The 41,080-nt window shown below is 58.2% G+C and carries 32 protein-coding genes and 5 tRNA genes; 23 read left to right on the top strand and 14 right to left on the bottom strand.

Translation table 11 applies throughout. The annotated features are described in order from the left end of the window. The 10 genes from ABHR63_RS06205 to ABHR63_RS06160 form a co-directional block, all read right to left on the bottom strand. Positions 1 to 74, bottom strand: a tRNA-Ile gene (locus tag ABHR63_RS06205). A gap of 4 nt (positions 75 to 78) precedes the next feature. Further along, positions 79 to 154 (bottom strand) — tRNA-Ala (locus ABHR63_RS06200). A gap of 67 nt (positions 155 to 221) precedes the next feature. Next, positions 222 to 298: transfer RNA gene (locus ABHR63_RS06195), tRNA-Ile, on the bottom strand. A gap of 297 nt (positions 299 to 595) precedes the next feature. Further along, positions 596 to 3,307: a DNA gyrase subunit A gene (gyrA, locus tag ABHR63_RS06190; RefSeq protein WP_346965145.1), complete on the bottom strand. Its 2,712-nt coding sequence runs from the start codon at positions 3,305 to 3,307 to the stop codon at positions 596 to 598. A gap of 41 nt (positions 3,308 to 3,348) precedes the next feature. Then, positions 3,349 to 5,379, bottom strand: coding sequence for a DNA topoisomerase (ATP-hydrolyzing) subunit B (gene gyrB / locus ABHR63_RS06185; RefSeq protein ID WP_022094340.1), 2,031 nt, complete (start codon positions 5,377 to 5,379; stop codon positions 3,349 to 3,351). Positions 5,380 to 5,484: 105 nt separating this feature from the next. Next, positions 5,485 to 6,048 carry a DciA family protein gene (locus tag ABHR63_RS06180; protein ID WP_117746866.1) on the bottom strand — a complete coding sequence of 188 codons (564 nt, stop codon included), beginning with the start codon at positions 6,046 to 6,048 and terminating at the stop codon, positions 5,485 to 5,487. Next, a complete protein-coding gene (recF, locus tag ABHR63_RS06175; protein ID WP_117746865.1) occupies positions 6,035 to 7,141 on the bottom strand; it encodes a DNA replication/repair protein RecF in 1,107 nt (368 codons plus the stop codon). The genes ABHR63_RS06180 and recF overlap by 14 nt, the downstream gene beginning before the upstream one ends. 10 nt (positions 7,142 to 7,151) lie before the next feature. Continuing rightward, on the bottom strand, positions 7,152 to 8,255 hold the full coding sequence (gene dnaN / locus ABHR63_RS06170) for a DNA polymerase III subunit beta (RefSeq protein WP_006236186.1): 1,104 nt from the start codon (positions 8,253 to 8,255) through the stop codon (positions 7,152 to 7,154). 238 nt (positions 8,256 to 8,493) lie between these two features. Further along, the gene (locus tag ABHR63_RS06165; protein ID WP_117746864.1) at positions 8,494 to 10,218 is read right to left on the bottom strand and encodes a DnaA ATPase domain-containing protein; all 1,725 of its coding nucleotides are present in this window, start codon (positions 10,216 to 10,218) and stop codon (positions 8,494 to 8,496) included. 15 nt (positions 10,219 to 10,233) lie between these two features. Next, positions 10,234 to 11,586: an ATP-binding protein gene (locus ABHR63_RS06160; RefSeq protein WP_117746863.1), complete on the bottom strand. Its 1,353-nt coding sequence runs from the start codon at positions 11,584 to 11,586 to the stop codon at positions 10,234 to 10,236. Positions 11,587 to 11,931: 345 nt separating this feature from the next. On the opposite strand from ABHR63_RS06160, the gene rpmH reads away from it, so the two are divergent. From rpmH to ABHR63_RS06115, 9 genes are all read left to right on the top strand, one after another. Then, positions 11,932 to 12,066 carry a 50S ribosomal protein L34 gene (gene rpmH / locus ABHR63_RS06155; protein WP_019127408.1) on the top strand — a complete coding sequence of 45 codons (135 nt, stop codon included), beginning with the start codon at positions 11,932 to 11,934 and terminating at the stop codon, positions 12,064 to 12,066. A gap of 20 nt (positions 12,067 to 12,086) precedes the next feature. Further along, a complete protein-coding gene (rnpA, locus tag ABHR63_RS06150; protein ID WP_006236191.1) occupies positions 12,087 to 12,425 on the top strand; it encodes a ribonuclease P protein component in 339 nt (112 codons plus the stop codon). Next, a complete protein-coding gene (gene yidD, locus ABHR63_RS06145; protein WP_082222962.1) occupies positions 12,422 to 12,646 on the top strand; it encodes a membrane protein insertion efficiency factor YidD in 225 nt (74 codons plus the stop codon). Before rnpA ends, yidD begins: the two co-directional genes overlap by 4 nt. 29 nt (positions 12,647 to 12,675) lie before the next feature. Beyond that, a complete protein-coding gene (locus ABHR63_RS06140) occupies positions 12,676 to 13,446 on the top strand; it encodes a YidC/Oxa1 family membrane protein insertase (protein ID WP_346965142.1) in 771 nt (256 codons plus the stop codon). 44 nt (positions 13,447 to 13,490) lie between these two features. Next, complete coding sequence (locus ABHR63_RS06135) at positions 13,491 to 14,060, top strand: Jag family protein (RefSeq protein ID WP_346965141.1); 570 nt, start codon at positions 13,491 to 13,493, stop codon at positions 14,058 to 14,060. Between the two features lie 168 nt (positions 14,061 to 14,228). Further along, a complete protein-coding gene (gene rsmG, locus ABHR63_RS06130; protein WP_225094052.1) occupies positions 14,229 to 14,894 on the top strand; it encodes a 16S rRNA (guanine(527)-N(7))-methyltransferase RsmG in 666 nt (221 codons plus the stop codon). Positions 14,895 to 15,028: 134 nt separating this feature from the next. Next, complete coding sequence (locus ABHR63_RS06125) at positions 15,029 to 15,829, top strand: ParA family protein (protein ID WP_022093800.1); 801 nt, start codon at positions 15,029 to 15,031, stop codon at positions 15,827 to 15,829. After that, positions 15,822 to 16,727: a ParB/RepB/Spo0J family partition protein gene (locus tag ABHR63_RS06120; RefSeq protein WP_172676351.1), complete on the top strand. Its 906-nt coding sequence runs from the start codon at positions 15,822 to 15,824 to the stop codon at positions 16,725 to 16,727. The genes ABHR63_RS06125 and ABHR63_RS06120 overlap by 8 nt, the downstream gene beginning before the upstream one ends. After that, entirely contained in the window at positions 16,717 to 16,971 is a 255-nt protein-coding gene (locus ABHR63_RS06115; protein WP_006236197.1) for a hypothetical protein, read from the top strand. The genes ABHR63_RS06120 and ABHR63_RS06115 overlap by 11 nt, the downstream gene beginning before the upstream one ends. 198 nt (positions 16,972 to 17,169) lie before the next feature. Here ABHR63_RS06115 and rlmN read toward each other — a convergent pair whose 3' ends face one another. After that, positions 17,170 to 18,222 (bottom strand): dual-specificity RNA methyltransferase RlmN, encoded by a 1,053-nt coding sequence (rlmN, locus tag ABHR63_RS06110; RefSeq protein WP_055287295.1) that lies wholly within the window; start codon positions 18,220 to 18,222, stop codon positions 17,170 to 17,172. 85 nt (positions 18,223 to 18,307) lie between these two features. On the opposite strand from rlmN, the gene ABHR63_RS06105 reads away from it, so the two are divergent. Beyond that, the gene (locus ABHR63_RS06105; RefSeq protein ID WP_117746860.1) at positions 18,308 to 19,273 is read left to right on the top strand and encodes a D-alanine--D-alanine ligase family protein; all 966 of its coding nucleotides are present in this window, start codon (positions 18,308 to 18,310) and stop codon (positions 19,271 to 19,273) included. Beyond that, positions 19,267 to 22,161 carry a helicase C-terminal domain-containing protein gene (locus tag ABHR63_RS06100; RefSeq protein ID WP_346965140.1) on the top strand — a complete coding sequence of 965 codons (2,895 nt, stop codon included), beginning with the start codon at positions 19,267 to 19,269 and terminating at the stop codon, positions 22,159 to 22,161. The genes ABHR63_RS06105 and ABHR63_RS06100 overlap by 7 nt, the downstream gene beginning before the upstream one ends. Here ABHR63_RS06100 and ABHR63_RS06095 read toward each other — a convergent pair. Together ABHR63_RS06095 and ABHR63_RS06090 are read right to left on the bottom strand one after the other, a co-directional pair. Continuing rightward, positions 22,158 to 23,075 carry a helix-turn-helix transcriptional regulator gene (locus tag ABHR63_RS06095; RefSeq protein WP_346965139.1) on the bottom strand — a complete coding sequence of 306 codons (918 nt, stop codon included), beginning with the start codon at positions 23,073 to 23,075 and terminating at the stop codon, positions 22,158 to 22,160. The two genes, ABHR63_RS06100 and ABHR63_RS06095, sit on opposite strands and share 4 nt — an antisense overlap. Next, positions 23,062 to 24,084: a helix-turn-helix transcriptional regulator gene (locus tag ABHR63_RS06090; RefSeq protein WP_346965138.1), complete on the bottom strand. Its 1,023-nt coding sequence runs from the start codon at positions 24,082 to 24,084 to the stop codon at positions 23,062 to 23,064. The genes ABHR63_RS06095 and ABHR63_RS06090 overlap by 14 nt, the downstream gene beginning before the upstream one ends. Positions 24,085 to 24,282: 198 nt before the next feature. Here ABHR63_RS06090 and ABHR63_RS06085 point away from each other — a divergent pair, with 198 nt between their 5' ends. Together ABHR63_RS06085 and ABHR63_RS06080 are read left to right on the top strand one after the other, a co-directional pair. Beyond that, entirely contained in the window at positions 24,283 to 27,429 is a 3,147-nt protein-coding gene (locus ABHR63_RS06085) for a hypothetical protein (protein WP_346965137.1), read from the top strand. A 21-nt stretch (positions 27,430 to 27,450) separates the two neighbouring features. After that, entirely contained in the window at positions 27,451 to 27,669 is a 219-nt protein-coding gene (locus ABHR63_RS06080; protein ID WP_022094153.1) for a hypothetical protein, read from the top strand. A gap of 66 nt (positions 27,670 to 27,735) precedes the next feature. Here ABHR63_RS06080 and ABHR63_RS06075 read toward each other — a convergent pair whose 3' ends face one another. After that, a complete protein-coding gene (locus tag ABHR63_RS06075; protein ID WP_346965136.1) occupies positions 27,736 to 31,167 on the bottom strand; it encodes a SpaA isopeptide-forming pilin-related protein in 3,432 nt (1,143 codons plus the stop codon). Between the two features lie 297 nt (positions 31,168 to 31,464). Between ABHR63_RS06075 and ABHR63_RS06070 the strand changes: the two genes are divergently transcribed. The 10 genes from ABHR63_RS06070 to ABHR63_RS06025 all read left to right on the top strand — a co-directional run bounded on the left by ABHR63_RS06070 (position 31,465) and on the right by ABHR63_RS06025 (position 40,414). Beyond that, positions 31,465 to 31,539, top strand: a tRNA-Gly gene (locus ABHR63_RS06070). Positions 31,540 to 31,964: 425 nt separating this feature from the next. After that, the gene (gene purB, locus ABHR63_RS06065) at positions 31,965 to 33,311 is read left to right on the top strand and encodes an adenylosuccinate lyase (protein ID WP_022093797.1); all 1,347 of its coding nucleotides are present in this window, start codon (positions 31,965 to 31,967) and stop codon (positions 33,309 to 33,311) included. A gap of 128 nt (positions 33,312 to 33,439) precedes the next feature. Next, positions 33,440 to 33,703 (top strand): TIGR03905 family TSCPD domain-containing protein, encoded by a 264-nt coding sequence (locus ABHR63_RS06060; protein ID WP_006236206.1) that lies wholly within the window; start codon positions 33,440 to 33,442, stop codon positions 33,701 to 33,703. Beyond that, positions 33,703 to 34,914: a hypothetical protein gene (locus ABHR63_RS06055; RefSeq protein ID WP_346965135.1), complete on the top strand. Its 1,212-nt coding sequence runs from the start codon at positions 33,703 to 33,705 to the stop codon at positions 34,912 to 34,914. The genes ABHR63_RS06060 and ABHR63_RS06055 overlap by 1 nt, the downstream gene beginning before the upstream one ends. Before the next feature lie 153 nt (positions 34,915 to 35,067). After that, complete coding sequence (locus ABHR63_RS06050) at positions 35,068 to 35,790, top strand: response regulator transcription factor (RefSeq protein ID WP_006236208.1); 723 nt, start codon at positions 35,068 to 35,070, stop codon at positions 35,788 to 35,790. An 11-nt stretch (positions 35,791 to 35,801) separates the two neighbouring features. After that, positions 35,802 to 37,367, top strand: coding sequence for a sensor histidine kinase (locus tag ABHR63_RS06045; RefSeq protein WP_035136482.1), 1,566 nt, complete (start codon positions 35,802 to 35,804; stop codon positions 37,365 to 37,367). A gap of 118 nt (positions 37,368 to 37,485) precedes the next feature. After that, a complete protein-coding gene (locus tag ABHR63_RS06040) occupies positions 37,486 to 38,364 on the top strand; it encodes a phosphoribosylaminoimidazolesuccinocarboxamide synthase (RefSeq protein ID WP_346965144.1) in 879 nt (292 codons plus the stop codon). After that, positions 38,365 to 38,940: an ABC-2 transporter permease gene (locus ABHR63_RS06035; RefSeq protein WP_035136480.1), complete on the top strand. Its 576-nt coding sequence runs from the start codon at positions 38,365 to 38,367 to the stop codon at positions 38,938 to 38,940. It begins immediately after the preceding gene. An 89-nt stretch (positions 38,941 to 39,029) separates the two neighbouring features. Continuing rightward, positions 39,030 to 40,310, top strand: a complete 1,281-nt coding sequence (locus ABHR63_RS06030) for an aminopeptidase (protein ID WP_035136479.1) — start codon at positions 39,030 to 39,032, stop codon at positions 40,308 to 40,310. Positions 40,311 to 40,338: 28 nt separating this feature from the next. Then, positions 40,339 to 40,414 (top strand) — tRNA-Lys (locus ABHR63_RS06025). The last annotated feature ends 666 nt before the right edge of the window (positions 40,415 to 41,080 follow it).

Below are 41,080 nucleotides of genomic sequence, written 5' to 3'. Positions count from 1 at the left end.
TGGACCTGACAAGATTCGAACTTGTGACCTCCCGGTTATCAGCCGGACGCTCTAACCAACTGAGCTACAGGTCCATCATGGTGGAGGTTAGGGGGATCGAACCCCTGACCTCAGGCTTGCAAAGCCCGCGCTCTCCCAGCTGAGCTAAACCCCCACGGAGACAGTAATAAACACCCCAGCGGCGACTCGGCTCTCGCTGGGGTGTTTATTGCGAAAGAAAGTGGTGGACCTGACAAGATTCGAACTTGTGACCTCCCGGTTATCAGCCGGACGCTCTAACCAACTGAGCTACAGGTCCATCGCGCAAGGGATATATTAGACGAGTCGTTACGCGCGCGTCAACAACTTTTTTGAAAATCTTTGGGAGGGATGGTCGCTGGGCTGGCGAGATGGTTTTGGTTTGCTGCTCGGACAGTCCTGCGCAAGACGAAGGCCACATTAAGTGGCCTTCTTTGCGTGCGGAACTCGCGACAAACCAAAACCATCTCGCCAGCCCAGCGACCATGGGGTCCCAAGGTTTTCAAAAAAGCGGTCGGCGCGCAGTGCGCCGACCGCCGATATATGGGGTCTGATGATTTTTACCAGCTAGGGCCTCTTACTCGTCTAGGAGATCCTCTGGCATATCATTGCCGTCGCCCAGGTCGACTGGGGCCTCTTCGGTGTCGACTGCGGCCTCGGCGCCCTCGCCTTCGGGTTTTTCCTTGGCTGCCGTCATGCGGGCTACGGCGCAGATGCGGTCGTTGTCGTCGACGGTCATCATCTTGACGCCCTGGGTGGCGCGGCCAGTCTGGCTGATCTCGTCGGTCTTAACGCGAATGACCGTCGCGCCCTCCGTCACGATGAACAGCTCGTGCTGCGGGCCCACCGTCTTCATTGCCGCGAGGTTGCCCTTGCGCTCGGTCATTTGAATGGTGTAGACGCCCTGGCCGCCGCGATTCTGCTCCGGGTAGTCCGCGACCGGCGTGCGCTTGCCGTAGCCGCGCTCGGTGATGACGAACAGATCACCGTTGCCGTTAGTGACTTCCATGCCCAGAGCGCTCACGCCGTCCTTCATACCGATACCGCGAACGCCGCTGGTATCGCGGCCGGTGGCGCGCACCTGCTCCTCGGAGAACATGATCGCCTTGCCTGCGGTGGTGGCCAGGATAATCTTGTCGCCCTCGCGCACGCGGCGCACATTCAGCAGCGCGTCGTCGTCACGCAGGTTGATAGCGATCAGGCCGTCGCGACGGCTGCGGTCATATGCGCTCATCACGGTCTTCTTGACCATGCCGCTCTTTGTGGCAAACATCAGGTACTCGTCGGCCGGGAACTCGCGGCAGCTGATGACGCTCGCGATCTTCTCGCCCTCCTCGAAGGGCAGCAGGTTGACGATCGCGGTACCGCGCGCCTGGCGCGTACCCACCGGCAGCTCGTGCACCTTCAGACGATAGACCTTGCCCTTGCTCGAGAAGAACAGCACGTACTCGTGCGTGGACGCGATGAACATCTCATCGATAACGTCATCCTCTTTGAGGTTGACGCCCGACACGCCCTTGCCACCGCGCTTCTGGGCACGGTAGGCAGCCACCGGGATACGCTTAACGTAGCCGGTGTGGGTGATGGTCACGACCATATCCTCGTCGGCGATGAGGTCCTCGACATCCAGGTCCTTCTCAACCTGGCTGATCTCGGTGCGGCGCTTGTCGCCAAACTTCTTGGAGATCTCGCGCATCTCTTCCTTGATGACGCCCAGGATCTTCTCCTCGTGCGCCAGCAGGTCCTCGTAGTAGGCGATGGCGCGGCGCAGGCCGTCCAACTCTTCTTGGATCTTGTCGCGCTCCAGGCCGGTCAGGCGGCGCAGCTTCATCTCGAGGATGGCCGTGGTCTGCTCGGGCGTAAAGCCAAAGCGCTCGATCAGGCGGCTGCTGGCCTCGGAGTCGGTCTGCGAGGAGCGGATGATGCTAATGACCTCGTCGATATGGTCAAGGGCCATCAGGTAACCCTCGAGGATATGAGCGCGGGCCTGGGCTTTCTTAAGGTCGAAGCGGGTGCGGCGGGTGACGACGTCGACCTGGTGGTCGATGTAGTGCTGCAGCATCTCGCGCAGGCTCAGGCATTTGGGAACGCCGTTGACGAGTGCCAGGTTGTTGGCGCCAAAGGTCGTCTGCAGCGAGGTGTACTTATACAGGTTGTTGAGCACGACCTGCGGAATGACGCCCTTCTTGAGCTCGATGACCAGACGGATGCCCTTCTGGTTGGACTCATCGCGCATATCCGAGATGCCCTCGATGCGTTTGTCGTTGACGAGCTGGGCGATCTTCTCCTGCAGGGTGCCCTTGTTGACCATGTAGGGAATCTCGGTAAAGACCAGGCGGTTGCGGCCGGTCTTGGTGGACTCCACATGTGCCTTAGCACGCACGGTAATGGAGCCGCGGCCGGTCTCGTAGCTCTGCTTGATGCCGGCGCTGCCCATGATGATGGCGCCGGTGGGGAAGTCCGGACCTGGCATGATCTGCATGAGCTCGTCAACGGTGGCGTCGGGGTTGTCGATCAGGTAGCAGGTGGCCTCGATCGCCTCGGTGAGGTTATGCGGGGCGATGTTGGTGGCCATGCCGACGGCGATGCCCTGGCTGCCGTTGACCAGCAGGTTGGGGAAGCGCGCAGGCAGCGCCACGGGCTCGGCAAGCGATTCGTCGTAGTTGGGCTGCCAGTCGACGGTATCCTTCTGCAGGTCGCGCAGCAGTTCCATGGCGGGCTTTGCCAGGCGGCTCTCGGTGTAACGCATGGCCGCCGCGCCGTCGCCGTCGATGTTGCCGAAGTTGCCGTGACCGTCGATGAGCGGCGTGCGCATGGAGAACCACTGCGCCAGGCGGACCATGGCCTCATAGACCGCGAAATCGCCGTGCGGGTGGTACTTACCGATAACTTCGCCGACCGTCCAGGCCGACTTCTTGTGCGGTCGGTTGGGGTAGATGCCGCTCTCGTTCATCGCGTACAGGATGCGGCGGTGCACCGGCTTTAAGCCGTCGCGCACGTCCGGCAGGGCGCGCGCCGTGATAACCGACATCGAATACTCGATGAACGACTGCTTCATCTCGCGACCGAACTCCGAAATCTGGAGCTGGCCGCCGTTGATATCCTCGCCGGCCGAGGCGCCGCGATCGACTTCGCCAAAGCTCTCCTCGAGCTCGGCGTCGTCGTCTTCTTCCTCATCATCATCGGCATCGGGGTTATAGGCGTCCGGATCGCCGTCCTCGCCCTGCTCAGCACGGGCAAGCAGGCGCTTCAGATCATCGGGCATACCGGCATCGCCGGCCTCGTCCATACCCTCGTTATTGTTGATATCGTCTGCCACGTTACCTCCTCTTAAGCGTCAAGGAATCGTGCATCATGTGCATGCTTCTCGATGTACTCGCGGCGATAGCCGACCTCGGAACCCATCAGCTCGCGCACGGCGCGGTCCGCCACCACGGCGTCCTCGATCGACACACGCTGCAGGATGCGGGTCTTGGGGTCCATCGTCGTCGAGGCGAGCTGCTTGGGGTCCATCTCGCCCAGACCCTTGTAGCGCTGGACGGTATAGCCCTTGCGCTTTTTGGTAATCTTGCCGTCCTTGGCCTTGCCGTCCTCGTCGTTATCGTCGGGGTTCAGGCCCAGGCTCTGGATGGTGTCACGCAGGATCTCGTCTTCGGGCTGGCGGCCGTTGGGATACACGTAGTGGATCTTGTTGCGCACCTTAATGCCAAAGATGGGCGGGCAGGCAACATAGACGTAGCCGGCATCGATCAGCGGACGCATGTACTTGTAGAAGAACGTCAGCAGCAGGATGCGGATATGCGCACCGTCGACGTCTGCATCGGTCATGATGATGATCTTGTGGTAGCGCGCCTTGGTGATATCGAAGTCGCCGCCGTCGCCGGCACTCGTCGTGACGCCGCAGCCGATCGCGGTAATCAGCGACTGGATGGTGTCACTCGAGAACGCGCGATGGTCACCAACGCGCTCGACGTTCAAAATCTTGCCGCGCAGGGGCAGAATCGCCTGGATGTCTCGGCGACGGCCGTCCTTGGCCGAACCGCCTGCCGAGTCGCCCTCTACGATGAAGAGCTCGGTCAGCTCGGCATCGCGCACCGAGCAGTCGGCGAGCTTACCGGGCAGGGACGCCGTCTCGAGCAGGCTCTTGCGGCGGGTCGCCTCGCGCGCCTTGCGGGCGGCATTGCGCGCCTTGCAGGCCTGCTGCGCCTTCTTGACGATCTCGCGAGCGGGCTTAGGGTGCTCCTCGAGGTAATCGGCAAGGCCGTCGGTCACGATCTTGAGCGTCAGCGCGCGCATATAGGAGCTGCCGAGCTTGGCCTTGGTCTGGCCCTCAAACTGCGGATCGGGCAGCTTGACCGAGATAACGGCCGAAAGGCCCTCGCGCACATCGTCGCCGGTCAGATTGGCGTCTTTTTCCTTGAGCAGGTTCTGCTTGCGCGCATAGTCGTTGATCACGCGGGTGAGCGCGGTGCGGAAGCCCTCAAGGTGCATGCCGCCCTCGGGGGTGTAGATGTCGTTGGCAAACGACATGACGTTCTCGCCGTAGCCGCTATTCCACTGCAGGGAAACCTCAACCTCGCCCATCTTGGCCACAGGTGCGTCCGGGTCCGATTTGCCCTCGATGTAGATAGGCTCCTTAAAGGCCTCGGGGACGTCCTTGCCCTCGTTAAGGAACTTGACGAAGTCGATGATGCCGCCCTCGTAGCAAAACTCCTCCACGTGGGGAGTAGACTCGCGCTCGTCAGTCAGCACGATTTTGAGGTTCTTATTGAGGAACGCCGTCTCCTGCAGACGGTTGTGCAGCGTATCGAAATCGTAGATGCATGTCTCGAAGATCTCGTCGTCGGGCCAGAAGGTGACGGTGGTGCCCGTCGAATCCGAGGTGCCCACGACCTCCATCTTCTTAACGGTCTTGCCGCGCGAGAACTCCATCTCGTAGGTGTTGCCGTCGCGACGAACCTGAACGACCACGCGCTTGGACAGTGCGTTGACGACGGAGATGCCAACGCCGTGCAGGCCGCCCGAAACCTTATAGGCCGAGTTATCGAACTTACCGCCGGCGTGCAAGATCGTCATGACGACCTCGAGCGTCGGGATCTTTTTAACAGGGTGCTCGTCGACGGGGATGCCGCGCCCGTTGTCGACGACCGTGATGGAGTTGTCGGCGTGGACCGTCACCTGGATCTCGGTGCAGAAACCGGCCATGGCCTCGTCGACGGAGTTGTCAACGATCTCCCACACCAGGTGATGCAGACCGCTGGCGCTCGTCGAGCCGATATACATGCCCGGGCGCTTACGAACGGCCTCGAGACCTTCGAGAATCTTAATCTCGCCGCCATCGTAATCGTTTTCGTTTGCCACACGTCCTCCTTCAGTCAAGAAAATGTGTACAGCCTTACTAGTTTATCGTAAAAAAATACCCTCGGGAACGAGGGTATTTGGCTCTACAAGGCCACCAGATGCGATTTAAGGCTCTTTTTTGCTTTCTACGCCCTTGGCCCACTCGGCACTGGCTCTCATGGCATTCTCGAGGGCCTCGCGCAGTTTTTGGTCTTCGATGGGCGCCACTTGGCGCTCAATCTCGGTGCGCTCGGCCTCACTTAGGTCGGCGTGCGGGGCCGGCGGGCGCTCGGTCGTCGCCGGGCGCAGGCGCTGCTTGGCGGCGGGCGGCGTGTGACCCGGCGCGGTGGTTTTGAACACCAGGCCGTCCACATGCGCACCGGCGCGCTCCATGCGCGCGCGGATGATCTCGCGCAACAGCGTCATTTCCTGCGTCCACGAGGGCGAATCGAGATATACCAGCAGCTCATTGGACTCGGGCAGGTAGCGCAAGCCCGTCACATGCCGCCCCTCGCGCGTGCCCGAGCACACCGCGTTCCACGCGCGATAGACCGCGCGCGACTCCTCGGCAGCCTCCATCTGCGCGCGGCGCTCAGGTGTCGCGGCCGCCAGGATGCGCTGACGCTCTGCGTTCAAAAATCCACTGAAGGCAACCGTTTCGCTCTCGCGCTCGTAATTAGCACGTCTCACCCATGCTCACCACCTTGGCTCGATCAAGCAGGTCATCGGTAAAATACCCCAGGTTGGTCGTGGTTATGACCGTCTGGATATCATCGCCGATCAGCCGCAGAAAAGCACCGCGGCGTTCGCCGTCGAGTTCGCTCATCACGTCGTCCAAAAGCAGCAACGGGGCGGTGCCCAGGACATCGCGAGCCACGGCCACCTCCGCCACCTTCCAGGCCAGAACCAACGTTCGCTGCTGACCTTGGCTGGCAAATGAACGGGCGGAGCGACCCGCCACGGTAAACTCAATCTCATCGCGATGCGGTCCCACCAACGTCACGCCGCGGCGAATTTCCTCGTCGGCGTGCTCATCAAGGGCAGCCAGCATGCGCTCGTACGCCCAGCCCTTCAGCTCTTCGCGATCATCGACCTGGGGCAAATCCCCCAGCGTGGACGTATAGGTCACGTTGGCAGCCTCACCGGATGCCACTTGCCCGTAGGCAGTGTGCACATGGCCCGCCAGCCGGTCGAGCAGGGCCAACCGGTGCACAAGCAGGGCCGAGCCCGCGCGGGCAATCGAATCGTTCCACGCGCCGAGCATCTCGCGACAGCACCAGGTCTCCTTGAGCAGGGCGTTACGCTGGGTCACGCAGCGTCCATAGGTGCTCGCAAGATCGGCATAACGTGCGCTCAGCTGCATGCCAAAGTCATCGAGGGCGGCGCGGCGCACACTGGCGCCTCGCTTAACCATGTCCAGATGGTCGGGGCAAAACAGCACGCTCGGCAGAGCCCCGCGCACACCGGCGGCAGAGCACCTCTTGCCGTTGCGGCTAAACGAGCGCTTACCGTCCTCCACGCTCAATCCCATATCAAGCACGCGGCCGTCGCCCTCGAGCCTCAGCTCGACCTTGCACGAGCCCACGCCATCATGGACGAGCTCGGCTGCGGTCGGATGCCTAAACGAGGCGCCGCTCGTCAGCAGCTGCAGCGCCTCTATGAGATTGGTCTTTCCCGCCGCGTTGGGTCCCGCAAGTATCGTCACGCCCTCGTCCAGGGCAAGGCGATAACTATCGAAGCTGCGGTAGTGCGCGACGGAAAGATCGCGGGCGAACATGGTCATAGGGCGGTTGCTAGATGCGGACCGGCATAACCAGGTACAGGTAGTTGATCTTGTCGTAGGACTTGAAGATGCCCGCCTGCGAGTAGCTCTTGAGCTCCAGCGTGATCTCCTTCTCCTTGGACAGGGCATTGAGGCAGCCGAAGATGTAGTGGTAGTTGAAGGCGATGGTGCCCGACTCGCCCTCGGCCTCGACATCGATCGTCTCCTGCGCAAGGTCCTGGTCATTGGAAATGGAGGACAGGCCCATCTGCCCGTTCTCGACATCGATCTCGAACTTGACGGCGGGGTTGGCGCTCGCGATAACGGCCACGCGCTTGAGGGCGGCGTTAAAGGCGGCGACGTCAATCTTGACGCTCGTCACGCACGAATCGGGGATGAGCTGCTTGTAGTTGGGGTACACGCCCTCGATACGACGCGACACGTAGGTGGTGTTGCCGGCCTCAAAGACGACCTGGGTGTCGGTAGCCCCGATCATGATGGTCGCCTGGCTGGCCATGATGTTCAGTGCGTCGTTAAAGGCGTCAGCCGGAACGTTGAGCTCAAAGGAGCCCTCGAGGGTCGAGGTCTCGACCTGCGTATCGCACACGGCCAAGCGGAAGGAATCGGTCGCCACCAGGCGCACGGTGTTGTTCTCGACCTTCATGTGCACGCCGCCCAGGATGGGGCGAGCCTTGTCGGTCGAGGTGACGCGCCACACGCGGCCGACCATCTCGGACAAGATATCGGTCGGCAGCTCCACGGCACTCTCGATGGCATAGGCCGGAAACTCAGGGAAGTCATTGGCATCGAGCGTGTTCAGGCGGAACGAGCTCTTCTCGCAACTGATCAGCACCTGGCGCTCGGACAGCTCAAAGGTGACCGGGGCATCGGGGAGAGTCTTGGTGATATTGGAGAGCATCTTACAGGGGATAACCATCTCGCCCTCTTCTTCGACATGCGCCGCGATGCGATGACGGATCGAGATGGTGTAGTTAGAGGTCTGGAATTCCAAGATGCCGTCTTGCGCCTTGACGAGCACGCCCGACAGGATGGGAAGGGTGGATGCCGAAGCGACACCCTTCATAACGACGCCGATGGCTTGTGTAAGCGAGCTCTGGCTGACGGTGAACTTCATCTTTTAATACCTTTCTATAGATATAAATATCTTAATAATAGTAACAGCACTGACGAAACTGTTGATTACTCACAAAGACGCAGGTCAGACCCAGAAAGAGAATCGACAGCAACCTGTGTGCAACAGGGGTGGTTTTCCACGTTCAAAACCTGCGCAAAACTTTTCATCACCGCGGATTGGGTTTTAGACACCTTATGCCCGTGGTTTCGACAAGTTTTCAACAGGTGTCTCTATTTCCCTACGAGCGTAGTGTAATTTTATCGCGCAGCGACTTGAGGTCTTCGGTGACGGTGCGGTCTTCCTGGATCATCTTCTGGACCTTTTTGTAACTCGTGCTGACGGTCGAGTGGTTGCGGTTGCCAAATTCGGCGCCTACCGCCGTGGTCGTCATCTCGCACATTTCGATGGCCAGGTAGATAGCGATATGGCGTGCTTTGGCGATATTGGCGTTGCGACGCGGGCCGATGAGCTCCTCGTGCGTCACGCCGTACTGCTCTTCGATGACGGACTGAACCGTTTGCACGTTGATCTTTTTGGCCGATGTGTCGAAGTACTGGCTGGCGATGGCGTCGATATCGTCAAAGGTGAGCTCCCCGCCCTCGCGCTCGCGGTCGCCCGCCTCGCCGGCGCAGCGCTCGCAGAAGCTCTCGAGTTCGCGGATGTTGGTGCCCGACACCTCTGCCATGTGCTTAAAGTGCTCATCGGTCAGGTGCCCGCCGTCGCCCCCGTAGGCCGCCAACAGTGAGTCGTCGCCTGCCTCGGGAGCGGCGACGATGGTGTTCTCGTAATAGCGCTGCAAGATCTTGTATTTCATCTCGTAGCTGGGCTCTGCGACCAGGCAGAGCATGCCGGCGTTGAAGCGGCTGGTCAGGCGCTCGTCCATGCTCAGGTCCTTGGGGGCGCGGTCTGCCGCGATGACGACCTTCTTGTTGTTGCGGATGAACTCGTCCATGAGCTGGAAAAAGTAGTCCACGCTCGCGCGCTTGCCGATGATGTTTTGGATGTCATCGATGATGAGCACGTCCACGCCGTGGTACGCCTGCATGATGGGGGCGTTGCTCTTCTTTTGGCGGTCGAACTCGGTCATCAGGTCGTCCAGATATGCCTGGGAGTTGGCATACTTGACCTTGATCTCGGGCGACTTCTCGGCGAGCTCGTTTTTGATGGCAAGCAGCAGGTGCGTCTTGCCCAGGCCCGATTTGCCGTAGATAAACAGTGATGTGCATGTGCCGCGCTCGTCCGCGAGGGCGGCAAACTTGAGTGCCGAGCGATAGGCATGGCTGTTCTCGGGGCCGTAGACAAAGTTCTCAAAGGTAAATTTTGAGTTCGCGGCGAGCGGGGCTCCATCCGTATTCTGCTCGGCCGGCACGGTCGGTGCTGGCATGGGCGAAGCGGGGGTCGCAGCTTGCGTGGATTTAGTCGGCGCTCCGCCCTTCATCTGGTTCATCATGCGACGAAAATCGTCGGCCGAGAGCGTGTTCTTGATTGCAATGCCCGAATCCGCGCCCGCCGCTGCGTCGTGAGCGATGGGCATGTGCGTGACGGGTGCGTTCGTTGACGTCGCTACCGCGGTCGGCAACGGCGCCATGGTTTCACGGGAAACATCGCTGTGCTGGTGCTCGATTGTCGGCACGTCGCCTGCGGAGGCCGGCACCGCCGGGGAAGCAGCGGGAGCCGTGGCGGGCGCCGTCGCGGCAGCGGATTCCGTCGCGGCGCCTTGCGGTGCCACGATGTCGAGCGCAATCGGCGCAAAGGCGATTTCTTCTAGATAGGCCTCAATAGTCGGCTGATGCTTTTTGAGCTGCGCGATGGCAAAGCGCGAGGGGGCCTCGATCGTGAGCGTATCTTCGGTCAGGCTTATGGCGCGCGATTGCCCCAGCATGTTGATGAGGCGTGCATCTTGGCCGTCGCGCTGACAAAAGGCGATGGCATCCCCCAGGATGATGCTTGCTTCCTCGTCCACTGTCTCTCCCGTTCTTTAGCTCTGAGCTCGCACGCGAGCGGCGCCGAGTTCGGTCAGATGGTATTTCTGGCCATGCTTGATGACCAAGCCGGCCTGCGCCAAGTCATTGAGCGTGCGTGACCAAGTGGGGGCCGAGTTTCCAAACGCCCTCGCCAGATCGGTTGCACCGCACGCTTGATTTTGCGCCAGATAGCCCAGCGCGGCGTTGCCGCGGTCGCTTACGAACACGTCCGGTTGTGGCTGCGCATACTGATTTGCTGCATTAGGATACATCATTTGAGCTGCTGGTTGTTGAGAACTCTGCATCGGTGGCATTTGCTGTTGAAAACTTTGAGGCCACTGTTGGTAAGGCTGCGGAGGCATCTGCTGGGCCCAAGGGCTGTACTGCTGCTGCGGCATCTGCTGGTACGGCTGCTGATATCCCTGCTGGTACTGCTGCGGGAACTGCTGGCCATACCCCAGTGGCGGCATCTGCTGATATGGATATCCCTGTTGGTACGGCTGATAGCCCATTTGCTGGCCACCCGGTGCCCCCGTCGCCTGCTGCATTGCTGCTGCATCCTGATCCGCCAGCGGCACGGTCTCTGGCATGTTTGGCGGCATCGACATCGATGTCGCCTGGGGCTCTTGTGTAGGAAGCATTCCGGGATGCTGCATCTGCCCCACGGGGGGCTGCATCTGCTGCGTTGCCATGGGCTGCTGCGCAAAAGCTCCCGGCAGGGGATATGTGGGCTGCTCCGTCTCGGGCCGCACGGAAGCACCGCGTCCGCCGGCGCGCTCGATTTCCTGCACGCGTTTAGGGTCCAGGCTTACCGTAACCACGGTGCCGTTGCCCATGTTGTCCTCGATGGATACGGCACCGCCGGCGTTTTCCAAATACTCCTGCACCATGGGAAACCCTGCTCCGGTTCCACGGATATAGCGCTTCATCTTGCTGTTTGCGCTGGTAACGCCAAAGTCGAAAGCACGTTCCTTGTCGTCGATGCCGGGTCCTTGGTCAGCAAAGCGGATGGTGTCTCCGCCGTCCAGAATCGAGATGATGGGCTCGGCAAAGTGTGCGTGGATAAAGTTTTCGACAATCTCGCGGATGACCATGAGCGAGATATGGCCACCTTGTTCTTTCATGCACTGGTAGACGGTGTTGGTCGTCTCTTCCAAATACGTGCGGACATCTTGCGGATCAATGACGATCACCCGCGGTGTCGACAGCATGTCGTCATAGACGGCGATGCGCGCGGCGTACATGGCTTTTGGCGCCTGCGTGGTCGTCTGCTCGCCTTCCGCACGCTCTTCGCGCACGCCGGTGATGTGCTCGTTGTCGGGTGCCGGGTCTCCGGAATCGACCATGGTGTAAAAGTCGTCAGACATGCCGCTCGCAATCTTTCAAAAGGTTTCGAACAAATAGTAGCTCACCGTGCAACGTTTCTCATCTTTCGACAACTTTTCAAAACCTGTTGAAAACTTTGGAAAACGGGCGAAAAGTTCTCAACATTGCCAACATGACCTGTTGAAAACTCGATGAAATATCGTGAAAGGTTGCCATGAGGCGCAAATTTCGGTTGTGCTTATGGGGGAACCGTGTGAACTGCGCAACCTTTTACCTTTGATTTCTTGACATTTGAACATTGATTTCCCTACAATCTTCAAGCTCACGTGTCTATATCTGCGTCCGCGTCCCCGCGGACACTCGAAATGCAGCAGGAGGAACTTAAGATGAAGCGTACGTATCAGCCTAATAAGCGTAAGCGTGCCAAGACCCATGGCTTCCGTGCCCGTATGGCCACTAAGGGTGGTCGTGCCGTGCTCGCCCGTCGTCGCGCCAAGGGCCGCAAGCGTCTCACTGTCTAGCAGCGATACACACATCTCGCATGAAGACTATTAAGTCTCGGCAAGATTTCGAGCATGTGTTCAGTCAGGGGCGTCGTTTCAATCACCCTCTGATTCGAATGACCATATGTGAATCGGTTGGCGAAGGCGACTCCGGAAGGGTCGCCTTCGTTGGTGCTAAGCGACTCGGTTGTGCCGTCGTGCGCAACCGATCTAAGCGTGTGATGCGCGAGGCCGCCCGCAGCTGCGGATTTCCCGTTGCGGGTTATGACATCATCTTGTTTGCAACTCCCAAGACGAGGGTTTCCTCGCCGCAGGAGATGGACAAGGCGTTGCGTTCGCTTATGAAGCGCGCCGGCGTTGCCGGGGAGGAGCGATGAGCAATCACGTTTTGCGACGTGTTGCCATCGCTCCTATTCGCATATATCAACAGGTTATTTCGCCCTTATTGCCTGACGCCTGCATTTATTACCCAACGTGCTCGCAATACGCCATCCAGGCGATTGAGAAGCACGGTGTTTTGAGAGGCTGCTGGCTTGCCGTGAGGCGCATCGCTCGTTGCAATCCCCTGCACGTCGGCGGTTATGACCCTGTGCCCTAGCGGGCACTCGCTATCGGAGGAAAACTTACATGTGGGATTGGATCGTTAACATCCTTTTCGAGCTGCTCAAGCTCATCCAGACCTTTGCGGTCGACTGGGGCCTGTCCATCATCATCCTGGTGGTCATCATCCGTCTGCTGCTGACGCCGCTCATGCTCAAGTCGACCAAGTCGACGGCTCGCATGCAGGTGCTGCAGCCCAAGATGTTCGAGATCCAGGAGCGCTATGCCGACGATCCCCAGCGTCAGGCCGAGGAGATGCAGAAGTTCTACAGCGAGAACAAGTTCAACCCCATGGCTGGCTGTCTGCCGCTGCTGATTCAGATGCCTATCCTGTTCGCCCTGTTTACATTGCTGCGCAACCTGCCGCAGTACTTTAACGACGGCACGTTCTCGTTCTTCAACATCCTGCCCGACCTGACCACCACGCCGAGTGCTTCCTTTGCCGATGGCTTTATGGTTGCACTGCCTGCGCTGGTTTGCCTGATCCTGTTCGCCGTTCTGACCCTGATTCCGCAGCTCTATATGTCGCGCAACCAGACCGGCCAGCAGGCTCAGAGCATGCGTATGATGGCCGTTGTCATGACGGTCATGATGCTTTGGATGGGCTGGAGCCTTCCCGTTGGTGTTCTGCTGTACTACGACGTCTCGTCTGCTTGGCAGGTTATCCAGCAGATTTTTGTGACGCAGAAGGTCATCGACAAGGCGAAGGCCGATGAGGAGGAGCGTCTTAAGAACGCTCCGCTGCAGGTTGAGGTCACTCGTCGAGAGAAGAAGCCGCGCCCGCACAAGAAGAAGTAGTGGGATATCAATCTTATTTAGGTACCTAACTTTTGGAGTACGTTATGTCTGAAGAGATCATCGAGGATATGCTTGAGGAGGTTGCCCCGCAGGTCGCGGGCGATTATCCCGAGATTGCACAGCGCTACAAGGCTGGTGAAGAGCTGACCGATGAGGAGCTCGACACCATTGCCGATGTTGCTATTTCCATCCTGCGTTCCATCCTTTCGCACTTCGATGCCGCCAACTCTCCTATCGATGAGTATGAGGGCGACGAAGGTGAGCTGATTTTGGATGTAACGGCTCCCGACCTTGCTGTTCTCATTGGCCGTCATGGTCGCACCCTTGATGCCCTTCAGGTTATGTTCTCTTTGCTGGTGAGCCGCAAACTTGGCTTTAGGTATCCGGTTGTAGTGGACGTCGAGGGATACAAGAGCCGCCGTCAGGACAAGGTTTCCTCCATGGCTCAGTCTGCTGCCGAGCGTGCCATTCGCACTCATAAGAGTGTTTCGCTTCCGCCCATGAATGCCTACGAGCGTCGACTGGTTCACATTGCACTTCGTGGCAATGATGCCGTCGATACTCATTCTGAGGGTTCTGACCCTGATCGCCATGTGGTGATTGTTGCTCGATAATCTACTCGAGTTTATGCTAAGGGGACGTGGTTTCCACGTCCCCTTTTTTTGTCAAAAGTTCTCGATACGCTGATTTTTGTCAGAAAGGAGCTTTCGTTGTTAGTACTTACTGATCAGCAAGCTGACGAGATGTTGAGTCGTCTAGCTTTCTATTGCAAAGAGTATTCCTTGAGCGTAACTGATGTTGAGCTGAGGAAATGTATTCAGCATTTGGATTTGGTTCTAGAAACAAATAAGACAACCAATCTCACCCGTATTCTTAACGTAGAAGATGCTGCAGTACTTCATATCCTCGACTCACTTGTTTTGCTCCCCTATATCAACAAGGCTCCTGAGGGAGCTTTGCTCGATATGGGAACAGGTGCGGGCTTCCCTGGTATTCCATTAACCATAACCACGCATCGTAAAGCTACTTATATTGACTCTGTTGGCAAGAAGGTTGATGCGGTAAATTCCTTTGTCCATGCTCTTGGATTGAAACATGCCCATGCGGTTCATGATCGTCTTGAAGAATATGCTCGGAGCCATAAGAAGCAGTTCTCTGTTGTAACCGCCCGCGCACTGGCCCCTCTACCGATTCTTGTTGAATATGCGGCTCCGTATCTGAAGGATGGAGGTCTATTTGTTATAACCAAGGGCAATCCTTCGGATGAGGAGCTTGCTTCCGGCATGTCAGCAGCTAAGATTTGCGGCTTCACTTTGCTTCTGAATGACGCAATTGATTTGCCTGAAGGCTTGGGTCACAGGGAGTTCATTGTTCTTAAGAAGAGTCATCCAGCATCTGTCTCATTGCCTCGTGCAAATGGCGTGGCAAAGAAGAATCCGCTTGCCTAGATGTTTCACGTGAAACATAATGGATACTAACAACTTGCAGTGTTTCACGTGAAACATGGCGGTTGATATCGATTCGGAATGTTTCACGTGAAACATCCTCCGTTTGACAGCTTTAATACACACCAGGAGGGACCGTGGGATTTCGCGACGTTAAGCGTTCTAAGAGCGCAAAAGACACGCGTATCATTGCAATCATCAATCAAAAAGGCGGCGTCGGTAAGTCAACGACGGCCGTAAACCTTGCAGCAGCACTGGGTGAGCAGGGTCGTAAGACACTGATTGTCGATTTTGATCCGCAGGGAAACAGCACCAGTGGATTCGGAATTGAAAAAGAAGACCTTGATCACTGCATCTATGATGCATTGTTGAATGATGTGCCGGCAGAATCGCTTGTTCTTGATACAAATTGTAAAAAGGTATTCGTTATTCCGGCTACAATTCAACTTGCAGGCGCGGAAATTGAGCTCGTAAGCGCAATTGCTCGTGAAACCCGCCTCAAAGATTTGCTTGAGCCGATTCAGGACGAGTTTGACTTTATTTTCATTGACTGTCCTCCTTCGCTCGGCCTGCTTACTATCAACGCTTTGACCGCAGCAGACAGCGTTTTGATTCCGATCCAGTGCGAATATTACGCACTCGAGGGCGTTACGAAGCTGCTTGAGTCAATGAAGATGGTCAAATCACGGCTGAACAAGGGCTTAGACACCTATGGTGTGCTTATGACCATGTATGACTCGCGTACTTCACTATCGAATCAGGTTGTTGAGGAGGTTCAATCGTACTTTGGTGATAAGGCGTTTAAGACGCTAATCCCCCGTACGGTTAAAATCTCCGAAGCTCCGTCTTTTGGAGAACCGGTAATTACCTATGCACCTCAAAATAAGGGTGCAAAAGCATATATGAACCTTGCAAAAGAGGTGATCAAGCGTGCCTAGTGTAAAGAAACGTGGCGGATTGGGACGTGGACTCAATGCTTTGGTCTCAGAGGCCGAGTATGAGACCGGCGGTTCGGCTGCATCGGCTTCAAATGCCGCATCTGAAACAAAACTACCTATTGAGGATATCGTTCCCAACCCTAATCAGCCGCGAATTCACTTTAACGAAACTGAACTTCGCGAGTTGAGCGAGTCAATCCAAGAACATGGCGTTTTGCAGCCGCTTTTGGTTCGCAAACATGGAAACGGCTATGAGATCATCGCTGGTGAGCGTCGTTACCAGGCGTCAAAGCTTGCTGGCCTTGAAGAATTGCCAGTCATCATTAAAGAGGTAAATGATGAAGAGATGCTGGCTCTTGCTCTTATCGAAAACCTTCAGCGTTCTGATCTGAATCCCGTCGAAGAGGCTAAGGGCTATCGCCAACTCATTGATGCCAGCGGGATGACCCAGGAGGCATTGTCCAAGGCAGTAAGCAAGTCACGCTCTGCAATTACAAACTCGCTGCGTCTTCTCGATCTCCCCGAAGTAGTTCAGCAGATGATTTTTGAGGGTAAACTTACTGCTGGTCATGCACGTGCGATTCTTGCAGTTCCCTATGAGGACGCGCGTATTCGACTTGCAGAGAAAGTTGTTACAGAGGGCCTTTCCGTAAGAGCGACAGAAAATCTTGCTCCGTTGTTTTCTGCCGGAGAGACACCTAAGACGCCGAGGCCTGCAACGCCTCAGTCTTTTAAAAAGGCTGCCCGCGTGCTTCGTCAGGTTTTTAATACCAACGTGCGTGTGAAGAGCTCGCGTGGAAAGAATAAGATTGAGATTGAGTTTAAAGACGAGGAAGAGCTCTCTCGTATTCTTGGCGAAATGATTCAGTTTGATCAAGGAGGCCAAGATGAGGAATAAGATTTTAACAGCGATTGCATTGGTGACGACTGTCGCGGCTGGTGCCTTTGCTGGCTATAGGATCGCTACAGACGATGAACTTCGAGGTCGTTTGCTTCGTAGCGCGCAAGATATCGTCGATACTTCCAAAAAGAAAATGGATGTTATGACAGAAGATGTTGCCATGCGTACTGCTCAGGTAACGAAGAATCCCAAGATTAATCAAGGTTGGGTCAGCAACCAATGGGAAAATGTAGGCTATTAGGTACCTAACAATTACTCAGCATATTTTGAGGGGTCCTTGTCTGATTCATGAGACAAGGACCCCTTATTTTGGCCGTAAAAATGGGACAGGTAGCAGCTGATTCAAAATTAAGGTCAATAAATGAAACGACCCAGGTTGCATATTCTGTAACCGGGGTCGTTCGATGTTTCACATGAAACGTTTTGGGATGCGACTCCCCTATGCGTTCTTCTGAACTTTGAAGCGCTGCTTCAGCTGTCCGCAAGCGGCGTCAATATCGTTACCACGGGAGTTACGAATCGTGGTCTCGATGCCACGGGACTCAAGACGACGCTGAAGATCCTCAACCTTATGAATCGGCGACGGCTTGAGCGGGCTACCCTCGATGTCGTTAAGCTGAATGAGGTTAACGTGGCACAGCGTTCCCTCGCAGAAGTCGCAGAGCGCCTGCATTTCGGGATTCGTATCGTTGACGCCTTCGATCATGGCATACTCATAGGTCGGGCGGCGGCCGGTCTTCTCGGTGTAGAGCTGAAGCGCTTCGTGAAGGCGAAGCAGCGTGTACTTCTTAACACCGGGCATGAGCTTATTGCGCGTCGACTGGATGGCGGAATGCAGGGAAACGGCAAGCGTGAACTGCTCGGGGATGTCGGCAAATTTGCGAATACCGGGAATAACGCCGCTGGTAGAGACGGTGAGGTGACGAGCGCCGATACCGATGCCATCGGGGTCGTTGAGGATTCGCAGCGCCTTGAGAACCTCGTCGTAGTTGGCAAACGGCTCGCCCTGGCCCATGAAGACAACGCTCGTGGCGCGCTCGCCAAAGTCGTTGGATACATGAAGTACCTGGTCGACGATCTCTTGAGCGGTCAGAGAGCGCTTGAGGCCGTTGAGACCGGTAGCGCAAAAGGCACAGCCCATGCCACAGCCTGCCTGGGTGGAAACGCAGACGGAAAGCTTGTTACGACGGGGCATGCCGACGGTCTCGACGGAAACGCCGTCGTGGTACTCGAGCAGATACTTGCGAGAGCCATCTTTGGAAACCTGCTTGGTGAGTTCAGTCGGCGTGTCAAAGGCGAAAGCCTCTTTAAGCTGCTCGCGGAAAGCCTTGGGAAGGTTGGTCATATCGTCAAACGAACAAACGTTCTTCTCAAAGACCCATTCGATGAGCTGCTTCGCGCGGAAGGCGGGCTGGCCAAGCTCGGCCACGAGCTCGCGAATATCGTTTTGGCTCAAGTCGCGAATGTCCTGAGATTTAGTCCTGGGATTCATGGAAGCCTTTCGATTTTGGGGAAACGTAGAGGGTATCGCTACAATATGGTATCAGCTGCAGAAATTATAGAGGAGGAGTCTGCCCATGCCGGGTAAAAGCCTAGAGAACATGCACGTAGCGGTCTTGGCGGGCGGTCATTCCGCTGAGCGCGAGATCTCGCTCAATTCGGGAAAGAACGTCGTGGTTGCCTTGAAGGAGGCCGGCTACACTTCGGTGGAGCTGCTCGACACGGCTGCCGATGATTTTATGGTAACCATGGCGACCGGCGGCTTTGACGTGGCGTTTATCGCCATGCACGGTGCCGGCGGCGAGGATGGCGCCATGCAGGGCGCCATGGAGACCCTGGGTATCCCCTACACGGCCTCGGGCGTGCTTGCCAGCGCCTGCGGTGCCGACAAGGAGGTCTCTAAGCTCCTGTACGCCAAGGCGGGCATTCCCATTGCCCCCGGCCTCGCGCTCGAGGTGGGCGATGAAGTCGATATCGATCATATCGTCGAGGTTTGTGGCGAGCGCTGCTTTGTGAAGCCGGCCGTCAACGGTTCCAGCTATGGCATTTCCCTGGTCCATGAGCCCTCCGAGCTGCCCGCGGCAATCGCCAAGGCGTTTGCGTACGGCGACAAAGTGCTGGTCGAGAAGTGCATCGAGGGTACCGAGATCACCGTCGGTGTGTACGGCGAGGACGACGTGCGCGCTCTGCCGATTGTCGAGATTCGCAAACCCGAGGACTGCGAGTTCTACGATCTGGACGTGAAATATGTCGACCCTACGGACATCCATCGCATTCCGGCGCAGATTTCACCCGAGAATTACGCTCGCGCTCAGGAGCTTGCCTGTGCTGCTCACAAGGCCCTCGGTTGCCTGGGTATCTCGCGCAGCGACTTTATCGTGAGTGAGGACGGCCCCGTTATCCTCGAGACCAATACCATTCCCGGCATGACCGATACGTCGCTGTATCCGGACGAGATCCGCCACACCGACGACATGACGTTCCCGCAGGTCTGTGACAGCCTGATTCGTATGGGCCTTCGTCGAGCGGGCATTGCATGCTAATCGAGGACGCGGTTTCGTCAGGAACGCCGCAGTTTGTCATCGACTCCTATGCCACGCTTGCCGAACGCGCCAAAACGCAGTCCTTCGGCCTTATCGAGGAAGATGTGATTGTCCTCGATACCGAGACCACAGGTCTTTCGGTGCAGGACAATGAGCTGATCGAGATCTCGGCGGCCCGTCTTTCGGGCCGCGAGGTCGTCGACCGCTTCGATACCTTCGTGCATCCCAAGCAGCTGATTCCCGCCGAGATCACCGAGCTCACGAGCATTACAAATGCCGATGTGGCAGATGCCCCGTCGGCCGTTGAGGCCGTAGCCGCTCTCGCCGATTTTGTCGGTGGTTGCCCGGTAATCGCACATAACGCCACGTTCGACCGCTCGTTTATCGAGTCGGTCAAAGGCGGCGTCAACGTGAGCGATATCTGGATCGATTCGCTGGCGCTGTCGCGCATCGCGCTTCCGCGCCTGGCATCGCACAAGTTGTCTTTTATGGCCGATCTGTTTGGCTGTGACTCGGTATCACACCGTGCCAATGCCGACGTCGACGCCCTGTGTGGCGTATGGCGCGTGTTGCTCGTGGCGCTCACCGACTTGCCTCAGGGCCTCATGGCGCGCCTAGCCGACATGCATCCGGATGTGCCTTGGTCCTATCGTCCTATCTTCTCATTCTTGGCAGGGCAGAACCCTGGTTCTATCTTCTCTCTCAGCGCCGCTCGTGCTGACGTTCTCAAGGCCGATCGCGCCGACGATCGGGTGGACGCCGACGAACTGCCGGTCCTCAAGATGCCGAGTCGTGAGGAGATTGAGGCAGACTATGCGCCAGGTGGCCTGGTCAATCGCATGTATCCCACCTACGAGCCGCGTGATGAGCAGATCGCGATGGCGCTCGAGGTCCGCGATGCGCTGGTCACGGGCACTCATCGTGTAATTGAGGCGGGCACGGGCGTCGGCAAATCGATGGCCTATCTGGTGCCTTTTGCCGAGGCAGCGCGCCGTAACAACATCACGGTTGGTATTGCGACCAAATCGAATAATCTTGCCGACCAGCTCATGTACCATGAGCTGCCAAAACTTGCCGAGCAACTGGACGGTGGTCTGTCATTTTGCGCTCTCAAGGGGTATGACCACTATCCATGCCTGCGCAAGCTTGAGCGCATGAGCCGCGGCCAGGTCGAGATTACCACCAAGCGCGATCCGGCGGACACGCTCACGGCGGTCGCGGTCATTATGGCGTACGTCTGCCAATCAGCCGATGGCGACCTCGACTCGCTCGGCATTCGGTGGCGCAGCGTCAACCGCCCCGACTTTACGACGGCCTCGCGCGAGTGTGCTCGTCGCCTCTGCCCGTTTTTCCCTGATAAATGTTTGGTCCACGGCGCTCGCCGTCGTGCAGCGCATGCCGACGTGGTGGTCACCAACCATTCCCTGCTGTTCCGCAATGTCGCGGCCGAGGGCAGGATTTTACCTCCGATTCGTCATTGGGTAATCGACGAGGCCCATTCCATCGAGCGCGAGGCGCGCCGTCAGTGGGCGCGCGTGGTGTCGGCGGACGAATCACGCGTTCTGTTTGAGCGCCTGGGTGGCTCGAGCACCGGTGCGCTAAGCCAGGTCTCCCGTGATTTGGCAACCTCCGAGGGCTCTACGCTCTATCTGGGCCTTACTGCCAAGGCGACGTCGACGGTTGCGCGCGCGAGCATGGCAATCGCCGACGTGTTCGATGGCGTTCGCGAGCTCGGCCGCCGTGCCCGTGGGGGTTATGACAATGCCAATCTATGGATTGGCCCCGAGCTGCGCGAATCTGACGACTGGCATGATTTCTTACAGTCGGCCTACACTGCCATCGACGCATTGGAACAAGCTGACAGGAGCGTCGACGCGCTGGTGCAAGCCGTCGCCGCCGACAAGCCCGAGGTTGTTGTCGACCTGGGTGATATCTCGCGCCGCCTGCACGAGCTTGCCGAGAACCTCAAACTCATCATTGATGGCACCGATGAACACTACGTGTATTCGCTGCAGGTCAATCGCAGACTGCGCGCCGGCGGAGAGTCAATGACTGCAGAGCGCATCGACATTGGCGAGGCTTTGGCAACCGAGTGGCTGCCCGAGGTTCACACGGCTATCTTTGCCTCGGCGACCATGACGGTGTCCAAAAGCTTTGAACACTTTAACCACGCGGTCGGCCTCGATCGCATCGGCGCTTCAACATCCTCATCGTTGCACTTGGACTCGAGCTACGACTTCGATTCGAACATGGCTGTAGTCGTTGCGGGCGATATCCCCGATCCGCGCGATCGTGAGAGCTATCTTACGGCGCTCGAGCGCGTGCTGGTCGACGCCCATCTTGCCATGGGCGGATCGGTGCTCACACTGTTTACCAATCGGCGCGACATGGAAGACCTGTACGCCCGCGTTGAGCCCAAGATGGCCCGTGCGGGTCTGGAGCTCAACTGCCAGCAGCGCAACTCATCTCCTCGTCGCCTGCGCGACCGGTTTATCAACGAGCCGGCTTCGTCGCTTTTTGCTCTTAAGGCCTTCTGGGAGGGATTCGACGCCAGCGGCGAGACGTTGCGCTGCGTCATCATTCCCAAGCTGCCGTTCTCGAGCCCCACGGACCCGCTCTCGTGCGAGCGCAACCTGCGCGAAGACCGCGCTTGGGCGCGCTATTCGCTGCCCGAGGCGGTGCTCGAGGTCAAGCAGGCGGCCGGCCGCCTTATCCGCTCGTCGACCGATTGCGGCGTGCTGATTCTGGCCGACCCGCGCCTGGTGACGAAGGGCTACGGAAAGAAGTTCTTAACGTCGCTGCCCACGAGCTCCTACCAGCGCATCGAATCGGCGCAGATCGGGCACTATCTGCAACTGTGGCGTGCACGCCACGAGCGGCGGCGCTAAAGCGGACAGACGAGGGTTTTTGCCATATCGCACAGATGCTTTGACAGGGCGGGGTCATCCAAGATGCGGATGGCTCCGCCCGCTGCGATTACCTGGCTCAGTAGCCAACGCTCGGAGCCGTAATGCACGGTTACCATTACCATGTCTGCCCCGCTGCGCTCGATTAGGGTGATGCCGGCCCAGTCCAGATGTTCCGCCATATCGAATGGCATCAAGAGCTTTGCGCTACGCTGCGTCCGGGCAAGGGAATCGTGGAGGGATGCGACGTCCGGTGCGTGAGACACGACGGAGTCTTCCGTCAAGGTGAGTCCCTCGATTTTATCCATGCGATAGGTGCGCTGCTCATCGACTGCGATGTCCCAGGCAATCAGGTATGTTTGGTCGCCGTTTGCCGTAATGCGCAAGGGGTCGACCAGACGCTCGCGTGGCCGTGCATCGTCCATCGAACGATACGAGATGCGGCAGCGAACGCCGTCCTGAATGGCACAGCTCAGCTGCTGCCAGTGCGACCCGTGGTTGACGGTGTCAAAGACGCGCTGGTTATAGCCGAGCTCTTCGGGTAGAAGAGCATGTCGAATCCGAGCTGCCGCCTGGGGCTCGATCCCCAACGATTCAAGTTCATGGTTGAGCACGGCGCCCTCGGCGGCACTCAGACGCAGCGGTAGCACGCGCCCGGCGTCACCGGTGAGGACCACACGCTCGCCGCGGCATTCGCAGATGATGCGCGCGCCCGATTCTCGGTCCGCGAGCGTCGAGACGATCTCAAGAATCTCGTCGAGCGACACCCCCGTGATGTCAAAGCGACTGCAAATCTCGGTTCGTGTCATGCCGCTCTCGCCGACGGCGTAGAGGGCCTCCATGATGTCGATGGCGCGCGAGAGTCTCTGCTCGCTGGTGAGTTTACGCACGGGCATGCTCGTGCACCGTCCTTTCTATGAGGTGGTTCCACGCCTGCTTGAGCGATTTGGGGGCCATGGGCCTCATGCCGTCCATGGCGTGGGCCATGCAAAATGAGGCGGCGGCTTCAAGGTCACGCACGTCAACGGTCCAGGTCCATCCCGCATCGGTGTGTGCGAGCTCACCTCGCCCGCGCGTGAGGCCGTTGATCATATCGATCTGCGTCTGAGGGGCGAACGAGAACGTGGCTGCAACGGGCGGTCGGTCGACAAAATCGAATTCAAAGAACAGATAGTCGTTGAGATTGAAGTCTGCAGGGATGGCGTAGGCCTTCGAAGGACGCCAAGCGCGAACGATACGGTCGCAGCGGAATGTCCTGATGTCGTCGGTGGCATTGTCGAGGCCGCAGAAGTACGCCACGCCCTCGCGCTCGAACATGCCGTAGACGCAGACGGTACGTTCTTTCTGCTCGCCGCGTCCGTTCTGATATAAAAACCGCAGCGCGCATCGCTCGGCAAAGGCGCTCCATACCGCATCGACGGTGGGAGAGCGGCGGATCGGTGCTTCGTCCACCGCCGACATGCCGGTGAGGTAGGCAATTTTGGAGCGAATATCGGCAAGCGGCGCGGCAAAGGTGGAAGAGCCGGCCGCTAGCGTCTGGTCGATGGCGTTGAGTAGGATGTCGGCGTCGTCTGCGGTGATGAGGCCACCTGCTGCAAACGTGTGCTCGCGGTCGATTGTCCACGAGCTTTCCTCGGTCTCCTGCGCGCCGGTGGGGCGAACCTCCTTGATTAAGATGCCGCGTTCGAGCAGTTTGTCACGATCGCGTCGAAACTTGCGCTTATCCGAGTCGATATTGCCCGAGCCATATCCCAGGTCAGAATCCAAGACGATCTGCTCGGTCGTCAGCGGTTCGGGGGAGCTATTGAGCACAAAGAAAAGATTGAGGATGCGCTGAGCCGTTTTATCGAAACTGGGCTCCGAATTCCCCTTTTTAATTGTCTCGGTCGTGTCGCTTGCCGTCATAGAGTCCTCGCATGAGAAGGTGGTTTGCTGCCATGATTTTAGTCCGATATGGAGATTAGGCTATATCCTTGTCCGCTCGGGGCGTTAAGATGGCCCGAATTCGGTCGTTTGCGCTCGCTCGGGGTATACTTTCGACTATATACGGTTCTAATGTGCATGCATTGGGCCTATTTGTCGGATTATGGATGTGGAGCGCACATGGCGAACACCCAGAACTATATTAACCACCTGCTGCAGAACACCGGCATTACGCCGGCATGCAGCGAAGAAGAGCGCTTGGCTGCCGAGGATATCGCTCAGATCTTCCGCAACCACGGCTTTGATCCCGAGGTTCAGGAGTTCAATGCCCCGGCGCCCAGTAGATTGGCATTTGCCGTTACCGGTATTCTTGCGTTTGCCGGCGCCCTGCTGATGGGCATCGGCGCCGGTATCGGCTTGGTCGGCACCTTGCTGGCTATTGTCGGCGCCGTTCTTTACGTGCTCGAGCGCACGGGCCACCCCGTGGTTTCGCGTCTGGGCAAGACGGGCGTGAGCCAAAATGTCATCGCCTACCACAAGGCCTCGGGCCCGCTCGCGTCCCCGCGTAACCGCCCGGTGGTCGTTGTCGCACACTACGACTCTCCCCGTGCTGAGCTGCTCGCCCGCGAGCCCTATGCTTCGTATCGTGCGCTCATCGCCAAGCTGTTGCCCGTTGCCACGGTTGCCCCCGCTGCCGTTGCCATCCTGCGTATCCTGCCGCTCCCCGGCGCGCTCAAGGTTCTGCTGTGGATTGTCGCGATCCTCGCTTCCCTCGTTGCACTTGCCAACGCGGCAAACATCATCTCTAACCGCCATATTCTTCCCTATACGTCCGGCGCGGTGTGCAACAAGTCTTCTGTCGCCGCTATGCTCGGCGTTATGGACAACGTTGCTCCCTTCCAGGGTGAAAACGAGTTTCCCGACGATGTTCCGTTCGATACCTATTTTGGGGAGCAAAAGCGTCGTGCCGAGGAAATGGCGCGTGCAGCGGCGGAGTATGCCGCGGCCCAGCAGCAAAACGACTACGGTAACACCATCGAGTACGAAGAGCCTACCTACGCCGAGGACGAGTTCGGTCAGCCGATTGCTCCCGACACTCAGACCGAACCCGAACAGGGTGAGGCTTTCGACGAGCAGATCGAGGGCTTTGAGGGTGCGTCTGCCGACGAGACGCTGATTGGCGCCATCGTGCCCGAGGATCAGAATCAGGCTGTCCAGGCTGAAGAGTTCAATGACGAGGTTTCCGCTGCCGAGCCGGTGGAGGAGCCTGTCGCGGCCGAGCCCGAGCCCAAGCTCTATCGCAATGCCGCCGGCAACATCCGCTTTGGTTCGGATGCCATCCGTGCGCTCGGAATGCTTCCCGAGTCCTGCACGCTCGATTACGAGGAGGGCGAGGAGCCGACGTTTGAGCCCGAGCCTGCCCCCGTCGTGACTGCGCCTGCGCCCGCTGTCACCGTGGATGATGAGTCTGCCGCGGTTACCGCTGCCGTTGCCGAGCCCGAGGCAGTGTCCGCGTTCGATCCCGCGGCAGGACTGGACATTTTGGCTCCCGCCGCGCCGGCGCAAGACGTTGCGGACGAGTCTGACGACGATTACGTTGAACAGCCGAGGCGCGTGTCTTACGAGAGCGATACTGATTTCTCGGCCGAGATTCCCGCGGCAACGCCCCATGCCGACATTGCATCGGCGTTCTCGTCGATTGGCGCCAGCGCTTCCAACTTCTTTAAGGGTGCGCTTGCAAAGGGCAAGAAATTTGTCGACGATTTCGAGGGGAAGCGCGCTGCCGCACGCGAGGCTGCCGAGCAGGAGGCTATCGCTCAGCAGCAGGCAGCCGAGGCGGCACGTGAGCTCGCGGCGCAAGAGTTCGAGCAGAACGAGGCTATGCAGTCCGTGCCCGTCGACGCCGCCGAAGCTACAACGTCTTTCGAGGCCCAGCAGCACGTCGATAGCACCATGTCGTTTGATGCCGCGCAGTTCGATTCCACGATAACGTTTGAAAAGCAAGGCACCGCGATTGCCGAGCCCCTTCCTGCTTCCGATGAGCAGGACGACGTGGCAGACGATGACGAGCCCATTGATGCTGCCGAAATTCAGGATGCTGCTGAGGACGAGCCCGTCGAGGCCAACTCTGACGAAGAGCAGTACGCGGTAGCCGAGCAAGATGATTCGACCGAGGTCGAGCAGGAGGAAGTGTCTGCGGTTTCCGAGACTCCCGAGACGGATGAGTCGAGGCCTTACTCCACGCAGATTTTCACCATGCCGACCCCGAGTGGTTCCGGTGCCACGGTTGCCAATGTTGCTCCCACCCAGGACGAAACGGTCGATTCCCTTATGGCCCAGATTTCCTCCCAGGCATCGCCGCGTCCGCAGATGAATGTTCCCGATCCGGCGTCGGCACCGTCGCCTGCACCTTCCTCGTCTCCGCTGGCTTCGGTCCCCGATCCGTCGCTGCCGTCTATGAAGCAGGCAAACGTTGCGTCTCGCACGTCGCTGTTCGACCTTCCCGATCCCTCTGCCCAGGTCAACGACCCCTTTGCTACCGCCCAAGGTCCCGAACCCACATCGGCACCCGTTGCGCCTCCTATGCCCGTCGCGTCGGGCGCGCAGCCGATCGAGACCATTTCAGCTCCCGCCCCGGCGGCACCCAAGTCTCGTAAGCGCGGCCTGGGCGGTCTGTTCGGTCGTAAAAAGAAAAACGAGCAGGACAGCATGAGTGACTGGCTGGGCGTCGAAGACGATTACGATGCCAAGAAGTCCGGTCGCGGCATCGGTTCGTGGGATAATTTCGAGGACGATAACGATGGCTGGAAGGGCGGCGCTACGTCTTCCGACGGCGCTTCTTCCGAAGATATGCTCTCGGCTGTCGCCTCTATGGGCGATGATGAGCTGCTCGGTCACGATATCTGGTTTGTGGCAACGGGCGCCTCGGATTGTGATGGCGCCGGCATGAAGGCCTTCTTGGCTTCGCATCGCGATAAGCTCCGCGGCGTATTCTTTATCAATCTTGAATCCGTCGGCGCCGGTAGGCTTTCGGTGGTGACGGTTGAGGGCGAACAGCAGCTGCTCAAGGGCGATCGCCGCATCATGAACCTGGTCAGCAAGGTGTGCAAGTCGTTCCATGTCGATTGTGGCGCGCTCGAGATGCCCTATGCCAAGACCGATGCCTATGCCGCGCTCGAGGCGAGCCGCCGAGCCCTCACTATCGCCGGCGTGGACGGCACGCGTCTGGCTTGCGCTCGTACCGAGGACGACCTGCCCCACAATGTCAACCCGACGAACATTGCTACGGTATCCGAGGTCGTGACCGAGGTTATCCGCCGTTCGTAGACGGAGCTCTAAGGAGTCAACGTGTTTTCGTATATTAAGCGCCATTGGCCTGTCTACGTGATTTTGACCTTGATTGCCATTGCGTTAGGATTTGGGGCTGCCTACATCGTGGGTGCAAAGGGTTCGACCCCCGCCTCCGCAATCAGCGAAGAGGTGGAGCAAGAACAGAGTACGGGTGCCGATGGGATTCCTGAGTCCGAGCAGGCAATCGTTGATGGTGGATCTTCGTCTGCAGAGTAGATACGGCGATTTACATGATTGAAAGCGGGTGAGCCAGGGGACTGGCTCGCCCGCTTTTTCATCGCGCTAGCGCTTCTTTGGGATCGACCTAAGGCGAGCGAACCATAGGGCTGCGGCACCCGAGGTCAGGAGCGCGGTGATGCAAGCGGCGATGGGAACTGATCCTGTTGCCGGTAGGTCCTGCGGTAGGGTACAGCGTTGAATAACGCTGTCCTCGTCATGTGACTCAAGTTTATCGCCGCCACCATTGCGGCAAAGATCGACGCGCGCGCTGTTGGTGAGTGCGGTTTGGGGCGTATAAGCCGACGTCGCCTGCATGTGCACGATTGCGCCCCGAGCGTCTGTGCCAAGGATTGCTTTGGCATCGTCAAGGTCGTCGTGCTCATCTTTGAGATCATCGCGGGTCCAAGAATCCGCATCGCTTCGAGTCGTAAAGCCGGCGGCTACCGCACCGTATTCAATGCGAATGCCCGTTACGACGGTATTGGACGCAAGGTCGAGTTCTTTCGCCTCGAGTGTGGTGGATTCCGTGGTCGAGACATCCGCCTTCCAGAGGTGCCAGCCGTCGTAATCGACGAGGCGGCAATCCTCACCCAGACTTTCCTTTACTTCGTCGGACTCAAGCCAAGGATTTTCGTGCCCATCGTCAAGTGTCGCGTTTGCCGGCTCATCGACGTCTGTCGAGTCCAACGGCGTCGTGCGATACCACACGTTGCACAGACCGTTGAGGTCGCCGATGGCGACGGGGGTTTCGATTGAGACGAATCTCGCCGTATCGTCCTCGGCACACTCAAGATCATCGGTAATTGTAAACTCATCAACCCAGGTAGTTGAATCGTTTCGAGCGTCGATGGTATAGGAGAAAAGCCCATCCGTATTGGTTTGCATCGCGGCACGGTTTTTACCATCGCCGTTAGCCAACAGGCCCTTTTCGATAGGCTGGACAAGTTCCTGACGCTTGTCGACCTGCCCCTTGATCTCGATGGGCGCATCCTTCATCGCGACGGATTGGACTTCTCCCGTATCCTTTATTTCAAACGTTATCTCCTCGGCAAGGTCATAGGTCCGCGGAGACATCATTTCGCGCAACGAGTAGGTGCCGGGTGCAAGATGTTCGACGCGGTGTGGCTTGTCGGATGAGGTCCAGGAGTCTATTTCGGTTTTATCGGGACCATATAAGGTGAGCCGTGCGCCTTCTACTTCCTGCTCACCGCTTGCATCGACCTTGGAGATATCAACCTTGGTGTAATCGTCGGATACGTTAAGCCGTGCTTCTACAACGGGTGTTTTCTGGTCGGCATAAGTAAGGTCGACAATATGGGTTGTCTGATCGAGCAAGAAGCCTGCCGGCGCTTGAGTCTCGACAACCTCGTAGCGTGCGGTGCCAGATCCCAGTGGGAGGTTGTCCGCGCGTGCTTCTCCAGTTTCATCCGTCGTGACGGTAGCGACAGTCTCACCGTCGAGTGCGGCAATGCTACCGTCGGGGCGCACGATATCACCCGAGGCACGGATCTCAAAGATGGCGCCCGCGAGGCTGCTGCCGTCTACGGCATCGGTTTTAACGATCCTGATATTTCCGGTCGCGGCGCGGTCATAATACGAGGCGATTGCAACGGGCGTTAGGTTCATGTCGGCGGGTATGTTTACCTCGATTTCTTCGCTGACAAGATAGGGCTCTTTGGCCGAGGTTTCGCGTACATAATAGGTGCCCGGCACGAGCGATTCTGGCAGTGTGACGGTCCCGGTCGCGTCAGTCGTAAAGGTGTCCATTACGTTATGTGCTGGATACCAGCAAGTTTGTGAGACAGGTTCGTGATTGCTGTCGAGGAGTTGGAAGGTGAATCCGGCTAGGGGAACAGAAGCGCCTGTTTGGGCATCGCGTTTTACAATCTGGAGATGCGTCGACAGAGCGTGGTTGTCCACGATATATTGAAGCTCGGCGCCGTCGGAAATCTGATTTGCCCCGACGGTCCATTCCCCTGCACGTTTAAAACCCTCGGGGACGGTTTCCGGAACCTCACGAACCGTGTAGCCGGCACGGTCGTATGGGACGGCTCCGTGGACACCGGCGGGTCGCTTGCCTGTGCCGAACCATGCTTCGGGCTGATCTTCGGTGGAGGCAAAGCCATAGATGTTTGTGGTCAGTGTGCCAACAACCTGCTGAGAGCTGTTGCTGACAACCTCAAAGACAACACCACCCGCCGGCTGCTCCAGGCCGGATTGGTCGCTATTGCCGTAATCCTTGAATTTGGAAATCTCAAGGTTAAACGCAATGGGGATATCGGAAACGCGAGATTCGATCTCGACCACGCCTGAATCGCCGAGCTGGTCGGCTCCAACGGTATAGGTCCAGCTGTCGTTGGATGGCAGGTAGCCCTCGGGGGCTTTTGATTCGTAGATGGTAAAGGTTCCTAAGGGGACATCGGCGAGGGTGGCCCGACCGCTTTCGTCGGTCGTGAGGATTTGTGCCCATCCAGGGGTTGATTGCGACACACACGTGAACTCTGCTCCTGCGAGCGAAGCTCCCACCTGGTGGCCGGCATTCGTCGCGGCATCGAGTTTTACGATACGCAGGTTGATGGTGCCGGGCTGTTCATCAATGGCGACCCGCCCGCCGTCATTCCCCGTGGTAAAGGCAATACGATCGTGGCGGGGGACATAGCCGGCCGGCGCCTTCGTTTCAACTAGGTAGTATGCCGTGTTGGGCAGAAGTGTTGCTTGCGCTCGACCGTTGCTGTCCATCTGGACGGTGCCGACATGCGCGCCGCTGGCGCTCTCAAAAATATCGAATGTTGCCCCGTCAAACTGATAAGTATTGTTTCCGCTGGTAATGGCGGCGTTTGCAGACTGTTTTTTGAAGGAAACAGAGACTGCCGGCAGTACATAGAGCATGTCTTGACGTTTGCTGCCGCCCGATACGGCTCCTAGATAGCGCCGCGCGCGGTGCGGAGCGGCTTTGATGCTTCCTGATTTTGCGTTGTCGTGGAGCCACCGCGCAGCCGCCACGACTTCATTGTCGGCGGTAAAGTGCCCGCTCTTGGTTTTGCCCTGAGCGGTCGTGTAGGAATAGGTACCGTCGACATGGGTAGTGCCGTTGAGCATCCATACGGCAAGCTGGGTTGCGGCGCGGGCGCGATCGGGTGAAAGATGGTAACCGCCAAACGACGTGGCGGTAGGATATCCGTGACAAACGATTGCCGCGAACTCGTCGTCGAGCCACACCCAGCCTTGATCAAAGTTGAGCCATGGGCCGCCCGGCTTGGTGGGGCCGGGGCGCTCCTGGTTCATGCAGTAGGCAATCGAGGCGTCTTGAGCTTCATACTTGCCGATGAAGAAGGGCCCACAATCATCGCTAATAGTGCGGAAGCCGAGTTGGTCGTAGCCATCGACGGCAAATGCGGCTCTCGGTGCCAGGCAGCCGAAAAGCAGGAAGAGGAGCAGGAGCAGCGGACCTGTTGCGATTGCGCTGTGGACAGAGTGCGTGGGTGCGTTGGACATGGCTGCTCCTTATCCCTCGTGCGCCGCATGGGGAGGCTGCGACGCGTAGGATGAGGCTACCCCCGAGGTTCATGCGGGTAAGTACCGGAGCCTGACCAAAAGCTTGCCCAATTCCTGACAAATTGAGCTCAAATACAACAATCAAGCAAAAGCGCAGGTAGAAGATAGGGAGAACAGGAGGTCAAAGGTCCTCATCTCCACAATTGACGCGATTTTCAAACGAATCTCCACAGCTAAAACAAGCATCGCCACCCTTGTATCGAACAAGACAACCGCGTTATACTAGCCAACACACAAGCGGGCATCGCCAAGTGGTAAGGCATCAGCTTCCCAAGCTGACACTCGCGGGTTCGAGTCCCGTTGCCCGCTCCAGTAAAAAGCACAAGCACGGCAGCGTTACGTTGCCGTGCTTTTTACTACCAAGCGCCGGGACTCGAACCCGCCAGGGTGCGAGCGTTAAGCAAACGCGAAGCGTTTGTAGCGAGCAGGCGAAGGCGCCGACAGGCGCCTGAAGCCGGTGCGTATTTGCGAAGCAAATACGCGGATGTCCCGTTGCCCGCTCCATCGAGTACGGGGGACCTCGGGAACGTCGGGTCCAACCCGCTGTGCCCGTGCGTGTGCGCGGACCGGGTCTGTCGACCGCAGCCGGTGCGTATTTGCGAAGCAAATGCGCGGACGTCCCCATGCTCGCTCCAATTCCAAAATGTTAGGTTAATGCCTGCTGCCCATACTTGCACCTGCGCACGGTACAATGGTTGGGTTACGACCAACGTGCCAATAACCAAAAAGGAGCCGCTATGATCGATCGCTATACCCGCCCGGAGATGGGACACATCTTCTCCCTCGAGAACAAGTACGCCATTTGGCAGGAAATCGAGGTTCTGGCCTGCGAGGCCCAGGCGGAGCTCGGCAAGATCGGTATTTCCAAAGACGAGGCCCAGTGGATCCGCGACCATGCCAACTTTGAGAAGGCGAAGGTCGATGAGATCGAGGAAGTCACGCGCCACGACGTCATTGCCTTCCTGACCAACATGAAGGAATACATCGATGCCGATGTTCCCGAGGGCGACCCCAAGCCCAGCCGCTGGGTTCACTATGGCATGACCAGCTCGGATCTGGGCGACACGGCCCTGTGCTACCAGCTCACCCAGGCCTGCGACCTGATCATCGAGGACGTCAAGAAGCTCGGCGAGATTTGCAAGCGTCGCGCCTTCGAGGAGCGCAACACGCTCTGCGCCGGCCGCACTCATGGCATCCATGCCGAGCCGATGACCTTTGGCATGAAGTTTGGCTCTTGGGCCTGGGAGCTCAAGCGCGATCTGGACCGTCTTGAGGATGCCCGCAAGAACGTTGCCTTTGGTGCCATCTCGGGCGCTGTCGGCACGTACAGCTCCATCGAGCCGTTTGTCGAGGAATATGTCTGCGAGCACCTGGGCCTGGTTCACGACCCGCTGTCCACGCAGGTTATTAGCCGCGATCATCACGCCTACCTCGCCGGCGTTCTCGCCACCACCGCGGCCACCTGTGAGCGCATCGCTACCGAGGTTCGCAATCTGCAGAAGACCGATACACTCGAGGCCGAGGAACCGTTCCGTAAGGGTCAAAAGGGCAGCTCCGCCATGCCGCACAAGCGCAACCCCATCACCATGGAGAAGGTCTGCGGCCTGTCGCGCGTCGTGAAGGCCAACGCGCAGGTTGCCTTCGACAACGTCGCCCTGTGGCACGAGCGTGACATTTCGCACTCCTCTGCCGAGCGCGTCGCCCAGGCCGACAGCTTCATCGCCCTCGACCACATGTTCCAGTGCCTCATTCGCGTTATCGACGGCCTGCAACTGTATCCCGCCCGCATGATGGCCAACCTCAATAAGACCCGCGGCCTCATCTTCTCTTCCAAGGTACTGCTCGCCCTCGTCGACACGGGCATCACCCGCGAGGACGCGTACGCCATTGTGCAGGAGAACGCTATGGCAACCTGGCACGAGGTACAGGATTGTGTCTCCGGCCCCACCTTTAAGGAGCGTCTCGAGGCCGACCCGCGCTGCACCGTCAGTCAGGAGAAGCTCGACGAGATCTTTGATCCGTGGGACTTCCTCACCCGTATCGACACGGTCTTTGATCGTCTGGAGCAGCTGAGCTTCGAGTAGGTTCGGGCATAACGTTAGCTTTTTAGGGCGCTTTGCTGGTAATGTGTGTTGCCGGCAAAGCGCCTCGTTGCATTTAGGGAAAGACGGGGATAATAGTCTTCTCGAATAACATTCTGAGAGGGGATCGCATGATTTCGTTTGATTACAAGCCTCAGGGCGTGTGTGCTCGCAATATTCACCTTGATCTTTCCGATGACGGCAACAAGGTGATGGGCGTTGAATTTACCGGCGGCTGCGACGGCAATCTCAAGGCTATCTCCAAGCTGGTCGAGGGCGCTCCTGCCGATCGCGTAATCGAGGTTCTCGCCGGTAATACCTGCGGTATGAAAAAGACCTCCTGCGCCGACCAGCTTACACGCGCTATCGAGGCCGCTCGCACCGAGATCGCCTAATGGGTATCGCCGATCACATCAAGAACGGAATATCGCGTCGCGGCTTTGTACTCGGTGGGGCTGCCGCGGGCGCTGCCACGGTGCTTGCCGGATGCTCGAAAAAAACGGGCACCAGCGACGATGCCGCTGGCGAGCCGCAGGTTATCAAGGACGATTCGAAGATTGTCTCGATCACTGATGAGTACGAAGCTGTTGATATCGATCTTGAGCCCGCGGCCTCGTGGACGCTGCCGCTGGGCACGCTGCTGTACTACTGCGATGGCGACTACGCCGCCGCGATGATGGCGCCTGCTTCTGCCCTGCATGCCAATACGCTTGGTGTGCTCAACCTGGGCGATGGCTCGCTTACCACACTTATCGAGGATCCCATTGAGGGAACCGGTTATGCGTTTTACGACGTTCGCGCGGGTGATGGCGTGTTCGCATGGGTCGAGATGAACTTTGCCAATGCGTCTTGGAAACTCTATGCGCAAAACCTTGCAGGCTCCTCCCTTACCGGCAACGCTGTCGAGCTCGACCGCGGCGGCGAAAACTACGATCCGCCGCTCTTCACAGCGTATGGGTCGTCGGTCATCTGGTATAAGATGCCTTCGTCCGGCGGCACCAAGACGAGTAACGATTCGTACTGCTACCGTCAGTCGCCCAGCGAGTCCAAGCCTGAGACTATTTGGAAGTCGACGGGCCGTTTCGCATCCGCCCCGCGTGTGAGCGACGGCATCCTGACCATCTCGCCCCGCGTGCACAATGATGAGGGCGTCTATTACGGTATGACGGCGATCGACCTGACTGACGGCAACAACACGAAGCGAGCTCAGCTGGTGCTTCCTTCGTCGGTTTCGCCTTTCGAGGCCGTGTATATGGGAGACACCTTCGTGTTCTCCATTGAGGCGACGTATAGCGGTGTGGGTGGCCTGGGCAATATGGGCACCTATATCGGTAACGAGGGCGGGCCGTATCTCTTCCTTTCGCGTGAGCCGCTCGCGTGCGCTGCGGGAAGGAAAAATAAATATCTGGTCAAAGTTCAGGCGTCGCATTTTTTGATTGACACTTCGGCTAAGACTTACGGCTCGCTTCTGTCGCCCGACCGAGCCTTGGAGTATGGCGATTATCCTGCTACGGCGGGTAAATCGAACTCGTTCTTAACGTACGCAACGGTGCGTAACAGCCAGGGAATTCCCGAGACGGTTACCGCTCGCTTGTTCTCTCTTTAGTCTCCGAGGGGTTAAAAAGGCATCGACAGGGGAATAAGCGCGTTGTGACTATGAGTACCGCCCGCCGAGCTATCGCACCCATGCGATACCCGGTGGGCTCAGGTGCGTTAAAATGGGCTTGTTCTTAGCTAATTGAGACAGGGGGGCCGTGTTATGGCTTCAGATGCAAAAAAGATTCTGCTGGTCGAGGATGAGAAGGCAATCCGTGACGCCGTCGCTGCCTATCTCGAGCGCGAAGGCTACTGGGTTGTGGGCGTCGGCGACGGCCAGTCCGCGATCGAGGAGTTCGAGAAGCATCAGTTCGACCTGGTCGTGCTCGACCTTATGCTCCCCAAGATTCCCGGCGAGCGCGTTTGCCGCACCATTCGCGATACCTCGGATGTCCCCATCATCATGCTGACGGCTAAGGGCGAGATCGAGGACCGTATTATCGGTCTTGAGCTCGGCGCCGACGACTATCTGATTAAGCCGTTCTCGCCGCGCGAGCTCGTCGCCCGCGTTCGCGCTCTGTTCCGCCGTGCCCATCAGGCCGACGAGCCCGCCGTCGAGGTACTCGACTTCGGCGATCTGGTCATCGATATCTCGGGCCACAAGATCTTGGTCGAGGGCAAGGAAGTCGATCTGACGGCTTCCGAGTTCAAGCTGCTCACCACGCTTGCCCGCCATCCCGGCCGTGTGTATAACCGCATGGAGCTGGTCGAGAAAGTGCTCGGGTATGACTTTGAGGGCTATGAGCGCACCATCGATAGCCACGTGAAGAATCTTCGCGCCAAGCTGGGCGATGATCCCAAGAAGCCCAAGTGGCTCTACACCGTCCATGGTGTCGGCTATCGCTTCGAGGCTCCGGCCAAGACCGATAAGTCGGACGAGAAATAGGGAAATCACATATGACACCTGCGCGCTTTGAAATCGGACAAAAGCACAAGCAGGAGAGCGAGGCGGGTTCCAAGGCTAGTTGGAACACGCCTCGTTCCGATTCACGGCCAACGATGAGCTATCCCTCGCGCATGGCACTTGCTTTTGCTCTGACATCGCTCATGACAGTATTGGTGCTGGTGGGCGTTGTCTCTGTTGTGTGGGGCACGGTCTTTTCGGATTACACACGCTCCAATATCGTCGAAATCGCAAATTCCGCTGCCGAGAAGTTGGCGACCTCATATGAGGAAAACGGCTCTTGGACCGCGGGAGAACTGCGCACGGTCGCAACGTCGAGTTTGGTTTCCGACGATCTGGGCATGCAGGTCGTCAATAAAAAGGGCGTGATCGTTTATGACGATTCCTGGCCCTCGGCAAGCGCCACCGCCGATGTACGCGAAAACCAGGCTACGACCGACGACACGAGCGGCAAGAGGGCATCGCATAGCCCGGTCTCGTCTGCTCCAACCGACTCCGATAGCGTTGCTAACGTCGAGATTGTAACGTCTTCCGGCGAGCATGTCGGACAGGTAAAGCTGTGGGCCATCGGCTCCGACGCTCTGCTCACCAAGGCGGACTCTGCGTTTAGGGAGAAGACCTTTAACGCCATGGCCCTCGCCGCGGTTGTTGCAATCTGCATTTCGGTCGTTATCGGATCGCTCGTGTCGCGCATGCTCACCAAGCCGATTCATCGCATCACCAGTACCGCAAAGCAAATCCGTGACGGCGACCTGTCGGCTCGCACGGGACTGCGCGGTGATGACGAGATCGATCAGCTGGGTGAGACCTTCGATGAGATGGCCACTTCGCTCGAGAAGGATATGAAACACGAGAAGCGCCTGACCTCAGACGTTGCACACGAGCTTCGCACGCCGCTTATGGCCATGCTCGCAACGGTCGAGGCTATGCAGGATGGCGTGTATCCCACCGACGATGAGCATTTGGAGACCGTTGCTTCCGAGACGCGTCGCCTGGCTCGTCTGGTGCAGCAGATGCTCGACCTATCGCGTATGGAAAACAGCACGGCTCCGCTCAATCTAGAACCGGTGGACATGGTTCCGTTCGTGCGATCGATTGTGAATGGCCAGGAGCGCCTGTTTGCCGACCGTGACCTGCGTTTGCGCTTTGCAGATGAGACGCAGGGCCACGATGACGTTGTCGAGGCAGATCCCGACATGATCACGCAATGTGTTATCAACCTCATGAGCAACGCCATGCGCTACACCCCCGAGGGCGGTTGGGTCGTGGTGTCGGTGCTCAGTGACCGCAGGCACGTCAGCATTGCCGTTTCTGATACCGGCATCGGTATTGCCAAGGACGATCTGTCGCGCATTTTCGGGCGGTTTTGGCGCGCCGATGCCAGCCGCGCCCGCGAAGCTGGCGGCCTGGGCGTCGGCCTCGCCGTGACTAAGCAGATTGTCGAGCGTCACCATGGCTACATATCCGTGGAGTCGGAGCTTGGAAAGGGTACGACTTTTACGATTCATCTGCCCCGCGAGCACACGGCAGACGCGGCATCTACTACAATGGAGCACTAGCTTTTCGCTATTCGGTGAAGGAGGGGCCGCGTCCCTGCCGCTCCGAGTTTGCGAAAACATGCGGGAAAGAACCCGCATTTCTGTCGTATTTAGGTAAGGAGTGACTCACGTGACAACGATGGAGCGTCATCCGGATTCCCGTGGCAAGGTTCGTGATATTTACGATGCCGGTGAAAACCTGCTGATGGTCGCCACCGACCGCATTTCTGCGTTCGACTTCATTCTTCCCGACGAGATTCCGTTTAAGGGAGAGGTGCTCAATCGCATCTCGGCATTCTGGTTCGATAAGTTTGCCGACATCGTCCCCAACCATCTCGTTTCCATCGACCCGGCGGATTTCCCCGAGGAGTTTGCTGAGTATCGTGACTACCTCGCTGGCCGCGCCATGCTGGTTAAGAAGGCCCAGACGATTCCTATCGAGTGCATCGTCCGCGGCTATCTGACCGGTTCGGGCAAGAAGACCTACGACGAGAACGGCACCGTCTGCGGCATCCAGCTGCCTGAGGGCCTGACCGAGGCTTCCAAGCTTCCCGAGCCGTTGTTCACGCCGTCCACGAAGGCCGAGATCGGTGACCACGACGAGAACATCTCGTTCGAGCGTTGCTGCGAGATCGTGGGCGAGGACATCGCCACGCAGATTCGTGACCTTTCCCTCAAGATCTACAAGGCCGCTGCCGAGTACGCCGCGACCCGTGGCATCATCATTGCCGACACCAAGTTCGAGTTTGGTGTTATTGATGGCAAGGTCACGCTGATCGACGAGTGCCTCACGCCCGACTCCAGCCGTTTCTGGCCTGCTGCCAGCTACGAGGAGGGCAAGATCCAGCCTAGCTACGACAAGCAATTCGTCCGCAATTGGCTTAAGGCCAACTGGGATATGACGGGGGAGACCCCGCACCTGCCCGCCGAGGTCATCGATGGCACGTCCGAGCGCTATCGCGAGGCCTTCCAGATCATCACCGGCTCCCAGTTCACAAGCATGAAGGAGAACGCATAAGTGAGTACCCGTAGCGCCACGAACAAGCGCACGCAATCCCACGAAGTTACCGGGGTTGCGCGCAAGTCTGCCGCATCTGCTAAGCCCGCCCGCCAAGCAGCGAGCTCCGTTCGCGTCGTGCCGGCTTCGTCTAAGGCACGCCGCAAAGAGCTCGAGAAGGGCGAGAACCTCGAGGGCCTCTCTAAAGAGGAGAAGCGCGCCCGCAAGGCCAAGCAGCGCGCCAAGGAGGACCGCATCTATACGGTGTCGAATATCCTCCTCAAGCAGGACGAGGACTACACCAAGCGCCGTCGCATCTGGTGGATTGTGCTCGCCATTGGCATGGTGCTCGTCGTGGCAATTTGGGCCTCGCTGTACTTCGCTCCCGCTGGCATGGTGTCCAGCCCTGTCCAGATGGTCGGCATCGTTTTGTCCTATGTCATCATCCTAGGTGACTTTATCTACGACTTCGCTCGTATTCGTCCCTTGCGCAACATGTACCGCGCGCAGGCCGAGGGCATGTCCGAGAACAAGCTCAACGCTCTTATTGAGCGCGCGGCTGCCGAGGAGGACCAGAAGGACTCCAAGAAGAAGTAGCGTTTGCATACATACTTATCGCTAAGATATAAGGCGCGTCGTTTTTGCGGCGCGCCTTTTTACTGTTCTATAGATAGATGGAGTGGCACATGATTCGAGCTGCCCTGACGGTCGAAGAGGCTCTGGAGGGCATGAAGGCCCTGGAGCCCAAGATTAAAAACTACGCGCGCCTGGTCGTCCGCAAGGGCGTAAACGTCAAGCCCGGCCAGGAGGTCGTCGTTCAGTCTCCGGTCGAGTGCGCGCCGTTTGCGCGCGTGGTGGTCGCGGAGGCCTATGCTGCCGCCGCCGGCCACGTGACGGTCATTTGGGCCGATGATGCCGTGACGAGGCTCACGTACGAGCATGTCGAGAAAAGCTATTTTGAGCAGACACCCGAGTGGAAGCGCATGCAGCTGGATTCCTTGGCCCAGGATGGTGCCTGCTTTGTCTTTATCGAAGGTGCGGATCCTGCGGCCCTCAAGGGCATCGATCCAGCCAAGCCGGCCGCGGCATCAAAGGCGAGGAATACGCAGTGCAAAGTTTTCCGCCGTGGACTGGATTACAACATCAATCCGTGGTGCATCGCCGGCGCTCCGGTCGTGGCTTGGGCGCACGAGGTGTTCCCGGGAGACGCCGATGAGGTTGCAATCTATAAACTGTGGAATGCGATTCTGCACACCGCGCGCGCCGATGGCCAGGACCCGGAGAGCGACTGGGAACTCCATGACGCCGCATTCGAAAAGAACCTGCGTTTCCTGAACGACAATCGTTTCGACTACTTGCATTACACCGCGGCAAATGGAACCGATCTGACGATTGGCATGACGAAGGGTCACGAGTGGGCCGGCGGCAAGGGCAAGACGCCCGATGGACATCCCTTCTTCCCCAACATTCCCACCGAGGAAGTCTTCACCTCGCCCGATCGCATGCGCGCCGACGGTATCGTGTACTCGGCCATGCCGCTCATCCACCACGGCAATAAAGTCGAAGATTTTTGGATTAAGTTCGAGGGCGGCCGCGTGGTGGACTACGACGCCCGCGTGGGCAAGGCAACGCTTGCGAGCATTATTGACACCGATGAAGGTGCCGCTCATCTGGGCGAGGTCGCGCTCATTTCCAAGAACACTCCGATCCGCGAAAGCGGCGTTCTGTTCTACGATACGCTCTATGACGAGAACGCTAGCTGCCATCTCGCGCTAGGTGTCGGTTTCCCCGAATGCATCGAGGGTGGGTATGACATGTCCAAGGAGGAGCTCCTGGAGCATGGCGTTAACGTCTCGAGCACGCACGTCGATTTTATGATCGGCACGGACGACATCGATATTACGGGCATTACGCCTGATGGACGTGAAGTTGTGATTTTCCAGAACGGCCAATGGAGTTGGGAATAGTCCCAGACCGTGGTACAATGCCACCCGCGGGCCGTTAGCTCAGCTGGCAGAGCAGGGGACTTTTAATCCCAAGGTCCAGGGTTCGAACCCCTGACGGCCCACCATAGAAAAGAAAGCGATCGACTCCGGTTGGTCGCTTTTTTGTTGCCGCGACACGGGTTCGAACCCGTCGGGGCGCGGAGCTGAGTAAACGCGTGAGCGTTTGCCAGCGCAGCGCGCAAGGCGCGAAAGCGCCGCAGCGGCCGCCTGCGGAGCAGGCTGAACCCCTGACGGCCCACCATAGAATAGAAAAGCGACTGGCGGATGCCGGCCGCTTTTTTGTTGCCGGTGCACGGGTTCGAACCCGAACTTCTCTATATATAAGAACGCTCGGCGAACAAAACCTGCCTTTTACCGACGGGAAACAAATAGCTGATGCTTTTGGAGTAAAGTGGCGCTCCAGAGATGACCGATGCCTTAACACCTATAAACCAGCTGGTCATCGCCAATATCAGAAGCTGCTGCTTCGAATACGGCCTCAGCGAAGCAACTGAGGGTTCTATTCATTTGTGAACAAAATATGGAGTGCGCGATTCCCGCCCGCGGGGGCCCTCCGGTCTGGCAATATATCTCCTTGCCGCGCGGCCCGGTCGGACCGGATCAGCCGCGGGGCGTGCACCTTGAGAACCGGATACTGCGAGGATGGACACATTGAGTGTCGCATCCGGGCAGACATCGAACCATTTGAAATGGTCTAACTTGGATTTGTTTTTCGCAAGGCCGCCGAGAGG

This window comes from Collinsella aerofaciens, assembly GCF_039752775.1.
Classification (GTDB): Bacteria; Actinomycetota; Coriobacteriia; order Coriobacteriales; family Coriobacteriaceae; genus Collinsella; species Collinsella aerofaciens_R.
Note: the sequence above shows the minus strand (reverse complement) of the source record. Positions and strands in the feature narration are given on the sequence as shown.

What these genes read in the sequence shown, in the direction of transcription:
- gyrA (WP_346965145.1), bottom strand. Translation starts at nt 3,307, where the DNA reads ATGGACGAGGCCGGCGATGCCGGTATGCCCGATGATCTGAAGCGCCTG.
- recF (WP_117746865.1), bottom strand. Translation starts at nt 7,141, where the DNA reads ATGACCATGTTCGCCCGCGATCTTTCCGTCGCGCACTACCGCAGCTTC.
- dnaN (WP_006236186.1), bottom strand. Translation starts at nt 8,255, where the DNA reads ATGAAGTTCACCGTCAGCCAGAGCTCGCTTACACAAGCCATCGGCGTC.
- ABHR63_RS06160 (WP_117746863.1), bottom strand. Translation starts at nt 11,586, where the DNA reads ATGTCTGACGACTTTTACACCATGGTCGATTCCGGAGACCCGGCACCC.
- rpmH (WP_019127408.1), top strand. Translation starts at nt 11,932, where the DNA reads ATGAAGCGTACGTATCAGCCTAATAAGCGTAAGCGTGCCAAGACCCAT.
- rnpA (WP_006236191.1), top strand. Translation starts at nt 12,087, where the DNA reads ATGAAGACTATTAAGTCTCGGCAAGATTTCGAGCATGTGTTCAGTCAG.
- yidD (WP_082222962.1), top strand. Translation starts at nt 12,422, where the DNA reads ATGAGCAATCACGTTTTGCGACGTGTTGCCATCGCTCCTATTCGCATA.
- ABHR63_RS06140 (WP_346965142.1), top strand. Translation starts at nt 12,676, where the DNA reads ATGTGGGATTGGATCGTTAACATCCTTTTCGAGCTGCTCAAGCTCATC.
- ABHR63_RS06135 (WP_346965141.1), top strand. Translation starts at nt 13,491, where the DNA reads ATGTCTGAAGAGATCATCGAGGATATGCTTGAGGAGGTTGCCCCGCAG.
- ABHR63_RS06115 (WP_006236197.1), top strand. Translation starts at nt 16,717, where the DNA reads ATGAGGAATAAGATTTTAACAGCGATTGCATTGGTGACGACTGTCGCG.
- rlmN (WP_055287295.1), bottom strand. Translation starts at nt 18,222, where the DNA reads ATGAATCCCAGGACTAAATCTCAGGACATTCGCGACTTGAGCCAAAAC.
- ABHR63_RS06105 (WP_117746860.1), top strand. Translation starts at nt 18,308, where the DNA reads ATGCCGGGTAAAAGCCTAGAGAACATGCACGTAGCGGTCTTGGCGGGC.
- ABHR63_RS06100 (WP_346965140.1), top strand. Translation starts at nt 19,267, where the DNA reads ATGCTAATCGAGGACGCGGTTTCGTCAGGAACGCCGCAGTTTGTCATC.
- ABHR63_RS06095 (WP_346965139.1), bottom strand. Translation starts at nt 23,075, where the DNA reads ATGCCCGTGCGTAAACTCACCAGCGAGCAGAGACTCTCGCGCGCCATC.
- ABHR63_RS06090 (WP_346965138.1), bottom strand. Translation starts at nt 24,084, where the DNA reads ATGACGGCAAGCGACACGACCGAGACAATTAAAAAGGGGAATTCGGAG.
- ABHR63_RS06085 (WP_346965137.1), top strand. Translation starts at nt 24,283, where the DNA reads ATGGCGAACACCCAGAACTATATTAACCACCTGCTGCAGAACACCGGC.
- ABHR63_RS06075 (WP_346965136.1), bottom strand. Translation starts at nt 31,167, where the DNA reads ATGTCCAACGCACCCACGCACTCTGTCCACAGCGCAATCGCAACAGGT.
- purB (WP_022093797.1), top strand. Translation starts at nt 31,965, where the DNA reads ATGATCGATCGCTATACCCGCCCGGAGATGGGACACATCTTCTCCCTC.
- ABHR63_RS06060 (WP_006236206.1), top strand. Translation starts at nt 33,440, where the DNA reads ATGATTTCGTTTGATTACAAGCCTCAGGGCGTGTGTGCTCGCAATATT.
- ABHR63_RS06055 (WP_346965135.1), top strand. Translation starts at nt 33,703, where the DNA reads ATGGGTATCGCCGATCACATCAAGAACGGAATATCGCGTCGCGGCTTT.
- ABHR63_RS06050 (WP_006236208.1), top strand. Translation starts at nt 35,068, where the DNA reads ATGGCTTCAGATGCAAAAAAGATTCTGCTGGTCGAGGATGAGAAGGCA.
- ABHR63_RS06045 (WP_035136482.1), top strand. Translation starts at nt 35,802, where the DNA reads ATGACACCTGCGCGCTTTGAAATCGGACAAAAGCACAAGCAGGAGAGC.
- ABHR63_RS06040 (WP_346965144.1), top strand. Translation starts at nt 37,486, where the DNA reads ATGGAGCGTCATCCGGATTCCCGTGGCAAGGTTCGTGATATTTACGAT.
- ABHR63_RS06030 (WP_035136479.1), top strand. Translation starts at nt 39,030, where the DNA reads ATGATTCGAGCTGCCCTGACGGTCGAAGAGGCTCTGGAGGGCATGAAG.